This is a genomic window from Pseudomonas sp. SJZ103 (assembly GCF_007828335.1).
Classification (GTDB): Bacteria; Pseudomonadota; Gammaproteobacteria; order Pseudomonadales; family Pseudomonadaceae; genus Aquipseudomonas.
In genome coordinates, this window is sequence record NZ_VIUN01000014.1 from 57,672 (window position 1) to 115,342 (window position 57,671).

Below are 57,671 nucleotides of genomic sequence, written 5' to 3' on the forward strand. Positions count from 1 at the left end.
CGCCGGCGCCGAGGTTGAAGCTGACCTGATGCAGGGTGGGCATGCGCCGTCCGGGCGGGCCAGCGCTGACCTGTTCGAAGCTGACCTGGCCTTTGGGTGCGGGCAATTTCATCTGCTCCACTTCCGGCGGGAACTCACGCAGCAATTCGTCCAGCCGCTGATAGGCCAGCTTGGCCGAACTCCATTGCTTCCAGACCGCAATCAACTGGTCGATGGGGCTGAGTACGCGGCCCATAAGGATCGAGCCGGCGATCATCATCCCCGCCGTCATATCGCCCTTGATCACCAGCAGTGCGCCCAGGCCCAGCACCAGGGATTGCAGGCACAGCCGCAAGGACTTGCTCAGAGAGGTGATCACCGAGCCGGTATCACTGGCTTTGTTCTGCAAACCCAGGAACTGCAAATGCACGGCGAACCAGCGTTTGCGCAACGCGCCAAGCATGCCCATGGCTTGAATGGTTTCGGCGTTGTGCAAATGGCTGGTGGCCAGTTGCGTCGACTGTTGGGAGAAACCACTGGCATCGCCCAATGGCTGCTTCGTCAGGTATTCGTTGAGGCACGCAAGGCCGATCAACAGCAGCGCGCCGGCGGTGGCCAACACCCCGAGCCAGACGTTGAAGAGGAAAATCACAAAAAGATAGATCGGAAACCACGGTGCATCGAAGAAGGCGAACAGCGCCGGCCCGGTGATGAATTGGCGGATATGGGTCAAGTCCCCCAGGGATTGCCCGGCATGCCCCTGGCCGCGTTGCAGGTTGCGTTCGAAAGCGGCCTTGTACACGCGCAAGTTGAAACGCCGCTCCAACTGGCTGCCGATGCGGATCACGATAAAACTGCGGATGACCTCGAGCAGGCCAATAAAGGCAAAGAAGCCGACGACCATCAGCGTCAACATCACCAGGGTGGTTTCATTCTGGGAGGACAGCACACGGTCGTACACTTGCAGCATGTAAATCGACGGCACCAGCATCAACAGGTTGATCAATGCCGTGAAACAGCCAATGCTGATCAAGATGCTCTTGTATTCACCCAGCGCCTTGAATAAGGGCGCAACCGCATGGGGCTTGGCCATATGTTCTGATCTTCCTTGAACCAAATTACGCGCATAAGTTGCCCACCCTCTCTTATAGAGGCCGTCAACTAATAAAATCGAGTTATAGACTTATAACAATAACTAAGGCACTCGTTTTAACTCCACCAAGGTGCCGGACTTTGTCCATGCCTGGTACTCACCTTCTTTCTGACGATTCAAATGGGTGATCCCGCTGCCTTCGGCATTGAATAGCCAGATACCGTCCGGGGTCGGCGACCACGTCAGGGGCTTGTCCCCCAGCCATTGCGCCACACAGGCCACATCGCCGCTCAGGGCATTGGCCTGCTCGAGCAGGTCCAGTGCACACACCTGGTCCTGCTGGTGCAACTGCCAATGCCCGGCCAGTTGGGCGCTGGAGGGTAAAACAAGACTGCTCGCCATTGCGTGGGCTCCTGCCGACACGAACATCACCTGCAACACGCAGGCGATCACATTGTAAAAACGCTGCATCTGTACGCTCCATCCTGGAGGCGCGGCGCTTGAGCGCCGCGCCGGTGCATCATGCCACGATGTCGCTGGCCGCCGCCTGGCCTACGGTGGTGACGAGGAAATCCGCCACGCCGTGCCCGGAGAAGTCGACGGCCAGGGTGCCCAGGTTGGTGCCTGCGGCGTAGCTCAACACCGCATCGCCGGCATGCCCGGTGAAGGCATTGACGAAGGTCAGGCCGGCCCCTTTGGTGATGCCGCTGAGGTCGATCTTGTCGGAGCCCGAGGTGAAGTCAAAGATCTTGTCCGCCGCCCCTGGCTTGGAGTCGGAACTGGCACCGAACACAAATGTGTCGTTGCCCGCGCCGCCCCACAATTGGTCCGCACCGCCGCCACCGTAGATGAGGTCGTTGCCGGCCCCGCCCTTGATTACGTTGGCCGCGTTGTTGCCGATGATCAGGTCGTTGCCCGCACCGCCGAAGGCGTTCTCGACGGTCACGCCCTTGGCGATGGAGACGTTGCCCACCAGGCCGCCAACGTCGGAAAACGAGGCCTCATTGAGGTTGATCTTCTGGTTCTGGGTGAAGCCGGAGAAGTCCAGGGTGTCATTGCCGCCACCGTCCCAGACCGAGAACACCAGCTTGTCGGCGTTGGAAGTGGCGCTGAGGAAATCGCGCCCGGTGTTGGAGTTGAACCCGTAGGTGGTATCGCCGGCACGGGTGTTGTAGTTGGCACCGTAGAGCTTCTGGATCGCGGCGATGTCGTCGATCAGCGGGCCGGAGGCGTAGGCTTCGACCCCGCCTTTACTGAAGTTCTGGTGGGTGTTGCTCTCGCTCCAGTAACTCATGAGGCTGTAGCCGCGCGTGTCCTGTCCATAGGTCGCGTCGTTGTAGGTTGGGGCGCCTTCGCCGGCGTTGTAGTCGCCAGGGTGAGCCAGGCCCAGGGTGTGGCCGATTTCGTGGGTCAGGGTCTGCCGGCCGTAGTTGTTCAGGTCCGGGGTCTTGTTCGGCGTGTAGCTGTTGTTGGTCAGGTACCACGAAGTGCCGTCGTAGCCTGCACCGGTGCCGGGCAGGTAGGCGAAGGCAGCCGCGCCGTCTTGGCCGCTGCTGTAGTTGCCGAATGTCATGTGGCCGTCACCGCCGGTGGCCTTCTCGGTGAAGGTGACGTTGGCCACGTCCGACCAGGATTGCATGGCCAGTGCGGCCTGTGCTTTCTGCTGGGCGTTGAACTGGCTGAACCCCGAGATGCCATGTTTGTTCATGGTGCTCGACGACGCCGAGGTCAGGAAGGTGTAGGTCAGGTCGATCTTGCCGTTGCCGTCAAAGTCCCGGTATGCGGCGCCGTCACGCAGCAACTGGGTGGCCGCCTGGTCAACGGTGTAGGAGGGTTTGCCATTGATCGTGAGATTGCCGCCACGGTCATACAGATGGCTGAAGCTATCGATTTGCGAGTAAGCGGTACTGGCTTGTGCCGCCGACACGATAGCCTTGTCTTTTACTTTTGACATAAACGTACTTCCTTGTTTGCAAGTGCATCAGTCTTGGGTCGATAGGAATCCCGTGGGCGAGATCGTCCTATCACTCGCCTCTTTTGAAGGCGTCATGAAACTGACACAACTTGAAATCTTTCGTCTACATCTTTTCCAGCATGAGCACTGACCCATAAACAGGGCTAACAAGTTTGGCTCCGTATCTATTGGGCAGCGTTGCCTTTGTCCGACAAAAGACATCGGGCACTTATTTAAATATTAAATAGCGTTAAAGCCGCTCAAGTTGAACGGCACGCTTGATAATTGGATCCATTTTATTGTCACGGTGTCATTGGCAACATTAAACAGCCACTATTTATATTAATATATCGGCGCAGTCCCCCTATTACCGGGCCACACGCCAGCCAGTGTTGTGCAGTGCCTGTAACAACGTTTCGCCTTGCAAGCCCGGCACCTGAATGCCGTCGTCGGTCACCATGTCTTCGCCAGCCAGGATCGCGTTGATGATCGCTTCCTCCACCGCCTCCGCCGCCGCACTGAACAGCGGCGAAATATGATCGTTATTCACCATCTGCAAAGTGCTGCTCAACGGCAGGCCCTTGCGCGCGTAGTCCGCTGGCGGCAGATCCTGGTTGCCGGTGGCGAAGGCCAGGAACAGGTCGCCGCTGGAGTCCTCGGTGCCACCCCCGGTGCGCGCGATGCCAATAGACGCGCGCTGTGCCAGGCGCTGGCATTGGTGCGGCAGCAGGGGCGCATCCGTGGCGATGATCACCACGATCGAGCCCATGCCCGGCGTGCCTCGTTCGGCGAAGGGTGACGGGATGTTCATCAAGCGGCGGCCTACCGGATAACCGTCGACCCGCAGTTCCTGGCGCTTGCCATGGTTGGCCTGCACCAGCACGCCGACGGTCCAGCCGCCCTGCTCTGCCGGCAAGCGCCGCGAAGCGCTGCCGATACCGCCCTTGAATTCATGGCAGATCATCCCCGTCCCACCGCCCACGGCGCCTTCTTGCACGGGGCCGCGTTCGGCGCTGTCCAGCGCTTGGCGCACATGCTCGGGCTTGACGTGCTGTCCCCAGATATCGTTGAGCAGACCGTCGTAGGTTTCCATCACCACCGGCATGCACCAGTACACCGCCGGGTCCGGCAGGCGCTCGCGCTCCAGGGCAATCAAGGTGTCGCGCACGATGCCAATGCTGTGGGTGTTGGTGATGGCCAGCGGCGTGGTCAACAGGCCCGCCTCGCTGATCCATTCCAGGCCGGTGGCGTCACCATTGCCATTAAGCACGTGATACCCGGCAAAGCACGGCTGCAACCGCGCTTCCCCGGCGCGGGGCTGGACCACGCTGACACCGGTACGCACCTGTTTGCCGTCGACACGGGTCTTGAGCGTACTGTGACCGACCCGAACCCCGGTAACGTCGGTGATGGCATTCAACTCACCGGGTGTGCCCAGCCCCAACGTGATGCCCAATTGACGTGCACGCATAACCACTCCTTACAATTTCTGAAAGGCCGGACTCGACCGGCCGCTGATGCAATACAGAATCACCGACAGGGCCAGCAAGCCGATGATGATCATGATGTCGCGTACTGACGCCGCGTAGATCAAGGTCACCAGCAAGTAACCCGCGCCCAGTGCAGCCAGCAACGCCGGCAACGGCCACAGCGGCATGCGATAGGGATGCTCGCGGTCGCGCAGCAGCACGCGGCTCATCAACGCGCTCAACGCCACCACCAGGTAAACCAATATGATCAGCAATACGCTGAACGAAGTGAGGTCAGCCAGGTTGGAGCTGAAGCTCAGCAACGCCGACGGGATCGCCAGGAACAGCGTGGCCAGCCAGGGCGAATCCCAGCGCGGATGAATGCGGGTGAACAGCTTGTTGATGGTAGGCGTCCACAATGCATCGCGCCCGCTGCTGAACACCACGCGGCCGATCTGGATAACGATGGCGACGATGGCATTGAACACCGACAGGAAGATGCCCGCACTGACCAGGCGCGACAGGGTTTCATTGCCATGACTGGTGAGCAGGTAGCCGATGGGGTCCGGGCTGCTGATCATCGCACTCAGCGAGGGCGCGCCGATCAACAGCGCCGTGATCGGCACCAGCTCGATCACCACCACCAGTCCCAGGGACCACAGCACCGCCTTGTGCACGCCCTTGCCCCCGCATTTCATGTCTTCGGCCAGCAACACAGCGGGGCCGTAACCGTTGTAGGAAAACAGGCCAATGCCCACCGCGCTAATCACCAGGGCCCAAGGCGCCAGGTGCAATACACCGTTTTCGACGATCTGGGGTTGAAACAGCACGCTGGCGGGCTGCACCGGGTTACCGAAGCCGATGCACACGATCACCAGCAACGCCGCGACTTCCAGCAGCAGGCAGGTCCCGGTGATCCACGCGTTGAGCTTGATATTGAGGATGCCCAGGGCGTAGCTGCACACCACGATCACCAGGGCCACGGTTTGCGCGTCGAATGTGGTACCCAGAGCATTGTTGAGATAGGTTGCGGCACCAGTGGCCAATACCGGAGGAATAAACAACAGCATCACCAGCACGGTCAGGAACGTCGCGTAGCCGGCCATGCCACCGAACACGCGCTTGGCATACACATACTCGCCACCGGCGCTGTTATGGGCGCGGCCCAGTTCGGCGTAGCAAAACGCGAACATCAGCGCCAGCAGCCCTGCCATCACGAACGCCAGGAACACGCCGCTGCCAGCCTGCTGGATGGCAAAAGGCGCGATCACGAAGACGGAACTGGCGGGGGTCACTGCTGAAACGGTAATGGCCACCACATCGAAGACGCTCAGGGTGGGTTTCAGCACGCCATCGGGCGCAGCGGAAGTGCTCATATCGTTATCCTCTGTCGTTGTTCTTGGTGTGAGGCAGAAACGAAAGGTCTGAAAGTGGCGGGATATGTTTCCCGCTGGATGCTGCCGACGATAACGGTTGGGCTAGTGCCAGCCAATTCCCCTATTGGCGTACTCCCCTTGACGGCACCCGGCAAAAGCCGAACCCTTGGGGTGATCTTTTGTTGGCGGGAGCCTGCTACATGAGCCTGTTTCGTGAAGTCGGCATGCACGCTGGCCTGGGCCGCACCGTTGCGCACATCGGCACCGAGCGTTTCTGGAAACAGCTGGTGCTGTTGTTGCGCCAATGCGTGCCCTTCGATAACGCGCTGGCGATCTTCTACCCCGTGGAAGGCCCGCCCCAGGCCCTGGAAGAATACGACGCCCAGCCGAGCAGCAAGCCGGCGTCGATGCTGGTGTACCTCAATGGCCTGTATTTGCTCGATCCGTTCTTCCAGGCCTGTCGCGAGGGTTATGCCAGCGGTGTGTATCGCCTTGAGGAAGTGGCGCCGGACCATTTTCGCCAGAGCGAATATTTCCTCAGTTACTTTCACGACAATGTGCTGGAAGACGAGGTGCAGTTGATCCTGCAATTGCCGGGCGCGGGGACGCTGTCGCTGTCACTGGGCATGCAGCGGCGATTCAGCGTTGAGGAAACCGGGCTGATGACCACCCTGTCGGCCTGGGTGCTGCCCTTGATGCAGCAGCACTGGCAACAAAGCACCCGGCGCGAGCCAGCCATGGACAGCCAGATCAGGGATGCGCTGAGCCAATTCGGCTGCGGTGTGCTTTCGGACCGCGAACTGGAAATCGCCCGCCTGGTGCTGCGCGGGTTCTCCTCCAAGGCCATGGCCGAACGCCTGCATATCTCGCCGGACACGGTGAAGGTGCACCGCCGGCATCTGTACGCGAAGCTGGACATCTCGTCACAGCCGGAACTGTTTTCGTTGTTTATCCAGTCGTTGGGGCATGACCTGGAAACCCCGTGAAACCAAGGTTGTACTCAAACCAAATGTGGGAGGTCCCACAACCTCTTCGACGTAGCGCTGTCGCGCAGCAAATTGGGACCTCTGTGGCGAGCGGGCTTGTCCCGCGTTGGGGTGCGAAGCGCCCCTGATGAAGACGAATGCGGTGTATCAGGCACTCCTTTGCGTCTGGTTTTGGGGCCGCTGCGCAGCCCGACGCGGGACAAGCCCGCTCACCACAAGAATACGGACGCCTGAAATTGTTTATGCAAGACTCAGATTTCAGAGTGAAACTTTAACCCTTTAAAATCAGTAAGTTATTTTAATTTTAAAAAATGGGGGGCTTGCCATCCCCCCCACATCAGACTTCTTCAACGGCCCATACGAATGGTGTTCCACACCCGCGTGCGAATCCGGTCGATGTTCAGCGGCATCGCCTCCAGCGCGAATAACTTGCCCATCATTTCGTCGCTGGGGTAGATCTTGGTGTCGGCCTTGATCTCAGGGTCTACCAGGCTATCCGCTGCACTGTTGCCGTTGGCGTAGTGCACGGAGTTGGTGATGTCCGCCATCACCTGCGGCTCCAGCAGGTAGTTCATGAACGCGTAGCCGGCCTTTTCATCGGGGGCATCGGCGGGCATGGCCACCATGTCGAACCAGATTGCGGCGCCTTCCTTGGGGATCTGATAGCCGATCTTCACGCCATTCTTGGCTTCCTTGGCGCGGCTTTCGGCTTGCAGTACGTCGCCGGAGAAGCCGACCGCCACACAGATGTCGCCATTGGCCAGGTCGCCGGTGTATTTCGAGGAGTGGAAGTACGCTACATACGGCCGCACTTTCATCAGCAGTGCCTCGGCTTTTTTGTAGTCCTCGGGTTTTTTACTGTGGGGTGGCAGCCCCAGGTAGTTAAGGGCGATAGGCAGCAATTCCGGGCCGTTGTCGAGGATCGCCACCCCGCACTTACTGAGCTTTTCCATGTACTCGGGCTTGAAGATCAGGTCCCAGGAATCCACCGGTGCGTTATCACCCAGTACCGCCTTGACCTTGTCGATGTTGTAGCCGATGCCGGTACTGCCCCACAAGTACGGGAAACCATGGGCATTACCCGGGTCGTTGTTTTCCAGGGCCTTGAGCAGCACGGGGTTGAGGTTTTTCCAGTTGGGCAACTGGCGCTTGTCGAGTTTCTTCAAGGCGCCGCCCTGGATCTGCCGCGCCATGAAGTGGTTGGACGGAAACACCACGTCGTAGCCGGAGTTACCCGTCATCAGCTTGCCGTCGAGGGTTTCGTTGCTGTCATACACGTCGTAGCTGAAACCGATGCCGGTTTGTTTCTGGAAATTCTTCGTGGTGTCCGGCGCAATGTAGCTGGACCAGTTGTAGATCTTCACCGTTTCGGCGGCGTGGCTGATAGAGGCCACCAACATCACGGGCAACAGGGCAATGGCTTTCATGGTTCGATTTCCTGGCGATTTTAGGGCTGTTTTTATGGCAGGCGATCAAGGATCAAAGCGTTACAAAATCAGTACGTAGGTCTTGCGCACGGTTGCCTGGATGTCCCAGATGCCGGTGCTGTTGGCCGGCAACATCAGTGCGTCGCCGGCTTGTATGTGAACGATTTCGCCGTTGTCAGGGGTGAACGTGCAGCGGCCCTGGATAAAGTGGCAAAACTCCTGGGCTTTGATCTGCCGCCGCCAGCGACCTGGGGTGCAGGCCCAGATACCGGTTTCGACGCCGTCGCTGCGTTCAACGCTCAAGGTTGAGGCCACCGCGATCGGCTCGCCCAGGGGCACGGCCACCGGCGATGAGTCCGGCAGGTGGGCATTCAGCGTGTCTTTGAATTGAGTGATGCTCATGGGGTTTTCCCGTGTAAGTGAAACGACTTAGTGCATGAAACCTTCCATGAACCCGGCTATGCCGATCGCGAGCTTGCGGCGCCAAGGGGCGGTGTTGGGGTTGGCGAGCACCTGGTCTTCATGGACGAAACTGCGAATGATCGCGTTGTAGCCAAGCCAGCGGCACGGCTCCGGCTCCCAGGCCTTGAGCGCGTCCAATCCGCGCTCGCGGAGCACCCAGGGTTGGTGGATAAGCGGCGTGTCGCGACCGAGGATCAGGTCGGCCAAGGTGCGGCCGCCCAGGTTAGTGGCGCCGACGCCCTCCCCGCCGTAGCCACCGGCCAGGGCGATGCCGGTCCTGTGATCGCAGAGCATGTGCGGCCGGAAACGGCGCGACATACCGAGGTTGCCGCCCCAGGAATGGGTAATCCGCACCTTTTTCAGCTGTGGGAAGAGTTCGCCGAACAGGTAGCGACGTAGTGCCACTTCGCTGTCAGTCAAATCGAAGTTGTGGCGCAATTTACCGGCGAACTGGTAACCGCCTCGGGCGCCGAACACCAGGCGGTTATCCGCCGAGCGTTGGCCATAGGTGACCTGGCGGCTGCTTTCGCCAAAGGCCTGGCCGTGGCTCAGGCCGATTTCATCCCAGGTACTGGCGGGCAGTGGTTCGGTGGCAACGATCAGGCTTTGCACCGGCAACTGGTATCGGCCCAAGGGCGGCAAGGTATTCGCGTAACCCTCGACAGCCGGCACCACCCAGGCAGCGCGCACACTGGCTTTGGCGGTGCGTACAGTGCCGGACTGCCAATGAGTGACCGGACTGCTTTCATAAATGGTCACGTCCATGTTCTCCACCACCCGCGCAAGGCCGCGCACCAGCTTGGCCGGGTTGATTGTGGCGACATGGGGGGCATGGATACCGCCATAGGGCTTGGCGATGCGGATCTGTCCAGCCAACTGTTGCGGGCTCAGCCAGCGGTAATCGGCTTCGGTCAGGCCTTGGGCGTAGAGCGTGTCCAGGTAAGCGCGCAGGCTGCCTTCCTGCTCGGGGTAGCGCGCGGCGCAGTACAGCGCGCCGCCCTTGCGGTAGTCGCAGTCGATGCCTTCACGGGCCAGAACCTGGGCCACTTCGTCGGGAATGCCATGCAGCAGGTCGAAGGAGGCGCGGCGCTGTTCAAGCGCAAGGCCGGCCAACAAGCGGTCTTCGCCCAGCAGATTGCCCATCAACCAGCCGCCGTTGCGGCCCGATGCACCGAAGCCAGCGGTTTGCGCCTCGATAATCGCAATCTTCAGCTCAGGCGCCTGGCGTTTCAGGTAGTAGGCGGTCCACAGTCCGGTGTAGCCGGCACCGATAATGGCCACGTCGACGTCCAGATCATGTTCGAGGGACGGCCGCGCCATCAGCGGGTCGTCCAACTGGTCCATCCATAAACTGATGTTGCGCCATGCCGGCATGCCAAGCTCCCCTACCACATTTCGATAGGGTTGATCCTAGAGCCCGGGGTTATTCGCTGTCTTGCGCGCGTGCACGCAGGGAAATGTGTTTGACGTAGGCCTTGGGTGACTGGCCGGTGTGCTGGCGAAAGGCGCTGTAGAACGCCGACAACGAATTGAAACCGGCGGCGAAGGCCAGGTCGTCGACCTTGATCGGTAGTTGCGCTTTATCCAGTGCGGCCAGCAGATGCTGGAGCCGCGCCTGGTTTACGTAGCGGTAGAAACTTTGCCCCAAGACCTGGTTGAGCAGGTAGGAAATCTGATTGCGGCTGTAGCCACACTCCTTGGCGACGCGCTGCAGGTCCAGCTCGGGATCCAGATAAGGCTGCCTGCGCTCGAAGTACTGCTGCAAGTCATTGGCCATATGCCCCAATTGCTGAGGCGACAGGCCCAGGCGGCTGACGCTGGGACGCGGGGTCTGGGAGGGCTGTTCATGCACCAATGACGCGTACTCATTGACGCGCCAGATCAACCCATCGCGGACGGTGATGGCTTCGCTGGTACGGAATGACACTAGCCCCTGACCGCCGCGCAAGGTGATGCGGTACTGGATGAACGCAGTGTCGCCATCGGCGCGGATGCGGTCGGTATGTTCAATGGCCTCGTCAGCTTCGCGGGGCATGCTGGCTTGCAGGTACTCGCGCAGTTCGGCGTAACCGATCACACGGTTCTGGAAAAAATCGTGGTACTGGATGTCCGGGTGGTAGTAGGACATCACGCCCTCAAGGTCGCGATGACGCCAGCACAGGTGGTGGCGCAGCACCAGATCACGCGTGGCGTGGGTGTAATGGCAATCATCGTCTGGCGCGATGTCGGGCATGGAAGGCTCTGAGACGGGTAAACCTCGGAGATTGCCGAATTTTGCCCGCGCCGACAATGGCCAATTGGAACTTCTTACTAGTGGCGTTTTGCCCGTCCCTAAGCAGGAGCTGACCCACGTCAAGTGAATGGCTGACAACCGCCGAACGGGGCAGAAAAAGTCACCTTGTACTTGCGAACGAATGCTATTTTTAACTCCTCCGACGCCACGACCAGTGACGGTCCTGGCCCCCTGCCGCGAGCTAAAGGAAGCGCTCAATGAACAAGGTGGGCAACATGAATAAAGTGACGTTCCCGAACGCCTGCCAGCTGATGCGCTGGCATTTTCATCCGATGGGCTTCGAGGGCAGCATGGATGCGCCCGGCAGTATGGTCGCCCGCCTGTTCGACCGGGCCAGCGGCGAGACGCTGATTGCCATCGCCGGCATCCCCTGCGCCACCGTGATGAATGCTGCCGATGTGGAGCGAATTATCGAGGCGGTGGAGGATGAGTTGGAGTCGTTTGTGCCGCCGTTGTCGCTGAGGGCCTGACTCCGGCCCCGCCAACAGGAAAGAAGGTCAACTGTGGGAGGGGGCTTGCTCCCGATAGCGCTGGTTCAGTCACTGTAGGTGGTGACTGACACCCTGCTATCGGGAGCAAGCCCCCTCCCACATTGGAATCGCATTTGTCCCCCTACTAATGGCGCTGATCGTCGAAAAACGCTTTCTTGCCGTCAACCCGCTCCGAGGCCTTGGGCACATTCACCGCCTGGCCTTCGGGTTTTTCCACATACCAGTAGCAATGGCTCACGGCCCGGGTAATCCCGACGTAGGCCAGACGCAGCACTTCGTCCTTTTGCGCGGTGTCATAAGGTTCGCTGTCCCCGTCCTTGCCCAGGCCCGCCATGCGGTAGACCTGGTTCTTGTAAGGCGAACTGGTCACATGCTGGCAATCACCGAGCAGGAACACCGCATCCGCCTGCAGGCCCTTGGCGCTGTGGTACGTCAGCTGCTTCAACCTGCGCGCGGCTGCCGGCAAGCTAGAATCAACATTAACAATTGACTGAATATGCTCTTGAATCAGTAGCTTATCGCTACTTTTTCGATACAGCATTAATACCGAATCGCCCTTTTGATAGTGTTCCAGCAGTTGCCGCCCCAATGCCGCATCGTCCCGCTCCAGTACGGTGACCGGTACCAACGCTTTTGGCGTGCCACTGGCCTTGGCCTTTTTACCCGGGATGGCCGGTGCGGCGCGCACGATATGTTCCGCAGCGTCGATGATGTGCTGATGGCTGCGGTAGTTCTCGCTGAGCATGACGCGGGTAGTGCTCGGCGATGGGAATTCCTGGTTGAATTCCATGAAGTACTTGGGCGAACTGCCGCGCCAGCCGTAGATCGACTGCCAGTCATCGCCCACGCACAGCAAGGACGAACGTTGCGCACCACGGCCCACATGCATCGCCGGGCCACGGCTGCGGATTTCCCGCAGGCTGGCGCGTATCCACGAGACGATCTGGGGCGATACGTCCTGGAATTCGTCGATCATTAAGTGCGACATCGGCCGCAGCAGCTGATCGCTGAGGAGCTTGAGGTTTTCCGGGGTGTTTTCGCCGAACAGCGAAAACATGCGGTTATAGGTCATGATCGGCGGCGATTGGTCGAGCAGGTGGTCTTCCAGGGCCTTCCAGAAAATGCTCAGGGCTTCAAAGAAGAACCGGTCCGGGTCGTCCTTGGCGAAGCTCATCTGGCCGACAGCGGTCGGCACGTCCAGGCCGAGGTTCTCGATAAAGCCGGCTGCCATCACGAAACTGTCCAACAGCGGCGCCGAAGCCAGCTCGCCCTTGACCTTGTAATCAAAGCCGGGACCTGCGCTGGCATCTCCTGCGAGGCTGCTTAAAAGCCGCTTTGACGAATCATAGCTATCCAGCCATATCAAAGGCTTACGACAGAAAGCTTGAAACAAGGTGCGCTTTACCGCCCACTCTGCGCGTACCGACAGCTTCGAATTCGGCCGGCTGATCTGGGGGTTTTCCCTGGCGTCAAAGCCCAGCACTACCCACGCATCCAGCTCCGGGATATAGCCGTGGCAGTGAAACTGCGCGCCATTGATTTCGAAGCGCTGGCGACTGGGCTCAATCCCCTTGATTGGCCAGGCGCCGGCACGAAACCACAGGTCTTCGATCACATCGCAGAGTTCTTCGTCGCGCTTGGCGGCCAGCTCGGTCACCGCTACGCGCTTCTGTACATCCGGATGATCACGCTCCAGTTCGCGCAGCTGCAGGCCGTGGCGTGCCAACGGTGCAATCAGTTCACGAAAGCGCGGGTTCTGGCTATGCAATCGGTGATAACAGGCATTCATCTGCTGGCGCTGGGCGTCGCTGATGCGCAGGTCGAACGGGTTGCTGTCAGCGTCTTCGAAACCGGCGCTGAGGTTTTCAAAAGCCTGCAGGCGTTCAAAACCCGGCAGGCTGCGGACCATCGGCAGGATGCGCGAATGAAAAGTGCGCACCACCGCCTGGGCTTCTTTCATGCCAAGGGGTTGGCCCCACAGGCTGAGAATTTCCATGAGCTTGTTGATGAAGTCTTTGCGCGACTCGCGGGTGAAGGTCACCACGGTCATCGAGCTCAATTCGAAGCCCAGGTAATGGGTGAGCAGCAAAATACGCAGCACCAGCGAGGTGGATTTACCCGCGCCGGCACCGGCGATCACCGAGGTTGACGGCGTGTCGCTGAAGATCATCTTCCATTGCGCCGCGCTCGGCTGGGCATGGGCCGGTAACAAACGAGCCACATCAGCCTTGATGCGTTTCTTCACGTCGGCGGTCAAGGGCAGATGCCAATCGTCGAACAGGCTGTCATCGACGCCGGGCGCGCGGTGCTCATCGGGACGGAAGTCGCGGATCAACAGGACTTGTCGACCTTCCTCGATGCCATCGGCCTTGCCCTCGCGATAGCCATACTCCACGCCGGCCTCGTGACCACTGCGAAAACCATCGGCCTGCCCGTGCAACCAGGAAAACCGATGCTGTGCGCGCAAACGCGTCAGGCCATGGCCAAACAGGCGTGCGGCAAGGCGTTTGAGCAGCGGCATTTCCGCCAATGGGCGCAGTTCGGGGGGCAGATCAGGCTTGTGTTGCGGCACGCGGACTCCTGCGATGAGCTGGGGTTTGACAAGTGCGCCATGGTCGCCGGAATCGGCGCTCAGTTCCAGCCAATTGCTTTACGGTCATGCAGTTAGGCGATGAAGTGAAAGTCAAAGCGCCAGCAATCAATCTAATCCACCGATAGGAATCAGGCATTTTTTACGCTTTTTATCGATGATGAGCTCACGGATCATAGCGCCATCAACAGGAGACGATCATGCTTGAACTTCGACCTTTCAACGCCCTGGGCGGCGCCCACCACGGCTGGCTTGACGCCCATCACCACTTTTCATTTGCTGAATACCACGACCCCAAGCGCATGCATTGGGGCAACCTGCGGGTCTGGAACGACGACATCATTGCCCCCGGCACCGGCTTCCCGCAGCACGCCCATCGCGACATGGAGATCATTACCTACGTGCGTGAAGGCGCCATCAGCCACGCCGACAACCTGGGCAACAAGGGCCGCACCGAGGCCGGTGATGTGCAGGTGATGAGCGCAGGCACGGGGATCGCTCACAGCGAGTACAACCTGGAAGCCACGCCGACCAAGATCTTCCAGATCTGGATCATCCCGAACGAGGCCGGCCTGCCACCCTCCTGGGGCGCCAAGCCGTTTCCGAAAGGTGATCGCGAGGGGTTTGTGACCCTGGCCAGTGGCAAGGCCGGTGACAGCGAGAGCCTGCGCATCCGCGCGGATGCCCGCCTGGTAGCGGCGAACCTGAAAGCCGGGGAAAGCGCGGAATACCGCTTGGACAGCGGGCGTCGGGCTTACCTGGTGCCGGCGACGGGGGTGATTGAAGTCAATGGCGTGCGTGCGCAAGCTCGAGACGGGGTGGCGATTGAGGATGAGCAGGTGTTGCGGGTGACGGCGGTTGAAGACAGCGAGATCGTGTTGGTCGACCTCGCCTGATCCAGCCTTTGGCCCAATAAAATGTGGGAGGGGGCAAGCCCCCTCCCACATTGAGGTTGCGGTGTTACTGGGAGATAGCGCCGTCTACCAGCACCTGCGCCTCTTCCACCAGCTGCTTGAGGTGGTCCTCGCCAATGAAGCTCTCGGCGTAGATCTTGTAGATGTCCTCGGTGCCCGACGGCCGCGCGGCGAACCAGCCGTTTTCGGTCATCACTTTCAACCCGCCGATCGCCTGGTTATTACCCGGCGCATGGCTGAGGATCTGCTGGATGCTTTCGCCGGCCAGTTGCGTGGAGGTCACCTGCTCTGGCGACAGCTTGCCCAACAGCGCTTTCTGCGCCGGGGTAGCCTTGGCGTCGACACGAATGGCGAACGGCTCGCCCAAGGCATCGGTGAGGCCACGGTAGATCTGGCTCGGGTCCTGGCCTTTGCGCGAGGTCATTTCCGCCGCCAGCAATGCCGGGATCAGGCCGTCCTTGTCGGTGCTCCACACCGTGCCGTCCTTACGCAGGAACGAGGCACCCGCGCTTTCTTCCCCGCCAAAGCCCAATGAGCCGTCGAACAGGCCATCGGCGAACCACTTGAACCCCACCGGCACCTCGTACAGGCGACGGCCAATCCGTGCGGCCACGCGATCGATCAGGCCGCTGCTGACCACGGTCTTGCCCACGGCCGCATCGGCGCGCCAGTCAGGACGGTTCTGAAACAGATAGTCGATGGACACCGCCAAGTAGTTATTCGGCGCGAGCAGGCCGCCGGACGGAGTGACGATGCCATGACGGTCGTGATCCGGGTCGCAGGCGAACGCTACGTCGAAGCGCTCCTTGAGACCGATCAGGCCCTGCATGGCGTAGCTGGAGGACGGGTCCATGCGGATCTGGCCGTCCCAGTCGACGCTCATGAAGCGGAACGTGGCATCGACTTCGGTGTTCACCACCTCCAGGTTCAGGCGGTAGTGTTCGGCAATCGCCGACCAGTAGCGCACCCCTGCTCCGCCCAGCGGGTCCACGCCCAGGCGCAGGTCGGCGCTGCGGATGGCGTCCATGTCGATCACGTTGATCAGGTCGGCCACGTAGCTGTTGAGGTAGTCATGGCGATGGGTGGTGTCGGCCTTGAGCGCCTGTGCATGGGTGATGCGCTTGACCCCGGCCAGTTTATTGGCCAGCAACTCGTTGGCCTTGGCTTCGATCCACTTGGTGACGTGGGTATCGGCCGGGCCACCGTTGGGCGGGTTGTACTTGTAGCCACCACTTTGCGGCGGGTTGTGGGATGGCGTGATAACGATGCCGTCGGCCAGGCCGCTGGTACGGCCACGGTTGTAGCAGATGATGGCGTGGGAAATTGCCGGGGTTGGTGTGTATTCATCGCCTTCGGCCAGCATCACATGCACACCATTAGCGGCCAGCACTTCCAGAGCGCTGGCACCGGCCGGGGTCGACAGCGCATGGGTATCCAGGCCAACGAACAGCGGGCCATTGATGCCTTGGGCTTCGCGATACAGGCAGATGGCCTGGCTGATGGCAAGCACATGCCATTCGTTGAAGCTCAGTTCGAACGAACTGCCACGGTGCCCGGAGGTACCAAAGGCTACGCGCTGGGTGGAGATCGCTGCATCAGGCTGGCCGGTGTAATAGGCCGTGACCAGTCGCGGGATATCCACCAGCAACTGGGCCGGCGCCGGTTTGCCCGCAAAAGGACTGATTGTCATGCATAAACCTCGGATAGAAGGATTCGGAAAAATGGCAGTTTACTGAGAGTTGGACTACTGCGCGACGGTATCGATCCTACATCGTTAAGAGAAACTTCAACCAGTCTGTGCCTGGCGCAATGCGTCGCTCAATGCTTCCAGGGCAATATCCAGATTGGGTTGCCCGTGAAAGGTGTGACTCACGCGCAGGTTCTGTTGATGCAACCCACTAACACTGAACAGTTCACCGGGGGCGATCACCACCTGCCGTGCCAGCAGGCGCTGAAATGCCTGGCGCATGTCCACCGCACGGGTGGAGGCCAGCCAGAACGCGGCACCGGCGGCCGGCATCCGATAAGTCACCTGGTCGCCCAAATACTGCTCCAGGCGCTGGCTCATGTGCCCCGCCTGCTCGCTCAAGCGTTGGCGCAGTGTGCGCAGGTGCTGGTCAATCCGCCTGCTTTGGTACAAACGGGCAATCGCGCGCTGACGGATCGACGATAAACGGAATGAGCGCAGCAGGAACTGGCGCTGCAACTCATTGCTCATGCGTCGGCACAGTACGTAGCCGTAGGGAGCTTCCGCGCCGAGCACTTTCTCGAACGAAGAAAACACGATCAGCCGCTCAGGGTTCACCAGTTCGCGCAATGCCGTGTGGGGGGCTTCGAAACCCAGCTCACCAAAGGTGTCGTTTTCTAGCAACCAGCAACCGGACTGACCCAGCAGGTGTGCCACGTCGAGACGCTCGTCGATCGACATGGCCACCCCGCTGGGCAGGCTGACGGAAGACGAGAGCAACACCAGATGCACCGGCTCATCGCGCAACAGCGTCCCCAGCGCGGTTCTATCCAGGCGGCCCTCCGGCGTCCAGGGCAACTCGATGATGCGCACCCCGGCGTCCTGCAACAGGCGCAGGATCAGCCAGTCGCAGGGCGATTCGACAATCACGGTGGTACCCCGCAGGCCCAGTACTTCGATCAGGATATCCAGCACGCCGCGCAGGTCGGCACCGATATACACATCGTCGGCATGCCAGCAGCGTGTGGGCGACGAGGTATAGCGCGCGGCCAGCGCCGCGCGTAACTCCCACACACCACAAGGCTGGGACCAGGGTTGCAAATGCGACGGGTACTGGCGCACCAGTTCCCGCTCCAGCCGCAGCAGTGTTTCATCCAGGGCCCCCAGCAATGCCGGATCGTCGCCACTGAGTACCACCATGCCGGGGCGCCGTGCCGCTGCGTAGAGGCGGTCAAGCAGATCCCCGCCGGCCCACGCCAGCGGGTTTGCCGACATCGGCCAGGCGTAATAGCCGGATTTGGCCACCGAGTAGACTCTGCCCTCCTTCTCCAGCAGCGCATAGGCGTACTGGATCGTCGAAATCGACACGTTCAGGCGCCCGGCCAACTGCCGTAACGACGGCAGTTTTACCCGAGTGTCAGTACTGACCTCGTTGATCAGACTGATCATGTAGCGATAGACCGCCTGATACGCGAAATCCGCCTGACGCTCGTCGCGCAGCGTCATTGCCCGAACAATGGCACGGCCTGCGCGGCGCGACGCATGCCGTTCTCACTGGCCAGCGGCCGTTTGCGGTACAGGTGCTGCAACAAGGGCATCGGTAAACCGCTGGTGTCCGTTACCCACTGCTGCAGCATTTCGGCGGAACCGTTGCCTTGGAGGACTTTGTGCAACTCAGGCAACGCCACCAGCATGCCCGGATGACATTGGCGCAAATAACCTTCCAATCGCTCTCCGTGATGAAGAAACGGTGAAAACAGCAGGCAGGTCAGTTGGGTCTCATCCAAACCGAAGAACTCCTGGGCGTAGGCACTCCATAACATGCGCCCTTCGCGGGTCCCGGCCTGAATGAGCAAATCGTCGGGCATGCGCAGACGGCGCATGTACGCGGCGGCCTGCTGAACAAAACCTTCGACGCCTTCTTCATAATCCAGCTCACGCAGGCATTCGGCCTGTAACCCACGCAGATGAGCCATCAGCAACGGATTGGAATAGGTCGGATGGCTGAAGTGAAAGCCCAGTGGATCGGGAACGTAAGCCATGAACTCGGTCAGCAGAGTGGTTGACGCGATGTCGACATCGTCCAGCAGGTCGGCGATGCCGATGTAAGCCAAGTGACGATGCCCCACCGTACTGGGATTATCACTGGCCGTGTAATGCTCACCGAACACATCACGGTAATAACCGGTGCTCCACTCGTCCATGCGCGCGAACAACGCGTTGAGCGATAGTGGATGGCCCTTGGTAACGCGGATGCCTGCGCCCTGGGCGGTTTTCTTGAGCCAGGCAAGAAACTGACTTTGCTTACGCGGCGAGTCACCACTGACCAGCGCGTGGACGCCGCCATTGCAAGTGGTGACACGCTGGTAAAAATCGCCGACGGCCAGGTAAGTGTCGTTGCACAGTGTGGCGCGGCAGTCTCCGGCGCTCACATGGCCCACCATCAACATATTGCGCTGGCTGATCTGTCGCCCGATCGCTGAGGCCGGGCGCTGGTGATTGAAGGGTTGTACTTCCTGATTTTCCACCATCAACAACTCGACGCGCGGATCATCGTGGAGAAACAGCCGGCCGTAGCCGCGATTCAGGGTATCGAGCTGCCCCTCAGTCATGCCCGCGTGCCGTAACGTCGCGACCCTCAGTTGAAAGGTGCGTGGCGCGCGACCGGCAATGGTCAGTTGGGCAGCTCGGAGCAGCGCCAGGGTATAGCTGCTGACTTCACCGCCACCGTGAGCCACCAGTACCTTGAAATCCCCTACCTGCTCCATCCCGCCTGCCGCGACAATGATTCGCTGGACCAGTAACTGGAGAGCGGTTCGTCCCGCGCGAGTGAAGTGCCCGATCAGACGTTGCAGAACTTGCTGGTAAATATGATTCATAGCCTGTTCGTGAATAGTGCTCATAGTTCTACTACCTGAGTTGAAATATCAGTTTCAAGCAACTGCTGACAGTGTTTGCTTGGCCTATTTTGCGTGTAGGAAAATCGCGCCCCGTATTGTGCGTCGATGTTCAGACACTAGCACCGCGCAACAAAACGACATGAATTGCCGGTGAGCATTTCTCACCCGCACAAGCGCACAATCCAATGAAAATAATGGAAAAATCCTTTTAAAAAGCTAGCCTTAGGACTCTTCCGACAAGCTCCTACGCTTTTTTAACCAGCCTTTTAAAGAAGTGTCCGACAATAGGCTCAAACAACTTTTCCATTTGCATGGTCGGTACGCTTTATGAAAGTACCTGTCTTGCTGAGCACACATGCGTGCCGCGTCGATAGTTCGGATAACTATCTGCAGTCGAGTCACAGATTCAATCATTGCTCAATCCTTGAGATGAAAGTGAAGGCGCAATTATCAGTGCTGGAATAATGATTAATAGATACAGAAGCGGGCCGAAAACCAGTTCAGATGAGCAACCGATGTCGCGTAAAAGGCGCACATGCAACGACGCCGCGCTGGAATTCAGGGCGGCGTCAGGGAGAAAGGGCCGGATTTGTGGGCTAAAGCGCCAGGTCGGCAGCTTCTGGAGCGGGCGGGTTAAGCCCTGTCAAATGGCGCATTTGCCCCATTCACTCAGGCGTCGGAGCACTCATTTACGAATATTCCTACAGCTCAAACAGCCGCAACCTGCAAAGCAACCCGCTCGCGGCACGGGCATTCGTCCATATAACGGTGGGCTTCGACAAACTGATTGAACGGAAACACCGTGGTTTTAAGGGGAACGAGCACACGATCGGCGGTCAGTTGGTTGATGTCACGCAACGCGCGCTGCAACGCTACCTGATCCTGGATGATGCCCAGCTCCGGTTTGCCGGTGAAGTTGCCGATACAGTGCACGAAGAACTGAATGTTCTTCTGGAACGCCGCGCACGCCGGGAACGGTGTCTGGTTACCGCCCTGCAAGCCATACAGCACCAGGCTGCCACGGGGCGCCAGCACATCACCGAGCAACGACATCTGCGGGCCACCCAAGCCATCGAACACCACATCGACGCCGCGGTTCTCGGTGAACTTGTTGATTTGCATCAGCAGGTCCTGTTCCTCGGTGACGATGACTTTTTCTGCGCCAAGAGAGAGCAGGTACTCGTGCTCTGCGCTGTCCTTGGTGGCAGCAATCACCCGCACGCCCAGGGCCTTGCCCAGTTGCACAAACGAAGGGCCGGCGCAGTGGCTGGCGTCGGTCACCAGGGCAAACTGCCCGGGTTTGACCCGTGCCAGGTCCACATACGCAAAGTAGGCAATCAGCAGCGGCGTGTAGTGCACGCTGGCTTCGATGGGGCTCAAGACGTCCGGATAGCGGGTCAGGGCCGAACGGGGCAGGACGATCTGTTCGCCATACACCGGGTAATCATTAGGGCTCTCGGCCGGAAAACTGGCCACTTTATCGCCCACTGCCAAGTCATCAACGCCGTCACCCAAGGCTACGACCACCCCGGCCATCTCATGACCAAGGCCGGATGGAAGACGTGCGTGGGAAGACGCCAGGTTCTGGCGCCACAAAATGTCATACCAGCTGATGCCAATCGCCTCGACACGCACCTGCACTTCGCCCGGTGCGGGCTGCGCGGCTACATGCTCTTCGCACTTGAGCACCTCGGCCGGACCAAACTTGTGAAAACGGATCGTGCGGGACATCGCAAACCTCGTCAAAGTAACCTCTATTGCCATGAACTCTATCTGGGCTTTCCGGCTAAGACCACCGGTCGCCGTTAATAGTCGACATGTCTGTCATTGATTCCGCATCTGAGGAATAGACCTCAAGTATGGTAGGAAAACTCAATTAGCCGGTGCAGAGTACCAGCCTTTCCCCGTAAGATTCATACCGGTCACGCGTCTGAATGGACCCTCAGGGCTCTTGTATGACCGTTCTCGTCAAGTAAAGCTGACTCTTCCAGGATACAAGATGAACCGTAACGACCTGCGTCGTGTCGACCTTAACCTCTTGATCGTATTCGAAACCTTGATGCATGAGCGCAGTGTGACCCGTGCCGCCGAGAAATTGTTCCTTGGCCAGCCAGCCATCAGCGCCGCGTTGTCGCGCCTGCGTGGGCTGTTCGATGACCCGCTGTTCGTGCGCACCGGCCGCAGCATGGAGCCCTCGGCCCGCGCCGTGGAAATCTTCGCCCTGCTCTCCCCGGCCCTGGACTCGATTTCCACCGCCGTCAGCCGCGCCGCCGAGTTCGACCCGGCCACCAGCACCGCGGTGTTCCGCATCGGCCTGTCCGACGACGTCGAATTCGCCCTGCTGCCCCAACTGCTCAAACGTCTGCGCGCCGAAGCGCCCGGCATCGTACTGGTGGTGCGCCGCGTCAATTACATCCTGATGCCCGGCCTGCTCGCCTCCGGCGAAATCTCCATCGGCGTCAGCTACACCGCCGACCTGCCGGCCAACGCCAAGCGCAAAGTACTGCGCCGCAGCCTGCCGAAACTGCTGCGCGCCGACAGCGTGCCGGGCTCCCTGAGCCTGGACGACTTCTGCGCCCGTCCCCATGCCCTGGTGTCGTTCGCCGGCGACTTGAGCGGGTTCATTGATGAAGAGTTGGAGAAACTCGACCGCAAGCGCCATGTGGTGCTGGCGGTGCCACAGTTCAACGGGCTGGGCACCCTGCTCTCGGGCACCGACATTGTCGCCATCGTGCCGGACTACGCGGCCGAGGCACTGACCGCTGCGGGTGGTTTGCGCGCGGAAGAACCGCCGTTGCCGGTGCGCTCGTTCGAGCTGCATATGGCTTGGCGAGGGTCGCAGGACAATGATCCGGGAGAGCGGTGGTTGCGGTCGCGGATTCAGATGTTTTTTGGCGACCCTGAGAGTCTTTAGGTGTCGTTGGGCAGGCTGTTTAGCTGATCATTTCTGGCTTTTCATAGGCCATGGAGATCCATTCACTTCCAGTGGATTGCTCCATTGGGGGCACATCTGAGGGCATGCGTTGGATGGTTTGAAAAGGATGCCCCCAACCTAAGGTCCGGCAGCCCCTTCTCGGAAAAGTCATACGCTACTGCCCGCAACTACCATCGCACGAACTGTTTTGATCAGTAGCAATAGAGTGCAGGCTCTACTCTACTAGTCTCGATGTCTGTTCTAAACCGATTATCGTAACCAGTGATGGCAGCTTTGGGTCGACATGAGTCAGTCGCCTTAGGTGGCAGTCTACCGATGCCGTTCAGTCGGCACAGGCAATGAACGCGGAAACAATCCAGAGCTAAGTTAGAGCGGCTTCCAAAGCATACTCATCCACGATGTCGCCAGACTCGAAGATTCCGGTCTCGGCGATTTTTTCTCGAGCATTTTCGATGTCCTGCACGAACATGACGACAGCGAGATCCCTAGTCGCTCGGGAACAACACACGTAGAAAAGCCTTCTGGTGCGATCCATCACGCTGTCCTTGCCCTGCGCAAAGTTTTCCACATCAGTATCTGAGGGCTCCACAATGCCAAAGTACTTTTCGTAGGAGAACTGCCTTTGCCCCCTGTGTTCCCACAAGAACAGATCATGCTCTGCACAGGAGACAAGAATCTTGCCCTGTTCTGGGCGGGGATTCGCGCTTCCGGCTTCATGCGGGGCGCCAACGGGTCCGTCACCTATACACTATCGCCCGTCGAAGCGCTGTTGCCGAACGTCACATCTGATCTCTGGGAAGCATGCATGTCGGAGTAAATGCATGGGGGCCCGGCTTTGGTGGAGTGCTCCTTCAGAGCCCCAAAGGAACCTGCAATGGAAAACCATAAACAGTGGCGACTTTTCAACATTGACTGATCCAGAAGATTAAGGGCGAAGCTCCCGACGGCCCTACCATAGATTTATACGTCGCGTCGTTGGCGTTCAAGAGACTCCGCACCGGACCACCCGGACTTGCCGTTTTTTCCAGACCACCAGCATTTCAGCCTTAAAAGAAGAGTGATTCGACAGCGCCCAGTTTCTTGTACGGTGCAGCCTTGGCGACTTGGGTGACGAGAGGACGCTAGCGCCCTCCCCTCGACCGCCCCTTGCTCAGGCAGGTTGCACCGCTTGAGCCTTGCTCGCGTTGCCAGGGCGGATTTTGAACCAGATGGCGTACATCGCCGGCAGGAACACCAACGTCATGATGGTGCCGACCAAAGTACCGCCGATCAGTGTGTAGGCCAGCGTGCCCCAAAAAACAGAATGGGTCAGCGGGATGAATGCCAGGATGGCCGCCATCGCCGTCAGCAGTACCGGGCGGGCCCTCTGTACCGTGGCTTCGATGACGGCGTGAAAGGGATCCAGGCCTTCCTGGGCGTTGTGATGGATCTGCCCGATCAGAATCAGCGTGTTGCGCATCAGGATGCCCGACAGCGCGATCAGCCCAACCAGGGCGTTGATACCAAACGGTTGATGAAACATCAGCAGCGTCGGCACCACGCCAATAAGTCCCAGCGGTGCGGTGAAAAACACCATGATCATTGCCGAGATCGAACGCACCTGGACGATGATGATCAGCAACGTCAGCGCAATCATGATCGGAACCAGCGGCACTATCGCCTGGCCCGCCTTGCCCGATTCCTCGATTGCACCCGCTTGCTCGATCCGATAGCCGGCGGGGAGCGTGTCGATAATCGGCTGCAGTTGCTTGACGATCACACCCGATACATCCGGTGGTTGAAGGCCTTCGTCAATATCGCCACGCACGGTGATCGTCGGTGTACGGTCACGGCGCCTGAGGATCGGATCCTCCATACGCACATCCACCTCTCCGACCTGGGACAGAGGGATCCGCTGACCCGCCGCGCCCACCAATGTAAACCCTTCAATCCGCGCAGGGTCCAGACGTATATCGCCTGCAGCGCGCCCAACCACCTGCACTGAACGAATGTCTTCACGAACCGACGTGATCGGCACGCCCGTCAGCAGGAATTGCAACTGCTGGGCGACGGCGCTGGAGGTCAGTCCAACCGCCTGCAAGCGATCCTGATCCAGGCTGAAATGCAGGGTCGGCGCCAGAGGGCCCCAGTCGCTGTTGACCGTCCTCATCAACGGACTCGCTTGCATGACCGCTTGTACACGGCCCGCAATCTCGCGCAGCTTCGTCGGGTCAGGCCCCATTACCCTGTAGGCGACGGGATAGGGTGAATACGGACCAAACACAATTTGAGTCGCCCTGACACGGGCCTCTGGGGCGAGCCCGGCAGCGACCGCCTCGCGAAAACGCAGCTTGAGGGTTTCACGTGCCTCCTGGCTGGACGTGAGCACCACGATCTTGGCGAACGATGGATCCGGCAGTTCTGGCGCCATCGCCAGGAAGAAACGCGGCGCGCCCTGCCCGATATAGGCCGTGACGATTTTTGCCTCTTCCTGCTTTTGCAGCCAGGCCTCGACCTTTTTTGCAGTGGCACTGGTCTGCTCGATGGAGGTTCCGTAGGGCATCTGCACCTCGACCATCACCTCGGGACGATCTGACGTCGGGAAGAACTGCTTCTTCACCAGGCCCATGCCCAGGACGGCCACGACAAACAGCGTGATAACCGTACCAGCCACCAGCCACTTGAGTTCGATGACCCGGGTCAGGACCCGACGGAAGCGGTTGTAGCGCGGGGTATCGTAGATAGCCGCATGCCCACCCTCTACCTGCTTGATGTCTGGCAGCAACTTCACGCCCAGGTAAGGGGTGAAAGCCACTGCGACAACCCAGGAAGCGATCAGAGCAATGCCCACGATCCAGAACATGTTGCTGGTGTACTCGCCGGCAGTGGACTGGGCGAAACCGTTGGGCATGAAGCCAACCGCCGTTACCAGTGTGCCCGAGAGCATCGGCGCGGCCGTATGACTCCAGGCATACGCGGAGGCTTTGATGCGGTCGTAGCCCTCCTCCATTTTCACGACCATCATTTCGATCGCGATGATGGCGTCATCTACCAGCAACCCGAGCGCCAGGATCAATGAACCGAGGGTAATACGGTCAAAGTTCTTTCCGGTGGCCGCCATCACCACAAACACGATCGCCAGTGTCAATGGCACGGCAGCTGCGACCACGACGCCTACACGCCAGCCCATGCTGAGGAAGCAAACAAGCATCACCACGAGCAGCGCGACAAAAAACTTGACCATGAACTCACCAACGGCCGAGTCGATGTTGACGGCTTGATCGGTCACCTTGGTCAGCGTCATGCCAAGAGGCATGCCTTCATTGATCTTGGTCGTCTCGGCGTCCAGCGCCTTGCCCAGATCCAGGCCGTTCCAGCCTTCGCGCATGATGACCCCCAGCAGCAGGGCCTCTTCTCCGTTACTGCGCACCAGAAAGGTTGCAGGGTCTTCATAGCCACGTTCGACAGTGGCCACGTCGGAGAGCTTGAGCGTGCGCCCCTGAACCACAATCGGCGTGTCACGAATCTTCTCCAGTTTGTCCAAGGCGCCGTCCAGGCGGAGGAAGACTTGCGGCCCATTTGTTTCGATCGAACCGGCGGGCGTGAGCACGTTCTGATTATTCAGCGCGGCAAAGATGTTCTGAGGCGCAATGCCCAGGGTGGCCAACCGATCATGGGAGAACGAAACAAATATCCGCTCGGCTTGCTCACCGATGATGTTGACCTTCTTCACGCCCGGCACATGCAACAGTTGCTGGCGCAACGACTCAGCATCACGCACCAGCAGCCGCTGCGGCTCGCCTTTGGCTTTGAGGGCGAACAGCGCAAACGTCACGTCCGAATACTCGTCGTTGACCAAGGGCCCGATTACCCCCGCCGGTAGCTTGGTGGCCTCGTCGTCGAGCTTTTTGCGTGCCTGATAAAACTCTTCCTGCACCTGTGAGGGTGGCGTGCGGTCCAACAACGACACCATGGTGAAAGCAAGACCAGGCCGCGTATAGGTTTCCGAGCGGTCGTACCATTTCAATTCCTGCAGGCGTTTTTCAAGTGGCTCTGCGACCTGGTCCTGCATTTCCTGCGCAGTAGCCCCCGGCCAGGCAGTAATGACCGTCAACTGCTTGACCGTAAACGGTGGATCCTCCGCACGCCCCAGTTGGAAGAACGCCAGGGTGCCCGCAACCGCGATCAGAAAGATCAGGAATACCGTAATGGATCGCTCACGAACGGCGATCGCAGAAATATTAAAGCGGCCTTCGCTCATGGATGACTCCCGGCAAAATGGGCGTCATCCTGCTGGGGCACTCTCACGTCCTCTCCATCGCGCAGCAGATGGGCGCCTAACGCGACGATCTGCTCACCGACCTTGAGATCGCCTGCCACGCGCGCGGCATCGTCGCTCAATCCCAGCACCTGAACAGGACGCCAGGTCACCTTTGCCGGCGAGCCTGCGATCACCCACACACCGGTGCCATCGCCTGGGTCATAAAGGGCCGCGATGGGGACTTGCAGCGCCTGCCCGTGCGCGGCGCCTTCTGCGATCCGCAACGTGACCGTCGAACCTATCGGGGCATTGGCCAGCGCGCCCTCAAGCACATACCGCGCCTCAAACGTGCGCGTCACTGGGTCGGCAGAGTCAGAAAGCAGTCTGAGCTTCGCTGTTACAGCCCCTGCGGTACTGCCGTAAAGCGTCGCTTGCGCGCTGGACCCGGCTGCAGGACGCAACGTCTCGGGCAGATGCACGATGGCTTCGCGCTGGCCTGCGCGCGCCAGTCGAACCACGGGCTGCCCCGGGCTGACGACTTGCCCGGGCTCTGCGAGTGTTTCCACCACGACACCGTCGGAATCCGCAAATAACACCGCGTAACCGGAAGCATTGCGGGCGACATCTGCCTGGGCTTCTGCGGCGCTAAGCTGCGCCTTTGCGGTATCCGCTGCGGCTTTGATCTGGTCGTAGGCCGATGCAGAAACAGCCCCTGCGGCGACGAGGTCGCGATATCGCGCCTCGTCATCGGCTGTCTGCTTGGCTCGGGCCCTGGCGGCTGTGACCGACTCTTGCTGTGCTCGCGCCTGCAACCCCAGGTCGATGGGGTCAAGGCGCATAAGCGGCTGACCGCGTTTAACGCTCTGGCCGGTATCGACCAACCGCTCAAGGATCTTGCCGGAGACCCGAAAACCGAGATCGCCCTGCACACGGGCCGCCACTACGCCCGTGAATGAACGTGACGTCTCTGAGGAACCATCAACCGTTCCGGGCCTTACCAGAGGAGCCTGCGTGCGCGGATCGTCAATGTTGGATGAGTCACCACACGCCGTCAGGATGAGAGGCAACAAGCAGGCGGCAATGGGGATGGGTCGGAGCCGGAGCATAGGTTCCCTTATTGAATAGAAAGAACAGGGATCATATATTCAGACTGGTGACCATTATTGTCAACAGTCACATTCGAGATTTCAAACGCCGCAGAAGGATGCACTACCCAACTACGCGACCGCTCATGCCCCCCTTGCAACAAGACTGGGTTGATGCAGGTCTGCATATTCCAAAGGAGCACATGACGGGGATGAGCGATATTTTCCAGTCATATCTGAATTTAGCCCAGAGGCCTCAATTGACAGAGAGTGACCATAAAGTAATATAGTCACCAACAATATTCGATTCAAGGAATCTCAATGCTCTCCCTCCGCCCCGCTGCTTTTTTGATAAGCGCCAGCTTGATGACAGGCTGTGCGGTCGGCCCGGACTATCGCCGCCCGGACGCCCCGCTCCCGGACCGTTACCTGGGCCAGTCTTCTGTCGAGCAGAGACCAGGGGCGACGCCTGCCAGCCTCGTCATCTGGTGGGAGGGCTTCGGTGATCCACTGCTCGCCGACTTCGTCGCCAAGGCGCTTGAACAGAACCTCGATCTGGCGCAGGCCCAGGCACGAGTCGCGCAGGCGCGGGCAGGACTAGGCGCCGCCAATGCCGCTTTATTGCCCTCGGGAAACATCAGCGGCCAGGCCGCCCGCGCCTACCAATCAGTCGAGACGCCACTCGGTCAGGTGCTGAACTCAACCCCTGGCTATGATCGCTATGGCAGTTCCTACGAGGCCGACCTCAATGCCAGCTGGGAAGTGGATGTCTTTGGCGGCCTGCGACGCGGACGCGAGGCGGCACTGGCCGAGTACCAAGCTTCCGAGGCAGGCGTTGCAGCCACACGATTGGCGATCGCCGCACAGACTGCGGATATCTACATCACTGTCCGCGGACTGCAGGCTCGACTGGATATCGCGAATCGACAAGTCAAAACCCAGCAGGGGCTGCTGGAGAAAGTCCAATTGCTCTACAACAAGGGGCTTGCCGCCAGCTATGAGGTTCGTCAGACCGAGGGGGCTTTAGCACAGGTCCAAGCCACAGTACCGGTCCTGCAGACCGGTCTGGATGCGGCCATGAATTCACTCGACGTAATGCTCGGCACGCCACCCGGTACTCATCGCACGCAACTTGCCATGGTCACAAGCATTCCGGCAGCGCCGCAGTTAAAGGCTATGGGAACGCCAGCCGACTTACTGCGCCGCAGGCCTGATCTCATTGTGGCCGAGCGCCGCCTTGCCGCCTCAAACGCACGCATCGGGGAGGCGATTGCCGAGTACTACCCGACGTTCTCTCTGAGTGCATTATTGGGGAGCGCGACGGCTGTATCGGCAGGCAATCTTTTTACCGGCGGCGCCAGTCAATCGTCGGGCGTACTGGGACTGCGTTGGAGACTCTTCGACTTCGGTCGCATCAACGCCCAAATCGACCAAGCCAAGGGACAGGAAGCCGAATCCCTGGCCGCTTACCGTCAGTCTGTGCTGCGCGCCACCGAGGATGTCGAGAACGCGCTCTCCTCACTGGTGAATCGGGACGCCCAAGCAACCACCCTCATTGGAGGCGAGACGTCTCTGACGCAAGCGCGCCAATCGTCGTTCACTGCTTATGAGAAAGGCACGGCCAGCTTGATTGACGTCCTGCACGCTGACGAGACCCTGCTTCAGGCTTCCGACGCTCGGGCGCAGGCACAAACCGAGTCGGCACGCGCGGCAGTCGCCGCGTTCAAGGCGCTGGGCGGCGGCTGGCAGCCCTCGGATAGCCGACTGACGAGCCGATGACACGGGTGGTTTTCGAGATTCAAACAAGGGGTATGCAAGATGACAGTGAGAGAAAATTCATGGGTGCTCATTACTGGAGCGTCCAGCGGATTCGGCAAGGAATTTGCCCGACAGTACGCCGCAAAAGGGAAATCGCTGATTCTGGTGGCCCGCAGGCTGAACGAGCTTGAAGCACTCGCGGACGAATTGCGTAGTCGTTTCGACGTCGACGTGATGGTGCAGCAAGCAGATCTTTCATCAATAAATGTGATTATCGATCTGCATCGGCGCCTGCATGACAGCAATACGGTGGTCGATGTCCTGATCAACAATGCGGGTTACGGCTTGCAGGGAGCATTCCTGGATGAGCCCCTCGAAAGCTCCCTGGCGATGATCGACCTGGACGTCGCCAGCCTGACCGCCATCACTCGTCTGTTTGCAGAGGACATGCGGGCCAGGCGCAAGGGGCATATTTTGATGACGGCCAGCCTGCTGTCCTACCAAGGCGTGAAGAATTTCGCGGTTTACTCTGCCGCCAAGGCTTACGTACTCAGATTCTCCGACGCACTGCATCGTGAACTCAAACAAGACGGTGTGGTGGTCACAGCGCTTTGTCCAGGGATGTCGGATACCGGGTTTGCAGCAAGTGCCAAACAAAAGATAACACCGGTCTTGAAGAGGGTCATGATGCAACCTGAGCCTGTCGTTCGAGCAGGGATACAAGCGTTGCACGCGGGCCGTATGAGCGTCGTGCCGGGCTTTGGCAACAAGGCTATTGCGGTCTTGACCTGGGCCACCCCCCGTCGACTTCATCAGGGCCTGATGTCGCGCGTAATGGGTGTTTGAGCGGACCAGGCAATGCCCCCGACGACGGATACCTAATTCAATAGGTATCCGCTCTCAGGCCCCGCAGTGAGTCAGAATCGATAACTGACAGAAGTCCCCAAACCACTCGCGCTATTTTTATACTTCGAGCTGTAGGCGCCTCTTGAGGCGGATACGTCATTGACCTGTACGCTTTCCTCCCATAGGTAGGAATACGCCACATCGATCGTGACATTCTCTGCCGGCGTCCACCCTGCCCCGACACTGATGACTTTCCGGTCACCGGTAGGGATTCGCGGCCCACGGTTGACGTTGTTGGCGGGGGACTGGTCAACCGAGAAGCCGGCGCGAAGAACCCACTGATTGTTCAGCTTATACGCCGTGCCGATAGCGTGCGCCCACGTGTCGTGCCAATTCTGCTCCTCGGTAATGCGACTCAGTGTTCCGCTCAACGCCGCAGGCAAACCACTGTTTTCGAACACCAACTCTTTGAAGCGACTCCAGCGCGTCCACGTACTCCCCAGGTAGAGCGTCCAGTCACTGTTGAGTTGATGAGTCACGGAAAAATCGACTGATTCCGGGGTGTCCACATCCAAGGAAGCGTCATAGCTCGTACCGCTTACACCCAGCACACTGAAGATGCCGTCGGTGAGCTTGGTCTTGGCATCCAGCTGGTAGCTGACCTTGGAGTGATAGGTCAGACCCAACCGAGTTCGATCTGTCGCTTGCACTAGAATACCCGCGTTAAACCCAAGCGCCGTGTCGTCGCCGGTGCTTTTGAGTTTTCCGTCATTGCGGCCTGGGCTGAGTGGATTGAGCACCATCCCGGAAAGCTCACCACTGATACGGTTGATGGTCGGTCCGAAACCGATCGAGACCTTGTCGTTGAACGCATAGCTGATGGTGGGCTGAAACGTAAGGGTCGTGACCTCACTTTTGTTGGCGTAGTAGCGGCCGGCGAACCCACTGCCATAATCGGTCATTAGCCCAAACGGCACATAGAAACCCACACCGAACGCCCAATGCTCATCGATGGGTTTGACGTAGTACCCCATGGGCACTGTCGTGGTCGGCACCATGTCCCCGTCCTCCTGCCCCCCGAATGTGCTGCGCGTCTGGCTTATATTGGCCTTTGCGAAAAGCGTTGCCGCCCCGACGCTGGCCTGCTCTTTTTTCAAGCGAGACATACCGGCCGGATTACCAAAGACGGTACTCGCATCTTCTGCAGATGAAGAACGGCCGGCAAATCCGGAGCCCATCCCACTGATGCTTTGTTCATTGAGAGCGAAACCGCTCGCGAACAGTTGAGTCGACGAGAGGGCCACAGCAAGGCCAAGCGGGGTCCTGCGCAGTATTTTTTTCATTATTAGGACTCGATAGATCATCGGGATAAAGCGGTAGAGAGCGTCACGCTGAGCTCGGGCTACCGGGAGGGGCCGCTGCGCAGATGTACGAAGATCGTGCGCGCCATGGCGATCCCTCCAGGATAGGTAAAGCATATTTATTCATGTGACCATTAATGTCAACAGTCACAAATTCGGCAAATGAACATGCATGGCTACGCGGCAAATGCTGCGCGGACAATCCACTCAGTTACGTAGTGAGGTTTGATACATGGCTGTGAATGCGGGGATCAGGCCCCGGATTTGAGTTAATACCGCGCCCCGGAAAATGGTGTCCACCCGGATAGGTGTTCACCATCATCTAAGCGTTGATATCAGAGCAAAGTGATAGAGATGACTAGCGCAGGCTCACGGCATCAAGCTACGCAGAATGAGATTGGAGGTGAGGACCGGAGCCAGCTCGACGAAGTCAAGGTTGTATTGCAAAAGCAACGGATTGACGAAAGGGCGCAGCGCAAGGTGGATCGAATCGACTGTTTCGTCCAAGGGTGTTTTGCGTTCAAATTCGCCGATTTCTCGGCCTTCACGCACAATCTGCAACACGAAGTCCCTGACCAAGGCATCATATTGCTGAGCGCAGGGCCAGTTCTCAGACGCTGCAAATGCGGCGATGTCATAGAGTTTTCGATCACTGAAGAACAAATTCACCCCGGTAGCGATCAGCGTTTTCACCAGGCGTCGAAAACGTTCGGTCGGCGAGATGTCCTCTGCATTAATGGCCTGTTCTACGGCCGCGATGATTTCCGCCAGGCAATTGCCACAGATAGCCTCACCAATCGCCTGCTTGGAATCAAAAAACTTGTAGATGTACGCCTTGGAAAACCCGATCGCTTTCGCCAGGTCGGAAACCGTGGTTTTGCTATAGCCGTATTGACTGAAGTGCTGATTGGCCGCCACGACGATCTGATTCCGGATTTCATGATCGGCTGGGCCACGGATGCTGGGGGAAGCTATGGATGTCTTGTTCATACGAGCTAGCTTACGCATCCGAAAAGCGCTTGACAACGAGTGACCAAATTATACTTTTGTCACAACCTCGCGATGATCAGGGTTGGTTTTAGGTGAATTGTCTCTACGCGGAAGGCCAAACACCTCCCCCATCAATCCCTGTCAGCTTGCCGGATTGCGTGCCGTGACGATCCACGTCGCGCCGTCGATCATCACCGACCGCTCGCCGGGTAGGCCCGCGAAGGCGGCGCGAACCGCGGCCCAGGCGCGGGCTCGAATGGCGTCGGGCTGATCAGCGAGCACAAGCGCCAGCGGCCCCCCCTCGAATGCCATCTTCACCGCGTCGTCGATCGCCGTGTCCCGCGTCACGCCCTCGCCGAACGGGATGGAAGCATCGAAGGGCGTGCTGGTGATATCGGTGAAGCCGGCCGCTGTCAGGATGCGTGCCACGCGCTCCCGGTCGCCAAACGAGAATGGGCCGGGCGCTTCGGGACCGGGCGGCGCGGGTAGCGGGACGATGTCCTTGATCGCGCCCATCGGCAGGCGCAGCCAATCGTTCTCGGCCAGGCCGCGCCAGCAGACGAAAGCGACCCGCCCGCCCGGCCGCAGCGCACGCCGCATATGGGCAAACGCCCCAGTCGGATCGTCGAAGAACATCACCCCGAAACGCGAGAACAGGATGTCGAACGCGCCCTCGGGCAGCTCGGCGCTGCTGGCGTCGGCCACCCGGAACAGGGCCGGCGTATCCTTCGGCGCAAGCGCACGCGCTCGGCCGATCAACGGTTCGGATATGTCCACGCCTAGCACATGGCCGCCCGCGCCGACGCGAGCGGCCAGAGCCAGACTCGAGGCGCCCGCGCCGCAGCCGACGTCCAGAACGCGTTCGCCCGTCGCGGGCGCGGCGGCTTCTATCGCGGCCTGGCCGAACACCGCGAACATGGCGTCGAGCCGGGCCTGGTTGGCGGCCCAGTACTCTCCACTTTGGCCATTCCAGTCGGCTACCTGATAGGCATTTTGCTCTGTCATGACATCTCCTCGTTTTGATTCGCTCTTAACTAGGCCGTGCAAAAGCCGGGAACGGCGACCTTCTGGAACAGGTGCGGGCTGCCTACGACGGATGACGGATAGGCCGAAAGCTTCGCGACGAACTCGGGATGGGTGAGGCCGGCGCGGACCGTCTCGGTGGATTCCCACACCACATAGTTCAGGTAAGTCGGGCTATCGCCGATCGCTCGATGCAGTTGCATGGAAATGAAGCCCGGTTGCTTCGTTATGATCTCGGCAGCCGCCTTGAAAGCGTCCAGGAAGCCCGCTTCGTCGGCGTAATCGAGCGTGAAGAGGTTGATGAGCACGACTGGCGCGGCCGCGATGCCGAGTTGGCGCTCAAGCGGGAATTTATCGTCTAGCGGTTTGAATTTACGGTCTTGCGGCTTTTGGTCGGCCATGGTGGCGCTCCTGTCTATTGTGAAATTGAAACTGGCGTGATCGATGCTGCTTCGAAGCAACATTCAGAAACCAGCAACCACCGAAGAAGGGAACCTGTGCTCTCAAACCAACATCGACTGCTGGGCGGAGATACCCGCCGTCGCGCCTTGCCATGATGCCGTGGTGACCGAGGGCATGAGGGGATTGGCGAGGTCGCCGGCGGCGTAGACGCCGGGCATGCTGGTTTCGCGGCGCTCGTCGACCTTGAGGGCGATGCCCAGGGGTGTATCGACCGTGGCGAGGCCCAGCGATTCATGCAGGCTTGCGGACGGCTTGTTGCGCGGATGCGCGAACAGAATGTCGACCGCGACAGGGGGGCCGGCGTCGAGCCTGACGGTGGTGTTATGGCTCTCGTCATGGTCGATTTCGGTGATCCGGCCATCGACGACAGGGATGCCGCGGCGCGCCAGATCGGCCCGGATGTCGGGTGGAATGTCGTGACCATTGGCGAAGACCGTCAATGTGTCGGTCCAGTCGTGGTATAGCCTGACGTAGTTGTGCGACGGCGGGCCGGACCAGACGAGGCCCCAATGCCGGCCGGCAACTTCAAAGCCGTCGCAATAGGGGCAGGGCACGATGGAGGTGCCCCAGCCTTCGGCAAAGCCGGGAACTTCAGGCATCTGATCGGCGACGCCATAGCTCAGGATCAGGCGGCGCGCCTTGAGGCTTTCGCCATCGCCAGTGAGGACGGAGAAATCGTCGATGGCGCCGGAGATACTCTCGGCCCGGGCAGTGACCAGCCTGACCGTGGGATAGCGCGCCAGCTGCTGCCGCGCCTCGGCCAGGATCTCCAGCGGTGGCTTGTGGTCGTGGCCGAGCAGGCCATGCGAGTGGTCGGCGAAGCGATTGCGCGGCAGGCCGGTATCGAGAACGGTGACCTTTCGGCGGGCACGGCCAAGCTGCAGGGCGGCGGCAAGCCCGGCAAAGCTGCCGCCGATGATGATGACGTCATTCATGGTGATGGGCTCCGTGCTGTGGATGAAGGGAGATTGGCTTGCACTTTTAAGATACTTTGAAGTACCCTAATTCAAGAATTAGAATACTGTCAAGTACTGGAATTTTTTATGAGCGAAAACAGTCAGGGCCGGCGCGGCCGGCCCGCCAACGAGGCGCTTGGCCAAACGATAGCCGACGCCGCGTGCGAACTTTTTGTGGAATTGGGTTTTCAAGCGACGACAATGGACAAGGTCGCCCAGCGGGCGAAGATATCCAAGCTAAGCATCTATCGGCACTTCGAGAACAAGGAGGCGCTGTTCAGCGCAGCCATCGCGGCCCACTGCCAGCAGTTTGCACCACAAGCCCTTTTTGAAGGCGTCGGCGGTTCGGCCGAAGATCAGCTCATGGCGGTGGGATCAACCCTGCTTCGCACGCTGTTGAGCCCGGACGTGCGGAGTGTCGAAGCCATGATCATGGCCGACAAGACGAATCAAAAGTCGTTAAGCAAGCGCCAATACGAAGCCGGCCCCGCCTATGTCATCGCCCAAATCGAGGCCTTGTTGCGTCAGTTGCACGCGAAGGCGGTGCTGAACGTGCCCGATCCTCTTCAGTCCGCCCGCTTGTTTGCCGCGCTCTTCAAAGGATCCGATCTCCTGATTATCGCGCGCTTCGATGAGGCGAGAGCAGAGGACGACAACGAAATCGAATCCTATTGCCGGTCGGCCGTCGCCATGTTCATCACCGCGCACGGCGGCAACGACCACGCCGGCGGATAAGCATTTTATTGCTCCAGGCAGCTTGGGTTGCTGATCCAGTATATGGAGGCGCACTGAATACCAGTCACGGCCACCCCGGCCCGCTGCAGAAATCGCCATTCGAGATCGCTCGAACACCCGTGCAATTGGGGGCAAAACTGGGGGCATAATTCGAGTTTTTCACGCTATAACTACCGCGCTAGAGCTTAGTCAAAATGTTTTTTGGGGATCCTGAGAGTCTCTAGGTTTCGCCGGGCGAGCTGTTCATCTGATCATTTCTGCCTTTCCACAAACCATGGAGCTCCATTCACTTCCAGTGGATTGCTACATTGGGGGCACATCTGAGGGCATGCTTTGGATGGTTTGAAAAGGATGCCCCCAGCCCGACCCGCAAAAAGCCTCTCTCGAAATAACTCTCGCCCAAGCCAAAGAGTAGCGTCCATCCACGCCCCCGCCGTCACCAACTCTTCCAGGGTTTCCAACAGAATTTTTTTCCCAGCTCAAGGCCAGCCGACTGCTCCTGCGATCCTTGAGCGTGGTCAACGAGACCGTGGAGCGAATGCCCGGTCGTTCAATCGCGTGACCCACCAGGCCCCCCATGGCTACATCCTCCTGGACTGCGGCATGCGCCAGGATCGAGTAGCCCATGCCTTCGGCGACCATCCGTTTGGTCAGACTGACACTGTCCACGTCGAATATCACATTCAAATGAAATCCGCTCTGTGCCGCCACTTGTTCAATCAGCCGGCGGTTGCTGTGAGGCAGACCGGGAAGGATCAATGGAAAATCCGCCAGCCCCATGATGCGCACCGATTTCGGCGTCTCCCCAGGCGGTCCGACCAGCACCATGCGTTTACTGAAAATCGGCCGCACATCAAAGGCCTCAAGCAGTGGCTGGTTGTACACCACGGCGACCTGGATCCGACCGTCCAGTAACCACTCCTGCAGCGACGTGCTCAAGCCTTCCGATACATGCAATGAGGCCTTGGGCCAACGCTCGTGAAAACGCCGGATCAATTGCGGGGCTCTGCCACTACACGCGACCTAACATCGCCCTGAAGCTGAATGACATCAGTTTTGTCCACCGCTCAGGCGCGCTTCAAAACAACGGCGGCGCCTACTGCTGAAGAAACCTTCGGCCCCTTGGTGCCGCTGTTTCGTTTCTCCAGCGAAAATGAAGGCGCGCGCACTGGGTATCGCTGAGGCTCAGCAGGCCTTCGATGCCTCGCCCAAGCGGTGGTAAGCACGGTTGAAATACACTAGGCCTTCGTCCGCGCCGCTTTGGCGAATGGTCTGGACCTCACAGTAGAAAATACTGTGGGAGCCCACTTCATGGACCTGCACGATCCGGCAGTCGAAATTCACCAGCGCTTGCAGCATCACGGGCGCACCGCTTTCAAGCGTGGTCCAGCCTGTGACGGCAAAGCGCTCATCCATACTCAACGTGCGGTCGGCAAAGGCACCGGATAAATGCTGATGATCGCCGCACAGGGTGTTTACGCACACTGTGCCGTTACGCTTGAAATGCTCGTTGGAATGAGAGGAACGGTTCATGCATACCAACAGGGTCGGCGGTGAATCAGTCACGCTGCACACCGCCGAGGCGGTAAAGCCGAACCGGCCTGCCACGCCATCAGTGGTGATGACCGACACGGCACCGCCCAGCATGGCCATTGCATTGCGAAAGCTGCCTACGTCTACCATTGTCGTTCCCCTTAGATATCCAGCACGAGTTTTTTAGATTTGGCTCGTGAACAGCACACTAGAATTTGATCATTGCCGGCCTTCTCATCGTCCGTCAGGTACACATCACGATGATCCGGCTCGCCTTCGAGCACATCGCACAGGCAGGTACCGCACACACCCTGCTCGCAGGAAATCTCGATCTTGATCCCGACCTGCGCCAGTGCGGCGAGAATGCTCTGCCCTTCTGCCACCTGCACGGTCTTGCCGCTGCGGGCCGCTACCACTTCGAAGCTGCCCCCCGAGCTGTCCACTTCCACTTGGAAATATTCCTTGTGGATGTGCGCTTCGGTGTAGCCCTGGTCGCGGGCGCCCTGAATCACCCAATCCATGAAGCCGGCGGGACCGCAGGTGTACATGTGCACGCCGGTCTTGCCCTCGCCCAGCACCTTGGCCAGGTCGAGCTTCTGTTCGGCCCCTTCATCGTCGAAGTGGGTAAACACCTGCGCGGCAAACGGTGCGTCGGCCAGTTCCGCCAAGAACGCACTGCGTCCGCGCTCACGGCCGCAGTAATGCAGTTCGAAGGGCTGGCCGGCCGCGTGCAGCGCGTAGGCCATGGCGATCATCGGGGTCACGCCGATCCCGCCACCCAGCAGCACCGAACGCCGCGCCTGCGGTGCAAGCGCGAACAGATTGCGCGGTACGCTGATCTGCACCTCGCAGCCTTCGAGCAGGGTGTCATGCACCCCGACCGAACCGCCGCGCGATGCCGGATCCTTGAGCACACCCAGGCGGTACAGGCTCGGATCCGCAGGGTTGCCGCACAACGAGTACTGGCGCACCAGCCCCGGGGCAATATGGATATCCACATGCGCGCCGGCGTCGAACGCGGGCAACGGTGCGCCGTCGCGACGGGTCAGGTCCAGGACGACAACGCCGTCCCCTTGCAGCTCGCGCTTGCGCACGACTACGTCCAACAGTTCTTCAGTCATGGCCGTTATTCCATGGAGTTCGCAAAGGCCGCCGTGGCGGCCGCTATCAGTCAGCGCATGAACAAGCCGCCATTCACATCCCACGTCGCCCCGGTAGTGAAATAGGCGTCGGGCCGGGCCAACTGCACAATTAGGTCACCGAGAAAATCTGCATCTCCCAGGCGCTGCACCGGGATATTGGCGAGCAGTCCCGGCAGGCGTTCGACCGGTATGGCTGCGCGCACCGCCGCCGACTCGATAGGGCCAGGGGCAATGGCATTGACCGTCACCCCGCGGGCGGCAAACTCCTTGGCGAAGATCTTGGTCAGCGTCACGATGCCGCCCTTGCTCGCGGCATAGTGTGCGCCGGTCGCAGTACCGCCGTTCTGGCCGGCCAGGGACGCCATGTTGATGATCCGCCCATAGCCGGTTTCGGCCATGTACGCGCCCAGCACCTGGCAGCCGAGGAAGACGCTGCGCAGGTTCAGGCCCACCACGGCGTCGAATTCCTCGGGGCTGATCTGCATCAGCGGCGTGGTCTTGGTGACGGCAGCGTTATTGACCACCACGTGCAGCGCGCCGAAGCGCGCCAGCACCTCGTCCAGCCCCGCTTCGAAATCGGCTTTGCTCCCGGCGTCCAGTTGCAGCGCAAGCGTGCGCTCGCCGCCCGGGTCCAACTGGTGGGCGCACGCCTGTGCGGCTTCAAGGTTGAGGTCGGTGATCGCCACCGAGTACCCGGCCCGCAGGAGGCTGGCGCAGAAATGCTGCCCCAGCCCCTGCCCCGCACCCGTCACCAATGCAATATGGCTCATGTCGGCGCGCCTCAAAGGATGTAGCCGATACCGGCAAGGGCATCGTCACTGTTGATCAGGCTGACCACTTTGCGCTGGATCTTGAAACCACCCTCGCTGCGGATCAGTTGGTAGGTAAGGTCGGCGCTGTAGAACTTCAGGTTTTCCTTGCGGAACTCACGGATGTTCTGCGCGCAGCGCACAGTCACCTGCACGCCGTCATCGACCAACACCCGGAACCGCGACTGCATGCGCACCGTTCGCGGTTGCGGGCTGGTGGAGATCGATTCGCCGCCGGTCAGGCGCTGCACCCGCAGTTCACGCATATGATGGTCGTCGTAGGCGTAGTTGAGGGTGTTCTCGAAGTCGGTTTCCTTGGGGTCGATGGGAATGATGTAGGTGCCCTTCTCGGTCCACATCTTCAACCAGCCGTCGTATTCTCCGTGGTCGAGCATGTCGCCTTCCTGCCAGATGAAAGCGGTCACTTCTTGCAGTAATTGCAGGTTCATAAGGTTCTCCACGGATCAGGCCGACATCATCTTTTTCCACTGCTGATAGGCGGCGCGCATACCGGTTTCGGCACTCACGTCGGATACCAGCCCGTCTGCGCTGGCCTGCTCGCCGGGCAAGCCGCGGTTGAGCATGATCCATAGATCTTCACCAGCGTTGGCGCCCTTCTGTACCCGCTCCCAGGCCTCGGAATCGTCCGGAGTGCCGAAGCCCATCGGCCCCTGGAAGTGCTCATGCAGGCGCAGTCGATAGCGGTTGGCCACGGCCGGCCCGCCGTCCATGGTGATCACCGAGTGGTGGATTTCGGTCTCGGTCACCGAGATCGGCTGCAGCACCCGGAAAAACGCCATCGAGCATGCAACGTTGGGGAACAGGTTGAGGTTGAAGCCGGTGCCGCCGACCGCACGCACGATCCGGCGCACCTGCTGCTCCTCGATGCCCTCGTCACGCAGCTCGGCGGCCAGCTCTTCGAAGCGCTCGGGAATCGGCTTGTCCAGGTCGGCTTCGAGGTCGATCAAGTCGGGAATCATCACCATCACGCTGTGGCCGTTGCCCAGGTCCTCGACGTAGCCAGGTCCTTTGACGAAGTCGAACAGCGCCAGGGTCTGCTCATCCACCGACGACAGAAAACTCTTGTGCACCAACGGGAAGTGGTAGGCGTCGGTGGTGTTTTCCAGCTGGATCTTCCAGTTGCCGGGGAAGCGAAAACGGTGCTCGCCCGGCACCTTGATGCCATAACCGGCGCCCTGCTTCATGAACAGGTCCATCCATTTTTTCGCCGCACCGAGGTAGTCTTCCAGCGGCTCGATGTCGTCCTTGAAGGTGGCGAAGATCATGCCGGCGTAGCTTTCGGTACGCAGGCTGACCAGCGGCAGCTCGGCCTTGTCGATGCAGTCGCCGTAGCTTTCCGGGTGTGGGATGCCACGCAGTGAGCCGTCGAGCGCGTAGCCCCAGCCGTGGTAAGGGCAGACGAAGCTGTTGGTCTTGCCTTTTTTGTGTTCGCACACAGTGGCGCCACGGTGGCGACAACGGTTGAGCAGCACGTGCACGTCTTTCTTGCGGTCACGCACCACGATCACCGGCTGCTTGCCGATATAGGTGGTCTTGTAGCTGCCGTTGTCGGGGATCTCGCTTTCGTGGGCGACCCAGATCCAGGTGCTATAGAAAATCTTCTCCAGCTCGGCGTCGAACAGTTGCGCATCGGTATACATCGAGGTGTGGACGCGATCGGCCTGTACCCGTTCAGCGGGGTCGACGGCGAGGTTTACAGCGGGAATCAGCTTGCTCATGGAAGTATCCTCGTCGGCATCAAGTACGCTGAATGATCAGCTCGCGCCCAACCCGGGCTTCAACCTTGGTGTAGCGCCACAGCTTGTAAGGGCCATCGCCCACCGGGGTGCTACGAAACAGGTTGCACGCGGCATGCACGGTCTCGATATCCGGCACGTCGGCCAACAGGTAGGTGGTCCAGGGGAAGCCATCGGACGGCCCGACCATGCTCTGGTCGTCATCCATATTGCCCAGCACCTTGACCCCGGCCAGGTCGTGGATACCGTTCCACATTGCACTGAACGCTGCCCACACCTGCAATTGTTCATCGCGCGGGGCATCGAAAAAATTCTGGTTGATGCCCATGCAGAACAGCACGCGCAAGGTCTTTTTATCGCTCATTTCATTTCCTCGACGGTTAGAGGTAGCCAGGCAAAGGCTGTTTGCCGAAGAACATGGCTCCGGCATTTTGATAGGTGATGTCGCCCATGAAAGCGTGCTGGGTCACCACCTGGGCGTCGTTGACGCAGCGTGCCAGCGGGCTGTCGTTGTACACACCGCTCATGCCCGAGAGCATCTGCGCGGTGCGCGCCACATCGGCAGCGACGCGGGTGGCATGGGTCGACGACAGGCGCAGTAGGTTGGTTGCGGCCACCGGCACCGCATCGCCGGCCAGTACGTAGTTCCAGGCGCGGTCGATGGACTCGTAGAAAAACGCCCGCGCGGCTCGCAGCTCGGCTTCTGCCCGGGCAATATCGACCTGGGCCAGGGGCCGGTCGGCAATCGCCGGGGCGCCGGTGACCGAGACGCGCCCGCTGGCCATGTCCGAAAGGGCATCCAGTGCCGCGCGGGCGACGCCAAGGCCGACGACCGACAGCACTTGGGTGGCGAACGACAGCGACGGGTAACGAAAGAACGGCTCGTCCAGGTTCGGCAGGCCGCCGCGCACGAAGGTCCACTCCTCGCAGACCCGCACGTTTTCCACCACCAAGTCATGGCTGCCGGTGCCGAGCAGGCCGACGGTGTCCCAGGTTTCGTCGATGCGGATCTCACTGCGCGGCATCACTGCAATGCGTGGCAGGCCGAAGGTGTCGCCGTTCTTCGGGGCGATACCGACGCCGACAATGTCGGCGCCCAGGGAGCCGCTGGAGTATTTCCAACGACCATTGACCACAAAGCCGCCTTCGACCACTTCCGCCGGTTGCGGCGGAAAGATGCCACCGGCGAATACCCGGTCAGGACCATCGGCATACACCTTGGCGATGCTGTCCAGCGGCAGTGCGGCAAGGTAAACCGGGCTCATGCCGAAGCTGGCAACCCAGCCGGCAGAACCATCGGCCTGGGCAATACGCTCGATCAACTGGCAGAACTCGGCCGGCGAACACTCCAGGCCACCGAAGCGCTTGGGCACCAGCGCCCGATAAACGCCGTGCTGTTTGAAGGACTCGATCACATCCCGCGAGATGTGGCGCTGGCGGTCGAATTCACCGGCCCTGGCACGCTCACGCACATCGACAAGCAAGGCGTCGAAGGTCGGGCCACTGGCAAGCGAGCTCACGGTATCGACCGCTGGTTTTTTTAGCGAATGCATACATTTACTCCGTTGTCAGGAACGGTATTGGGCTGAGCAGGAAGGCAGTGTCGAGCTGGGACGGGAGACGGAACGGGGGCGATGGATCGGCATAGTGGTTACCTTTGTTTTTGTGGGTGCCGTTGGGGTGAATCTGAGCTCGATTACGTGAATTGTCAATTGATTTATCGCGATTAAAAACAACACTAATCACGTAATAATTCAGTGACAAATCCAGAATAAAAATATTTAAGTAGCTGTTTTAATTGGTTTAAATGCGTTTAGATATGTCTTTATGCTTTGAGGATAATTCAAAAAATTATTGTGCGATTATCGGAAAACATGCTGTTTTTTCGTAACGCTTTCAGCGCAATGGTGAGAACGGCGCCGGCAGGTAAACCGTGGAATGCATCTGCTTGAGCTGCGGCGCCGAATCTTCAGGTGGCCAGGCGCCGTCGACCACGGCGCGAGTACGTACTTCAAGGCGCTGCTCCAGCGAGCTGTAGGGCCAGATATGCAGATAACGCGGAATCTGCCCGCTGGTGGCATAGAACGCGGCGTATACCCGGGAATAATCCGTCCTGGTGCGACGCTCTATGGACTTGCACCAACCGCGCAACGTCGGTGCCAGCCCGCTGGGTACCAGGTTGTATTCGCGCAATTCGTAGAACGGGCCGTGAGCCCCGGGAGGCAGCGGCTCTACGAAGGCGAAGGCGCTGTAATCGTCCACCTGCTGGTCAAGCAGAAATTCGCCAATCGCAAACCCATCGGCCGCCAGTAGATACCGTTCGCGCTCGCGTTCGCGAGCGCCGCCATCGTCGAACCCGCGCAGGACCGCGATGCGATTCTGCTGGCCGATTTCCGACACCCAGCAGCCCATCAAATGCACGCCCTCGCCCGCTTCGCGCAAGCTCCGCTCCAGACGCGGCAAGGCTTGAGGCACGGTGCGAACACGCAGGGTAAAGGTCAACAATTCGAACAGTTTCAAGGCAATCTCCAGGGACTACGCGCACGGCGCGACCGCCCTTGTCGGGCAGTCGCGGGAGCGTGCAAAACGAGGGGGGGGGGGAAGTGAGCGCTATTGGCGAGGCACCGGTAACTCGGCGTCGCTGTTCCATGCCTCAACCGGGCGGCTGAACAGGTTTTCGGTCTGGAAGTGCGCCATGCGCCACTGCCCGTCTTCCTCGGCAAAGCGCACGTTCAGGCGCGCGGCGTTAAGGTGGGAGGCGCCGCTGGCGAAGGTGGACGTCTGCAACATTACCCAACTGCCGAGCACGGTATCGTCCTGCACCTCGATCAGCTCGCTGGTGAGGAAGTGCACGTTGAGGGCAAAGTGCGCCGGGGTTTTCATGTAACCAGCGAACATCGCGGTAATCGCTTCGCGTCCACGATAGCCACCGAAGCTGTGGGCGTACTTCGCGCCTTTGCCCTCCCACACGGCATCAAGGGTGAACAGACCGGCCAGTTCGAGGAGTGGCGTGCGTGCATCGAGCGCATCACACAGCACCATGTAGCGGTTCATGCAGGCACGGGCGCTGGCTTCGATTTCAAAACGGCGCAGGCGTCGCTCCAGGTCCGCTCGCGGGATGGTTGCGTTCATTTCAGACCTCTCCCCCGGCATGCAGACGCTCGAGCAGGCGGCCGGCAATGGCCAGCAGTTGCTCATCGGCACCCTTGGCCCCCACCAGTTGCAGGCCCACCGGAAGTCCTTCGGCGCTGGCCAGCGGAATGCTCAGCGCCGGGTGTCCCGACAGATTGAACGGGCGCACGAAGGCGGTCATTCCGAGCACTGCCTGGGTGTCAGTGGCCTCGGCCAGGGTCAAGGGGAAGTCAGGCATGGTCGGCAGTACCAGCACATCGACATGCTGCAAGGCGGCGTCGACTTCGGCCGTGAACTGCCTGCGCACCCGCTCGGCTTCGGCCAACGCGGCCGCCGTGGTATTGCCGGCGGCGGCCAGGCGCGCGGCAATGTCGGCGCCCACCTTGCCGGTTTCCAGCAAGTGACCGCAGGCATCGAACGTTTCGCGGTTGATTACCACCATGCCAGCGTCATAGGCCGCCTTGAGGCTGGGCAGTGTGAGACGTTCACCGGGTAGACGGATCACCGCGATGGCGGCATCGATCACTCGCTGTACGGCGGCGCCAGCCTGCACCGTCACGACACCCAGGCGCGGCGAGTCCGGCGCCGACACCGGCTTGAAGCTGGCGTCGATCACCTGCATGGCCGTGACCAGCATCGGCAGGCTCGCGGCAAACGGACCGACGCAGTCGAGGCTGCTGTGCGCCGGCATTACGCCACGGCGGCTGACCCGCCCGAACGTCGGCTTGAAGCCGAACACCCCACAGCAACACGCCGGTATGCGCACAGAGCCGCCGGTGTCGGTTCCCAGGGAAAAATCTGCCAGCCCGGCCGCCACGGCAGCTGCCGAGCCACTGGAGGAACCGCCCGGAATACGCCCGGGGAAACGCGGATTGGGCGCAGTGCCGGTCCAGTGATTGATGCCCGTGGTGCCAAACGCCAGTTCATGCAGGCTGGTCTTCCCCACCAGGCGACAGCCCTTCTCCAGCAGCGCCTGCACCACATCGGCGTGGACCGTGGCAGGTGCGGCATCCTCAAGGGCCTGGCTCGATGCACGGGTAGGCAGGCCAGCCAGATCAATTGTGTCCTTGACCATCACGGTCGGCCCATCGCCGCCAAGGAAAAGCTGTTCAATCACCAGGGTCATGTCGGGTTACCTTCACTGTGAAATGCGGAATGGGGGCGCCCGATGCGCCCTTTCCTTTTTTTCACACTCACCGAATATTACGTGAATTGTCAACTAAATTCCCCAGCACAAACAGGCTGATGCCCGGGCAAAAGCCGTGCCGAATTCACGAGAAAAGTCTATGATTGGCCGCCGCCCCCGACATGAGCAGACCATGAGCGCACCCAAAAAACACGCAGGCCGCTACGACCCCGGCAGTGAAGACTTTCACAAAGAGGATTTCCCGTTCTACTGGCTGGCCATGGTGCATGGTCGCTACAGCCAGTACATGGAAAAGGCACTGAAGAAAATCGGTCTGGATATCCCGCGCTGGCGGGTGTTGTTCATTCTCAAGGAGAACGGCCAATCGAGCATTTCCGAAATTTCCACCCACGCCATCGCCAAGCTCTCGACCATCACCAAGACGGTGTATCGCATGAAGGAAGACGGCCTGGTGGACACCGCGCCCTGCGAGGACGACGGCCGCGTGACGCAGGTGCGCATCACCGAACAAGGGCGCGAGGCGATTGAACGTATCCAGGTCGCCACGGGTGACCTGTTCAAGCGCAGTTTCACCGGTATGACCGAAGCGCAGATCCAGCGCCTGAACCGCATGCTCGAAATGGTGTTCGACAACCTCGGCGAACCCTAGGTCAGCGGCGGCCCAACCTGTCAGGCATAACCAATTTCCTGGCAGGCTCGAACAAGCAGCCACGCGTGCATCGGTTTTTAATGCAAGGGTCTTTCGAGCGCCCCCGGGCGCGACGAATCCTTCATTGGAGCGCCACCATGCACATTGCCCTGCTGCCCTCAGTCGTTGCCTTCCTGGGTCGCGACCATTCCAACTTCATCGATGGCGTCGCGCACACCAGCGCCTCCACCCAGCGCATCGGCGTGGTCGATCCCGGAACCGGCGAGACCGTCGCGCAGCTGCGTGACGCCCAGGCCGAGGATGTGAACCTGGCCGTCGACAGCGCCACCGCTGCCTTCAAGGGCGCCTGGGCGCAAGTCACCCCCTACCAGCGCGGCGTGCTGCTCAACCGTCTGGCAGATCTGATAGAAGCCAACGGCGAAGAACTGGCGCAATTGGAAACCCTGAGTTCCGGCAAATCGATCAACCTGTCGCGGCATATCGAAGTGGGCCAGAGCGCGGTGTTCCTGCGCTACTTCGCCGGCTGGGCGACCAAGATCGGCGGCCAGACAATGACCCCGTCGTTCCCTTCCATGGCGGGTGAGCAGTACAGCGCCTACACCCTGCGCGAGCCCGTGGGCGTGGTAGCGGCCATCGTGCCGTGGAACTTCTCGCTGATGATAGGCGTGTGGAAACTGGGCGCCGCGCTGACCACCGGCTGCACGGTGGTGCTCAAACCCAGCGAATACACACCGCTGTCCCTGTTGCGCCTGGCGGAACTGGCGATCGAGGCGGGAATTGCGCCGGGCGTGATCAACGTGGTCAACGGGCGCGGCCAGGTGGGCCAGCAGTTGATCGAACACCAGGCCGTGCGCAAGGTGTCGTTCACCGGTTCGGTGCCCACCGGCATCGCGGTGGGCAAGGCCGCCATGGCCGCCGACCTGACCCGCGTCACCCTGGAGCTGGGCGGCAAGAATGCCGCCGCGCTGCTGGCCGATGCCAATGTCGATGACGCCGTAGCGCGCTTCGTGCAATCGGCCTATGTGCACCAGGGCCAGGTGTGCGCGGCCCCCGAGCGTTTGTTCGTGCACCGTTCCATCGTCGAGCAGGTGACGCAGAAGATGGCGGCGATGTTGTCGCAGATGGTCATAGGCTCGCCTATGGATGAACATGCTCAGTTCGGCCCGCTGTCGAACAAGCCGCACTTCGACAAGATCCTCGGCTTTTTCGACCGTGCCCTGCAGAGCAACCAGGTGGTATGCGGTGCGCGTGCCGTGGACCGTGCCGGTTACTACGTGGAACCGACGCTGATCATCGCCAACGGCAAGGATGATCCGCTGCTGCATGAGGAAACCTTCGGCCCAGTGGTATGCGTGCTGGCGTTCGACGATGAAGAAGAACTGGTCACCTTGATGAACGACAGCCCGTTCGGCCTCACAGCCAGTATCTGGACCAACGACTTGTCCAGGGCCTTGCGCCTGATCCCGCGAATCGAGGCGGGTACGGTGTGGGTCAACATGCACACATTTGTCGACCCGAGCGTGCCGTTTGGCGGGATGAAGGCGTCTGGCATGGGGCGTGAATTCGGCAGTGCGTTTATCGACGACTACACCGAGCTGAAATCCGTGATCATCCGCTATTGACCACATCGGATCTGTGGCGAGGGAGCCTGCTCCCACGCCGCAACCAGGCTCAGTGCCCGCGGCGCCGATAGCTACTGGGTGTCAGCCCCGTCTGCTTCTTGAACGTCTTGGAAAAATGCGCCGAATCAGCAAAGCCCCAATAGCTGCCGATATCGGTGATCGAGCGCTGTGCGCAAACGGGATCGCGAAGGTCCTGCGCGGCCTTCAACAGCCGCTCACGCAGAATATAGCGGCAGACGCTGTCGCCACTCGCCTCAAACAACCTGTAGAGCTGGCGGCTGGAGATGCCCAGCTCTTCGGCCAGCGACGCCGGCGACAGCCGGGGTGAGTCAAGCCGCTGCTGGATGACGGATTGCACTTCATGCAGCTGCCACCCAGGCGAATGGTCGCTCGCACGGTACTCCAACACCGAGGCCAGCAAGGCAACCAGCGCCCTTGGCAGACCATCACCATCCTGCGGGCAAGACCATTGGGCCAGCTCACCCGCAGCGACCTGTCGTACCAGCGTGCCAAGCAGTTGGCCACACACCCCCGTGGTCGACAGCTTGCCGAAGCGGCTACGGTCCAGCCCCTTGAGCAACTCACACGGCAACGGGATCGACACATGGGCGAACAACCCCTTGGGGGTCATTTTCACCGCACCGGAAAAGTCCAGCAAAGCCAGGTCACCTGCGTGCAGTTCAAGCACCTTGTCGCCCAGCTCAATGACCATCGAGCCCTGCTGTTGCAACACAAGAAAACACCGGGCCGATGAGCTGCGCCCGCTTGAGCGAGCGGCCTTGGCAATCACACTGGCATTGCTGCGAATGTGGGCGACCGCCGTGGTGCCCACCAGCGTCTGTTGCATTTCCCCGATGAAAAGGCTCTGGCAATGGTCATAGCGCGTGTCGAAACGACCGCAGGTCGCGCGCACACATTCGTTCCAGGTCGACAACGCTTGACCACGCATGGGTGTTCCCCCTCTTCACTCGCTCACAACCCGGACATCACGGCGGTACCCGAAGCCCGCATGCGTTGGAACGCCCACTGGGCTCTCAACACCGCCGCGCCATAGATGACCAGCACCGCCACCGAACAGGCGCCCGAGAACACCAACACCGCCGAGTAGCCGAATGCCTCGATCAGAAACCCACCGATGGCTGGCCCGAACGCCGCCCCCAGGGACAGGCACAGCGCGCCCAGCGCGACAAGCTTGCCCGACAGGTCGAACTCAGCCATGACGCCGAAGGTATAAGCCAGCACGAAGCCGATCGAAAAGAGAAAGCAAATAACGCCTACGACGTAGGTCGTCAGGGAAGAAAACTGCGCCAGTGCCACCAGACCCAGTAACTCGGCGAGGATAATCACGGCCACCGGCATGAAGCGTCCCACCCTCAAGCCGATCGCCGAGGCGATGAAGCCGCCGCCGGCATTGATCAGAAAACCCAGCGCCAGCACCATGCCGATGGTGTCGGAGGCCAAGCCGGTCTTTTTGCCCATAAGCTCCAGGAACGCCCACACCGACATGATGCCGGTCAGGAAAACCAGGCTGGCCACCAGGCTCAACCATACGATGGTGCGACTCTCGGCGCTGGCAATCCGCACGGCGGTACCGGACGCTTCCAGGTGTCGCTCGCTACGGCGCGGCACCCAAGGCAGCGGCAGGATACCCATCACCACCATGGCAATGGCGATGGTGATCAGCATGCCTTCAAAGCCCCACACCGGCGCCACCGCCACGGGTAGCACGATGAGCAGGAAGGCGCCCGGCACGGTCTCGATACCTAGCTTGAAACCAAACGCTCGTTCAGGCTGCGAACTGTCACCGAAGATCGTCATCGCCAGGGCGTACAAGGCCCCGGTACCGGCGCCCGCCAGAGCCATGATCGCCAGCAGCGCTTCATAGGAAGGATCGCGCAGCACAAACACGAGCGCGCCCACCACCAGCGCCGACGACAGTGCCGATATGACTCGCCAACTGAGCCGGTGAATCCACAGCAGGGACGCCAGCCCGAATGCGCCAAACCCCAGGTTCATGGCCATGGCCAGGTTGCCCAGTTGGTGCTCGCCGAGCCCGAAACGCTCGGCAAACGCGCCAAACAGCACAGGTAGCACGTTCAATAACAAGGCACCTGCACCCGAAACCAAGCCTGCACACACATAGACGGAGGTTGTATCGATCGGATTTATTTTTGTAGTTTTCATTTGAATATCCTGGCTTTTTTAACTGCGGCTCACGTTTGCTTAACGACGGCCGTCACGGCAACCGCCCGGGCAGGCGTGCGAAGGGTCACGCAATAAGCGACCAACGAGCCCATCCCGCAACACCCCACCACCCAACACATCGGCCAGGCGCTGCCATCAGCCAAATGGCTGACCCACAGGCTGGCCAACGCCCCTGTGGCGAATTGCACCGAAACCCCCAGCGCCACGCTCGCACCGGCCTGGCGCGGAAACAGCATCATCAGGCTGGCCATGCAATTGGCGCCGATCAAACCGGTCACGCCCATGTACAGCACCATGCAACACACGATGCTCGTCAGCCCGCCCCATTCGGTATACCCGACCAGCATCAGCGCCAACCCTGCCCCGCTCACCAGCACCGCCCCCACGCCGAGCATGCGTTGCGGCCCAAAACGGCCCACCCAACGCGCGTTGATAAAGGTCACCAGGATGATGCCGAGGATGTTCAGGGCGAACAACGCGCTGAACACCCGTGGCGAGACACCGAAATACACGACGTACACAAAAGGCGAAGCAGTGATGAAGGCGAACATGCCGCCAAACCCCAGGGACATGCACAGGATCAGCGCCATCGCCCTGGGTTGCCGGGCGATGGTCAGGTAGGCCGCGAAGGCCGCCCCAACGGACGCCCCGCGATCCTGCGCCGGCAGACTTTCCTTCAGGGTCAGGGCCACCAGCAGCAGGCACAGGCTGGACAGGATGAACAAGGTGGCAAAGATCGTGCGCCAACCCTGGATCAACACCAGCCAAGTGCCGATCATCGGCGCGACCAGTGTCGCCATCATCGTCAGAACGTGCATCCACGACAGCACTTTGGCTGCCTCCGCCAGGCCTACCCTGTCCCGGGCGACGGCGCGCGCCAGCACCAGCGCACCCGCGCCGCCGAGCGCCTGGAAAAAGCGCCAGGCAATCAGTTGCTCGACGCTACCGGCAAACAGGCAACCCAGGGTCGCAGCCGCGTACAGCACCAGGCTGCCGAGCAGCAACGGGCGACGGCCGTAGCGGTCGGACAACGGACCGTAGCACAACATGCCCAGGCACAGCCCGGCGAGAAACGCGCTGATGGTGTGTTGCACCTGCGCGGTGCTGGTCGACAGGTCCTCGGCGATTTGCGGGAAGCTGGGCAGGTAAGTATCAATCGAAAATGGCCCGAAGGCCGTCAGGGATGAGAGCAGCACAATCAAGCGAGCCCGCGGTTTCATCGGCCGGGGATCGCGAGGCTGTCAAGAAATGCGGTGACCAGCCGGTTGAACGTCCCACCCTGGTCGTCATGCACATAGTGGCTGGCGTCCGCGACTTCGGCCGTGCGCACGTGCGCATTGCTGTCGCGCATGGCTTGCAGCGTCGCCGCCGGCAGAAAGTCCGAGCGCATACCGCGAATGAACAACGTCGGACAATCCAGGGCGCGTACCGCCGGCCACAGATCGGTAGGCTCAATGCTCAGGCGTGCCTCGGCGATGCCTTGTTGATCGTGGCGCCAGGTGATCGCACCCGCGCTGTCCTTCATCGAGTGCGCCAGCCGCGACGCCAGGCCCTGCGCCGACAAGCCAGGACGCGACGCCTGCCAGAACGCACGGGCGGCGTCCCAGTTGTCGAAACGCAACGGGGTCTGGTTCATCTCGCGGCGAATGCGCGCCGCACCGTCGCCCTGGCTGGAGGAACCTGGCCCGATGTCTTCGATGATCAGGCCAATCAAGCGCCCCGGGTGCTGCCGTGCGTATTCCAATGCGTTGGCGCCCCCCAGCGAGTGACCCAGCAACACGAACCGCTGCAAGCCGACATAGGCGACAAAGTCCTGCAAGTCTTCCACATAGGACTGCGTGTGATAACTGGCGGCCGGTGCCCAGTCACTCAGCCCGCGTCCGCGCTGGTCCAGGGCATAGATGCAATAGCCATCGCCCAGCGCTTCTACCAGCGACTCCCAGGTCTGGGCATAAGCACGCAAACCATGCAGCAGTACCAAGGGCACGCCGCCCGGCTTGCCCCAGCGTAGAAAATGCAGACGCAAGCCTGCGCGATTGGTGAAAAAAATGCTGTCTGGGGACATTGCCTGGCTCCGCCGCTCAGTAAAGGAGAAACACCGTTTTTCTGGGACTGTCGCGGTGCATGCGACCTAGAAACGATCAAACCGATAAGGGCTCGGGTCGATGATCGGGGTATGCCCACTGACCATATCGGCGGCCAAGTGGCCGGCCGCCGGCGAGGTACCGAAGCCATGCCCGGAGAAACCGGTGGCCACGGTCAGGCCCGGGATTTGCGCGACCGGCCCGATCACCGGGTTCGAATCCGGCGTCACATCGATCGTGCCCGCCCAGGCCTGAGCAATCCTGGCTTGTTCGAACACCGGCCAGGCCGCCTTGAGGTTGTTCATCGCGTCGTTATTGAGCCGCGGGTTGGCCGCCGGGTCCTGTACGCGCACGCGTTCGAAGGGGCTGACACTGTCGGCCGACCAACGTCGCGAAAGCGCCAGGTCATTGAAGAAATACTTGCCCAGTGACACGTTCAATACGCTGCGCTGCGCGCGAAATTGCGGCATATATTGCTTGGCCAGCAACAGGTGATCGAGGGTCAGGAAAGCATCCAGTTTGCCGCGCTGGGTAATGATGAAACCGCCGTCCTTGTGCTTGCGAAACGAAAAGTCCGGCGCGCCCACGGCAATCTCGGTGGGGCCCAGCATCGGATGGGTGCGCAACACTGAACAGGTCAAGGCCAGGGTCGGCAACGACACCCCGAGGTTGCCCAGGAATCGCCGCGACCACATGCCGCCAGCCAGTAACACCTGGTCGCAGCGGATCTCGCCTTTTTCAGTGACCACCCCGCTGACCTTGCCGGCGGACATCTGCAGCGTGCGCACCGCACACTGCTCGATGATCACCACGCCGAGGGCCATGGCGGCCTTGGCGATCGCGCTGCTGGCCAGGGTCGGTTCGGCGCGCGCGTCGGATGGTGTGTAGATGCCGCCGGCCCACTCACCCGCGCCGCCCGGCACTTTCTGTGCGATTTCGCGGTTGCTCAGCAACCGCGAATCCAGTGACAGGTGCTCGACCGATTTGAGCCAACTGTCATGCATCGCCATTTGCGCCTCGTTGCGGGCGACGAACATGATGCCTTCCTGGCGATAACCCACATCCGCACCGATGCGCTCGGGCATTTGCGCCCATAAGCGGTCAGCGGCCAGGGCCAGCGGAATATCGTGAGCGTGGCGACTGGTCTTGCGTACCCAGCCCAGGTTGCGTGAAGACTGCTCGCCGGCGATACGGCCTTTTTCCAGGACCACCACCGGGATATTGCGTTCGGCCAGTGTCAGTGCGGCAGTCAAGCCGATGATGCCGCCGCCGATGATGACGACGGCGGTCGTGGAGGGAAATTCGGTGGACGTATTCACGGGCGCAATAGTCGGGGCCATGATCAAGACTCGCAAAACTATAGAGGTCGACCGCGCGAGGGCGCGGCCGCAGGACGGGTTATTGCGACAGGCGAATCACTTCGACCTGGGCCTTGGAGGCGTTGCGATACGCCGTCACTTCCAGCTCCACCTTGTAAACCGTCGAACCCAACGGCGGGCAGGTGACGGTACTGGCCGGGTCGACACCACGGAATTTTTCGCCGATCAGGCCCATCACCGCCGGCACGTCCTTGGGGTCCTGGATAAATACCCGCGAGCACACCACATCGGCCAGGCTTGCATCGACGGCGGCCAGCGCGGTTTCAATGTTGGCGAACACCTGGTGCGTCTGCTCGAGGATGTCCTCCGGGATCAGTTTGGTCTGCGGGTTGCGCCCGGCGGTATTGGACACATAGATCCAGTTGTCCACCACTACCAGGCGCGAATAGCTGGCCTGGTCTTCAAAGGGTGAGCCGGTCTTGAGCTTGATGATTTTGGTCATGTCGTAAGTCTCGTCAGTGGGTTAAAGGATGGCTTAGCGCAGGACGGGGGTTTCCCACAGGTTGAGCTTCACGCCGATGCCTTTTTCCACGGCATTGCGATACACCACGGTGCCCCAGGCCACGTCTTCCACAGGCATGCCGCCCACCGACATGATGATGATCTCTTCATCGTTGCGACGGCCCTGGGCATCACCGGCGACGATCTTGCCGATGTCTTCGAGTTCTTCGGGCTGCATCGTGCCTTCGGCGATCATGTCCATGAACCGCACGCCGATCACCGGCACGCAGTGGTGCGCAGGCTTGGGCAATTCTTCGAACCAGGCTTCGTAGAGGCCGGTGTTGTCCAGCACCTTGCGCACGTCGGCGCGTTCCATCCCCTCGTCCAACGAGCAGGATGCCGGCATGGCCATGAAGCAACCCGGCTTGACCCACTCGCGCTTCACAATTGGGTAGTTTGAGGGGTCGCCTGTCTCACCGGAGCTACAATAAGTAACAAGGTCGGAACCACGGACCACTTCTTCGAGGCTGTCGACCACGGTGATCGTGGTCACCTGTGGGTAGGTGTCCTTCACCCAGCCAATAAAATCATTCAGGCTTTTCTCGCCACGGCCCTTGATCTTCAAGGTATCGATCTGCGGGCAAACGGCGATGAATGCGGCGAGCGTGGTCTTGCCCATCACGCCGGGGCCGAGCAGGCCGACCACCTTCGAGTCCTTGCGTGCCAAGTGGCGCGCGCCCACGCCGGGAATCGCGCCGGTGCGGTAGGCCGACAGCAGGTTGGCAGACATATGCGCCAACGGTGCGCCGGTGTCGGGATCGTTGAGGGTGAACATCAGGATCGAACGTGGCAGGCCTTTTTCGCGGTTGGCAATATTGGAGCCATACCATTTGACGCCTGCGGTGCAGAAGCTGCCGCCCAGGTAGGCCGGCATCGCCATCATGCGGCGGTCAGCGGTGGGCTTGGGCATGTTCGGGAAAGGCGAATCCTTCGGAAACACCACCATCGCGCCGTGAGAATCGTTGTTTGGCCCGGCCATGCGGTAGTCGCCGCTATAGAGCAGGCCGAACATCTCTTCCATGGTATTCACACAGGCAAGCATGTCGGTTACGCCCGCGCGAATCATGTCCTGCTCGGACAGATAGATGAAGTCAATTTTTGTGGTAGTGGACATTATTATTCTCGACTGAAGATGAAGTCGCTGCGGTAGGCGCTGCTCCCACGCTATCGAGGTCGAGTATCAGTGAGTGTTTCATGGCGGTATTGTAAATTTCGGACATCAAGGTTCGTCCCCGTCCGCAGAGTTGGCGCGATAAATGCGTGAATATTCCCGCATATACCACGCCAAGGTCCGGCCATGCCCAACCTGTGTTCACCATCGCTGCGGCAAACCGCTTACGAACAACCCTGGTTCGTACTCAACTCTTCACGGTATTCGGTAATGCCTTCCGAGCACCCGGCGATTTCGCATTTCTACGCCTTCGATGTCGCTCACTCAGCTGATCTGCTGGCGGTGCCGGACGGCTGCGTGGATATCGTTTTCGACTGTGACGCCACGCGCCCAAGTGTGAGGATTTGTGGTACCCCGCTGGAGGCTCAGCAGGTCGAACTGCTGCAGGGTCACCATTACTTCGGCGTGCGCTTTGCGCCGGGGGTTATCCCAGGTTTCATCAACGTCGTGGCCGAGGACCTGACCGAACAGGAATGGGATCTGCTGGAAGTATCGACGTTTGCCCAGCGCATTTTCGAAAGCATCGTCCAGGCCCCACAGCTGCAGGAGCAGATAAAGCTGTTCAGCGATTACCTGGCCCCGCGCCTAATCGGCCGAAGCTCGAAACTCACGACCATGGTCATCCAACAGGCGCTTGCACATCGCGGTGACCTGCGTATCCAGCAACTGGAAGAACTCAGCGGGTACACTAGCCGCACGATTCATCGCCAGTTCAGCCAGGACACCGGCCTGTCGCCCAAGACGTTCTGCCGGATCATTCGCTGCCAGGCGGCGCTGGAAACCCTGAACACCCGGCACGATGTGTCGTTTTCAGACCTGGCCCTGGACCTGGGCTTTTCCGATCAGTCGCATTTCCTGCGCGACTTCAAGAAGCTGGTCAGTACGACGCCCTGCGATTACCAGCGCCGAATGCTGCAGAGCGCCTACGCCGAGCGCATCCGCTTCGCCTGAGTGCCCTCCCGCCGTTCCCGCGAAAAATTAATTCCCCTCTCCATCATTTCTCCATAAAACCTTCGCCGAACGTGCATGCTTGCGGTGCATTATTCAATCCGTTGCTGAAAAACCGTGCACCCACCGAGCAGACCATGACTGAACCACTCCTTGCATCGCTCCCTAACCAGGCGCTGGTGCTGATCGCCGAAGACGAGCCGGAAATCGCCGACATCCTCACGGCCTACCTCAAGCGTGGGGGTTTTCGTACCGCCCATGCGCAGGATGGGCGTCGTGCGCTCGAACTGCATCAACTGCTCAAGCCGGACCTGGTGCTGCTCGATGTGATGATGCCCAAGCTGGATGGCTGGATGGTGCTGGCGGAGTTGCGTCATCGCGGTATCACCCCGGTGATCATGCTGACTGCACACGACCAGGACATGGACAAACTCATGGGCCTGCGCATTGGTGCGGACGACTACATCGTCAAACCCTTCAACCCGGCAGAAGTCATCGCCAGGATCCAGGCCGTGCTGCGCCGCTGCAGCGATCAAGGCCATGGCGCCGACCACCGCGTACTGCGCGTCGACGCCTTTGAAATCGACATCGACAGCCATGAGGTGAACGTACACATCGGCACGCAAAAACAACCATTGCACCTGACGGTGACCGAATTCAAGTTGCTCGCACAGTTGGCCAAGGCGCCGCGCCGCGTGTTCAGCCGTGCCGAACTGCTGGTGCTCTGCTCGCCGGAGAGCGACAGCCTGGAGCGGACCGTCGACAGCCATATCAGCAAGTTGCGTCGCAAGATCGAAGACCTTGGCCTGCACGGCGTACCGGCCAGCATCCGTGGCGTGGGCTACCGGTTCGGGAGCCAGGCATGAAAGTGGCCAACAGTTTGAGCCGGCAGATTATCGTGTCGATGTCGGCCGTGGTGATGTGTGTGATCGCCCTCGCGCTGGTCGGGTCCTACATCTTCTATGCATTGCTCTGGACCTTTTCGCCGCCGACGGAGTTGGAGATGCAGTCGGATGAGTGGCTGCCCAGCGGCGTGGAATGGGTGTGGATGGGCTTGATCACCTGCGTCAGCCTGGGCGTCGGCGTGGCGGTGGCCGTCAAGTTGTCCAAGCGTATTCTGATGCCGCTTAACTCGGTAGCCGTGAGCCTGCGCAGGCTGGCCGACGGTGACCTGGATGCCCGCGCCGTGGCGCCTGATCTTTCCCTGGGCGAAGCTGCCCTGCTGGTGGATGACTTCAATAGCATGGCGAACCGATTGAAACGCATGGCCGAGGAGCAAGCCTTCTGGAACGCCGCGATTGCCCATGAACTACGTACCCCGCTGACCATCCTGCGCGGTCGCTTGCAGGGACTGGCCGAGGGTGTATTCGAGCCGGATACCGCGCAGTTCTACAGCCTCTTGGGCCAGGTCGAAGGCTTGACCCGCCTGGTCGAAGACCTTCGCGTGGTGGGCATGGGCGACAACGGTCACCTGGAATTGGCGCTCAAGGAGGTGGAGCTGGCCGATGCATTGGAGGCTGAAGCGCGCTTGTTCGAGCCCAGCCTGAACAGCGCCGGTTTTGCCCTGCAATTAAACCTGC

At 60.3% G+C, this 57,671-nt stretch carries 52 protein-coding genes (2 of these 52 cut by a window edge); 12 read left to right on the forward strand and 40 right to left on the reverse strand.

Annotated elements, in window-relative coordinates:
- The 5 genes from FBY10_RS24805 to FBY10_RS24825 form a co-directional block, all read right to left on the reverse strand.
- Positions 1-1,072: the 5' portion of a type I secretion system permease/ATPase gene (locus FBY10_RS24805; RefSeq protein ID WP_145338121.1), read on the reverse strand. The gene continues 680 nt to the left of window position 1, outside the view; 1,072 of the gene's 1,752 nt are visible here — the first part of the coding sequence; it begins with the start codon at positions 1,070-1,072; its stop codon lies beyond the left edge, outside the window.
- A 102-nt stretch (positions 1,073-1,174) separates the two neighbouring features.
- Positions 1,175-1,543 (reverse strand): AprI/Inh family metalloprotease inhibitor, encoded by a 369-nt coding sequence (locus tag FBY10_RS24810; protein WP_145338122.1) that lies wholly within the window; start codon positions 1,541-1,543, stop codon positions 1,175-1,177.
- A 49-nt stretch (positions 1,544-1,592) separates the two neighbouring features.
- The gene (locus FBY10_RS24815) at positions 1,593-3,026 is read right to left on the reverse strand and encodes a serralysin family metalloprotease (protein ID WP_145338123.1); all 1,434 of its coding nucleotides are present in this window, start codon (positions 3,024-3,026) and stop codon (positions 1,593-1,595) included.
- 367 nt (positions 3,027-3,393) lie between these two features.
- Positions 3,394-4,497: a P1 family peptidase gene (locus FBY10_RS24820; RefSeq protein WP_145338124.1), complete on the reverse strand. Its 1,104-nt coding sequence runs from the start codon at positions 4,495-4,497 to the stop codon at positions 3,394-3,396.
- Between the two features lie 9 nt (positions 4,498-4,506).
- Positions 4,507-5,871 (reverse strand): APC family permease, encoded by a 1,365-nt coding sequence (locus FBY10_RS24825; protein WP_145338125.1) that lies wholly within the window; start codon positions 5,869-5,871, stop codon positions 4,507-4,509.
- Between the two features lie 200 nt (positions 5,872-6,071).
- Between FBY10_RS24825 and FBY10_RS24830 the strand changes: the two genes are divergently transcribed.
- Complete coding sequence (locus tag FBY10_RS24830) at positions 6,072-6,857, forward strand: helix-turn-helix transcriptional regulator (protein WP_145338126.1); 786 nt, start codon at positions 6,072-6,074, stop codon at positions 6,855-6,857.
- Between the two features lie 347 nt (positions 6,858-7,204).
- Here FBY10_RS24830 and FBY10_RS24835 read toward each other — a convergent pair whose 3' ends face one another.
- Genes FBY10_RS24835 through FBY10_RS24850 form a run of 4 tightly spaced genes read right to left on the reverse strand, consistent with a single transcriptional unit; the run spans position 7,205 to position 10,979 of the window.
- Positions 7,205-8,284, reverse strand: coding sequence for a polyamine ABC transporter substrate-binding protein (locus FBY10_RS24835; protein WP_131696384.1), 1,080 nt, complete (start codon positions 8,282-8,284; stop codon positions 7,205-7,207).
- A gap of 60 nt (positions 8,285-8,344) precedes the next feature.
- Positions 8,345-8,686 carry a cupin domain-containing protein gene (locus tag FBY10_RS24840; protein ID WP_145338127.1) on the reverse strand — a complete coding sequence of 114 codons (342 nt, stop codon included), beginning with the start codon at positions 8,684-8,686 and terminating at the stop codon, positions 8,345-8,347.
- A gap of 27 nt (positions 8,687-8,713) precedes the next feature.
- Positions 8,714-10,120: an FAD-binding oxidoreductase gene (locus FBY10_RS24845; RefSeq protein ID WP_145338128.1), complete on the reverse strand. Its 1,407-nt coding sequence runs from the start codon at positions 10,118-10,120 to the stop codon at positions 8,714-8,716.
- 49 nt (positions 10,121-10,169) lie between these two features.
- Entirely contained in the window at positions 10,170-10,979 is an 810-nt protein-coding gene (locus FBY10_RS24850) for an AraC family transcriptional regulator (RefSeq protein WP_145338129.1), read from the reverse strand.
- A 257-nt stretch (positions 10,980-11,236) separates the two neighbouring features.
- Between FBY10_RS24850 and FBY10_RS24855 the strand changes: the two genes are divergently transcribed.
- Positions 11,237-11,509 (forward strand): DUF1652 domain-containing protein, encoded by a 273-nt coding sequence (locus FBY10_RS24855; protein WP_027605770.1) that lies wholly within the window; start codon positions 11,237-11,239, stop codon positions 11,507-11,509.
- Between the two features lie 145 nt (positions 11,510-11,654).
- On the opposite strand, the gene FBY10_RS24860 is transcribed toward FBY10_RS24855, so the two are convergent.
- On the reverse strand, positions 11,655-14,102 hold the full coding sequence (locus tag FBY10_RS24860; protein ID WP_145338130.1) for a UvrD-helicase domain-containing protein: 2,448 nt from the start codon (positions 14,100-14,102) through the stop codon (positions 11,655-11,657).
- 218 nt (positions 14,103-14,320) lie between these two features.
- Here FBY10_RS24860 and FBY10_RS24865 point away from each other — a divergent pair, with 218 nt between their 5' ends.
- Positions 14,321-15,016 (forward strand): pirin family protein, encoded by a 696-nt coding sequence (locus FBY10_RS24865; RefSeq protein WP_131696389.1) that lies wholly within the window; start codon positions 14,321-14,323, stop codon positions 15,014-15,016.
- Positions 15,017-15,080: 64 nt separating this feature from the next.
- Here FBY10_RS24865 and pgm read toward each other — a convergent pair whose 3' ends face one another.
- The 4 genes from pgm to FBY10_RS24885 all read right to left on the reverse strand — a co-directional run bounded on the left by pgm (position 15,081) and on the right by FBY10_RS24885 (position 21,352).
- A complete protein-coding gene (pgm, locus tag FBY10_RS24870; RefSeq protein ID WP_145338131.1) occupies positions 15,081-16,724 on the reverse strand; it encodes a phosphoglucomutase (alpha-D-glucose-1,6-bisphosphate-dependent) in 1,644 nt (547 codons plus the stop codon).
- Positions 16,725-16,820: 96 nt separating this feature from the next.
- A complete protein-coding gene (locus FBY10_RS24875; protein WP_145338132.1) occupies positions 16,821-18,227 on the reverse strand; it encodes a PLP-dependent aminotransferase family protein in 1,407 nt (468 codons plus the stop codon).
- Entirely contained in the window at positions 18,224-19,624 is a 1,401-nt protein-coding gene (locus FBY10_RS24880; RefSeq protein WP_145338133.1) for a hypothetical protein, read from the reverse strand. The genes FBY10_RS24875 and FBY10_RS24880 overlap by 4 nt, the downstream gene beginning before the upstream one ends.
- 705 nt (positions 19,625-20,329) lie before the next feature.
- Positions 20,330-21,352, reverse strand: coding sequence for a zinc-dependent alcohol dehydrogenase family protein (locus FBY10_RS24885; RefSeq protein ID WP_145338134.1), 1,023 nt, complete (start codon positions 21,350-21,352; stop codon positions 20,330-20,332).
- Between the two features lie 268 nt (positions 21,353-21,620).
- Here FBY10_RS24885 and FBY10_RS24890 point away from each other — a divergent pair, with 268 nt between their 5' ends.
- The gene (locus FBY10_RS24890; RefSeq protein WP_120448544.1) at positions 21,621-22,535 is read left to right on the forward strand and encodes a LysR substrate-binding domain-containing protein; all 915 of its coding nucleotides are present in this window, start codon (positions 21,621-21,623) and stop codon (positions 22,533-22,535) included.
- Between the two features lie 382 nt (positions 22,536-22,917).
- Here FBY10_RS24890 and FBY10_RS24895 read toward each other — a convergent pair whose 3' ends face one another.
- From FBY10_RS24895 to FBY10_RS24905, 3 genes are all read right to left on the reverse strand, one after another.
- The gene (locus FBY10_RS24895; RefSeq protein ID WP_256663581.1) at positions 22,918-23,199 is read right to left on the reverse strand and encodes a hypothetical protein; all 282 of its coding nucleotides are present in this window, start codon (positions 23,197-23,199) and stop codon (positions 22,918-22,920) included.
- Positions 23,200-23,706: 507 nt separating this feature from the next.
- Positions 23,707-26,796 carry an efflux RND transporter permease subunit gene (locus FBY10_RS24900; RefSeq protein ID WP_145338135.1) on the reverse strand — a complete coding sequence of 1,030 codons (3,090 nt, stop codon included), beginning with the start codon at positions 26,794-26,796 and terminating at the stop codon, positions 23,707-23,709.
- Positions 26,793-27,902, reverse strand: a complete 1,110-nt coding sequence (locus tag FBY10_RS24905; RefSeq protein WP_145338136.1) for an efflux RND transporter periplasmic adaptor subunit — start codon at positions 27,900-27,902, stop codon at positions 26,793-26,795. Before FBY10_RS24905 ends, FBY10_RS24900 begins: the two co-directional genes overlap by 4 nt.
- Positions 27,903-28,202: 300 nt before the next feature.
- Between FBY10_RS24905 and FBY10_RS24910 the strand changes: the two genes are divergently transcribed.
- Complete coding sequence (locus FBY10_RS24910) at positions 28,203-29,660, forward strand: efflux transporter outer membrane subunit (protein ID WP_145338137.1); 1,458 nt, start codon at positions 28,203-28,205, stop codon at positions 29,658-29,660.
- Positions 29,661-29,699: 39 nt separating this feature from the next.
- On the forward strand, positions 29,700-30,485 hold the full coding sequence (locus FBY10_RS24915; protein WP_092484067.1) for an SDR family oxidoreductase: 786 nt from the start codon (positions 29,700-29,702) through the stop codon (positions 30,483-30,485).
- Between the two features lie 71 nt (positions 30,486-30,556).
- Here FBY10_RS24915 and FBY10_RS24920 read toward each other — a convergent pair whose 3' ends face one another.
- From FBY10_RS24920 to FBY10_RS24940, 5 genes are all read right to left on the reverse strand, one after another.
- Positions 30,557-31,828 (reverse strand): OmpP1/FadL family transporter, encoded by a 1,272-nt coding sequence (locus FBY10_RS24920; protein ID WP_137211798.1) that lies wholly within the window; start codon positions 31,826-31,828, stop codon positions 30,557-30,559.
- Positions 31,829-32,215: 387 nt separating this feature from the next.
- Positions 32,216-32,836 carry a TetR/AcrR family transcriptional regulator gene (locus tag FBY10_RS24925; RefSeq protein WP_145338138.1) on the reverse strand — a complete coding sequence of 207 codons (621 nt, stop codon included), beginning with the start codon at positions 32,834-32,836 and terminating at the stop codon, positions 32,216-32,218.
- A gap of 141 nt (positions 32,837-32,977) precedes the next feature.
- Positions 32,978-33,841, reverse strand: a complete 864-nt coding sequence (locus FBY10_RS24930) for a class I SAM-dependent methyltransferase (RefSeq protein ID WP_145338139.1) — start codon at positions 33,839-33,841, stop codon at positions 32,978-32,980.
- Positions 33,842-33,870: 29 nt separating this feature from the next.
- On the reverse strand, positions 33,871-34,260 hold the full coding sequence (locus tag FBY10_RS24935; RefSeq protein ID WP_054984084.1) for an antibiotic biosynthesis monooxygenase: 390 nt from the start codon (positions 34,258-34,260) through the stop codon (positions 33,871-33,873).
- A 102-nt stretch (positions 34,261-34,362) separates the two neighbouring features.
- Positions 34,363-35,256 (reverse strand): NAD(P)/FAD-dependent oxidoreductase, encoded by an 894-nt coding sequence (locus tag FBY10_RS24940; protein WP_055005290.1) that lies wholly within the window; start codon positions 35,254-35,256, stop codon positions 34,363-34,365.
- Between the two features lie 108 nt (positions 35,257-35,364).
- Here FBY10_RS24940 and FBY10_RS24945 point away from each other — a divergent pair, with 108 nt between their 5' ends.
- On the forward strand, positions 35,365-36,012 hold the full coding sequence (locus FBY10_RS24945) for a TetR/AcrR family transcriptional regulator (RefSeq protein WP_145338140.1): 648 nt from the start codon (positions 35,365-35,367) through the stop codon (positions 36,010-36,012).
- Between the two features lie 303 nt (positions 36,013-36,315).
- On the opposite strand, the gene FBY10_RS24950 is transcribed toward FBY10_RS24945, so the two are convergent.
- The 11 genes from FBY10_RS24950 to FBY10_RS25000 form a co-directional block, all read right to left on the reverse strand.
- A complete protein-coding gene (locus tag FBY10_RS24950; RefSeq protein WP_306100829.1) occupies positions 36,316-37,008 on the reverse strand; it encodes a LysR substrate-binding domain-containing protein in 693 nt (230 codons plus the stop codon).
- Between the two features lie 189 nt (positions 37,009-37,197).
- The gene (locus tag FBY10_RS24955) at positions 37,198-37,695 is read right to left on the reverse strand and encodes a flavin reductase (RefSeq protein ID WP_065930110.1); all 498 of its coding nucleotides are present in this window, start codon (positions 37,693-37,695) and stop codon (positions 37,198-37,200) included.
- An 11-nt stretch (positions 37,696-37,706) separates the two neighbouring features.
- Positions 37,707-38,666: a PDR/VanB family oxidoreductase gene (locus FBY10_RS24960; protein ID WP_099491986.1), complete on the reverse strand. Its 960-nt coding sequence runs from the start codon at positions 38,664-38,666 to the stop codon at positions 37,707-37,709.
- Positions 38,667-38,716: 50 nt separating this feature from the next.
- A complete protein-coding gene (locus tag FBY10_RS24965) occupies positions 38,717-39,457 on the reverse strand; it encodes an SDR family NAD(P)-dependent oxidoreductase (RefSeq protein ID WP_145338141.1) in 741 nt (246 codons plus the stop codon).
- Between the two features lie 11 nt (positions 39,458-39,468).
- Positions 39,469-39,945: an aromatic-ring-hydroxylating dioxygenase subunit beta gene (locus tag FBY10_RS24970; protein WP_145338142.1), complete on the reverse strand. Its 477-nt coding sequence runs from the start codon at positions 39,943-39,945 to the stop codon at positions 39,469-39,471.
- A gap of 15 nt (positions 39,946-39,960) precedes the next feature.
- Positions 39,961-41,235 carry a Rieske 2Fe-2S domain-containing protein gene (locus FBY10_RS24975; RefSeq protein WP_099491983.1) on the reverse strand — a complete coding sequence of 425 codons (1,275 nt, stop codon included), beginning with the start codon at positions 41,233-41,235 and terminating at the stop codon, positions 39,961-39,963.
- Positions 41,236-41,254: 19 nt separating this feature from the next.
- Positions 41,255-41,617, reverse strand: coding sequence for a hypothetical protein (locus FBY10_RS24980; protein ID WP_017528258.1), 363 nt, complete (start codon positions 41,615-41,617; stop codon positions 41,255-41,257).
- A gap of 16 nt (positions 41,618-41,633) precedes the next feature.
- Positions 41,634-42,806, reverse strand: coding sequence for an indole-3-acetate monooxygenase (gene iacA / locus FBY10_RS24985; protein WP_145338143.1), 1,173 nt, complete (start codon positions 42,804-42,806; stop codon positions 41,634-41,636).
- Positions 42,807-43,149: 343 nt separating this feature from the next.
- Positions 43,150-43,773: an NIPSNAP family protein gene (locus tag FBY10_RS24990; RefSeq protein ID WP_099491981.1), complete on the reverse strand. Its 624-nt coding sequence runs from the start codon at positions 43,771-43,773 to the stop codon at positions 43,150-43,152.
- 90 nt (positions 43,774-43,863) lie between these two features.
- Complete coding sequence (locus tag FBY10_RS24995) at positions 43,864-44,385, reverse strand: nuclear transport factor 2 family protein (RefSeq protein ID WP_099491980.1); 522 nt, start codon at positions 44,383-44,385, stop codon at positions 43,864-43,866.
- A 1-nt stretch (position 44,386) separates the two neighbouring features.
- The gene (locus FBY10_RS25000) at positions 44,387-45,511 is read right to left on the reverse strand and encodes an amidase (protein ID WP_145338144.1); all 1,125 of its coding nucleotides are present in this window, start codon (positions 45,509-45,511) and stop codon (positions 44,387-44,389) included.
- A 193-nt stretch (positions 45,512-45,704) separates the two neighbouring features.
- Between FBY10_RS25000 and FBY10_RS25005 the strand changes: the two genes are divergently transcribed.
- Complete coding sequence (locus tag FBY10_RS25005) at positions 45,705-46,181, forward strand: MarR family winged helix-turn-helix transcriptional regulator (RefSeq protein ID WP_145338145.1); 477 nt, start codon at positions 45,705-45,707, stop codon at positions 46,179-46,181.
- Positions 46,182-46,318: 137 nt separating this feature from the next.
- Positions 46,319-47,803: an aldehyde dehydrogenase family protein gene (locus tag FBY10_RS25010; protein WP_099491978.1), complete on the forward strand. Its 1,485-nt coding sequence runs from the start codon at positions 46,319-46,321 to the stop codon at positions 47,801-47,803.
- A gap of 49 nt (positions 47,804-47,852) precedes the next feature.
- Here the strand turns inward: FBY10_RS25010 and feaR are convergent, their stop codons facing one another.
- The 7 genes from feaR to FBY10_RS25045 form a co-directional block, all read right to left on the reverse strand.
- The gene (feaR, locus tag FBY10_RS25015) at positions 47,853-48,752 is read right to left on the reverse strand and encodes a transcriptional regulator FeaR (RefSeq protein ID WP_145338146.1); all 900 of its coding nucleotides are present in this window, start codon (positions 48,750-48,752) and stop codon (positions 47,853-47,855) included.
- Between the two features lie 23 nt (positions 48,753-48,775).
- Positions 48,776-49,897, reverse strand: coding sequence for an MFS transporter (locus tag FBY10_RS25020; protein WP_256663586.1), 1,122 nt, complete (start codon positions 49,895-49,897; stop codon positions 48,776-48,778).
- A gap of 119 nt (positions 49,898-50,016) precedes the next feature.
- Positions 50,017-51,228 carry a Bcr/CflA family multidrug efflux MFS transporter gene (locus FBY10_RS25025; protein WP_145338148.1) on the reverse strand — a complete coding sequence of 404 codons (1,212 nt, stop codon included), beginning with the start codon at positions 51,226-51,228 and terminating at the stop codon, positions 50,017-50,019.
- Complete coding sequence (locus tag FBY10_RS25030) at positions 51,225-52,073, reverse strand: alpha/beta fold hydrolase (RefSeq protein ID WP_145338149.1); 849 nt, start codon at positions 52,071-52,073, stop codon at positions 51,225-51,227. Before FBY10_RS25030 ends, FBY10_RS25025 begins: the two co-directional genes overlap by 4 nt.
- Positions 52,074-52,139: 66 nt before the next feature.
- Positions 52,140-53,432 (reverse strand): FAD-binding oxidoreductase, encoded by a 1,293-nt coding sequence (locus tag FBY10_RS25035; protein ID WP_145338150.1) that lies wholly within the window; start codon positions 53,430-53,432, stop codon positions 52,140-52,142.
- 58 nt (positions 53,433-53,490) lie between these two features.
- A complete protein-coding gene (locus FBY10_RS25040; RefSeq protein WP_017846980.1) occupies positions 53,491-53,913 on the reverse strand; it encodes a RidA family protein in 423 nt (140 codons plus the stop codon).
- Positions 53,914-53,946: 33 nt separating this feature from the next.
- Positions 53,947-55,086, reverse strand: a complete 1,140-nt coding sequence (locus FBY10_RS25045; RefSeq protein WP_099491972.1) for a tyramine oxidase subunit B — start codon at positions 55,084-55,086, stop codon at positions 53,947-53,949.
- A 183-nt stretch (positions 55,087-55,269) separates the two neighbouring features.
- Here FBY10_RS25045 and FBY10_RS25050 point away from each other — a divergent pair, with 183 nt between their 5' ends.
- The 3 genes from FBY10_RS25050 to FBY10_RS25060 all read left to right on the forward strand — a co-directional run.
- A complete protein-coding gene (locus FBY10_RS25050) occupies positions 55,270-56,094 on the forward strand; it encodes a helix-turn-helix domain-containing protein (RefSeq protein ID WP_065930128.1) in 825 nt (274 codons plus the stop codon).
- A gap of 134 nt (positions 56,095-56,228) precedes the next feature.
- Positions 56,229-56,957, forward strand: coding sequence for a response regulator (locus tag FBY10_RS25055; RefSeq protein ID WP_145338151.1), 729 nt, complete (start codon positions 56,229-56,231; stop codon positions 56,955-56,957).
- On the forward strand, positions 56,954-57,671 hold the 5' portion of the coding sequence (locus FBY10_RS25060) for an ATP-binding protein (protein WP_145338152.1). It continues 374 nt past the right edge of the window; the window shows 718 of its 1,092 coding nt (coding positions 1-718); the start codon lies at positions 56,954-56,956; its stop codon lies beyond the right edge, outside the window. Before FBY10_RS25055 ends, FBY10_RS25060 begins: the two co-directional genes overlap by 4 nt.

Coding starts and splice junctions, on each gene's coding strand:
- FBY10_RS24865 (WP_131696389.1), top strand. CDS start 14,321: ATGCTTGAACTTCGACCTTTCAACGCCCTGGGCGGCGCCCACCACGGC.
- FBY10_RS25050 (WP_065930128.1), top strand. CDS start 55,270: ATGCCCAACCTGTGTTCACCATCGCTGCGGCAAACCGCTTACGAACAA.
- FBY10_RS24945 (WP_145338140.1), top strand. CDS start 35,365: ATGAGCGAAAACAGTCAGGGCCGGCGCGGCCGGCCCGCCAACGAGGCG.
- FBY10_RS24880 (WP_145338133.1), bottom strand. CDS start 19,624: ATGAGCACTATTCACGAACAGGCTATGAATCATATTTACCAGCAAGTT.
- FBY10_RS24900 (WP_145338135.1), bottom strand. CDS start 26,796: ATGAGCGAAGGCCGCTTTAATATTTCTGCGATCGCCGTTCGTGAGCGA.
- FBY10_RS24875 (WP_145338132.1), bottom strand. CDS start 18,227: ATGACGCTGCGCGACGAGCGTCAGGCGGATTTCGCGTATCAGGCGGTC.
- FBY10_RS24960 (WP_099491986.1), bottom strand. CDS start 38,666: ATGACTGAAGAACTGTTGGACGTAGTCGTGCGCAAGCGCGAGCTGCAA.
- FBY10_RS24890 (WP_120448544.1), top strand. CDS start 21,621: ATGAACCGTAACGACCTGCGTCGTGTCGACCTTAACCTCTTGATCGTA.
- iacA (WP_145338143.1), bottom strand. CDS start 42,806: ATGCATTCGCTAAAAAAACCAGCGGTCGATACCGTGAGCTCGCTTGCC.
- FBY10_RS24915 (WP_092484067.1), top strand. CDS start 29,700: ATGACAGTGAGAGAAAATTCATGGGTGCTCATTACTGGAGCGTCCAGC.
- FBY10_RS25035 (WP_145338150.1), bottom strand. CDS start 53,432: ATGGCCCCGACTATTGCGCCCGTGAATACGTCCACCGAATTTCCCTCC.
- FBY10_RS25010 (WP_099491978.1), top strand. CDS start 46,319: ATGCACATTGCCCTGCTGCCCTCAGTCGTTGCCTTCCTGGGTCGCGAC.
- FBY10_RS24935 (WP_054984084.1), bottom strand. CDS start 34,260: ATGGCCGACCAAAAGCCGCAAGACCGTAAATTCAAACCGCTAGACGAT.
- FBY10_RS24850 (WP_145338129.1), bottom strand. CDS start 10,979: ATGCCCGACATCGCGCCAGACGATGATTGCCATTACACCCACGCCACG.
- FBY10_RS24910 (WP_145338137.1), top strand. CDS start 28,203: ATGCTCTCCCTCCGCCCCGCTGCTTTTTTGATAAGCGCCAGCTTGATG.
- FBY10_RS24980 (WP_017528258.1), bottom strand. CDS start 41,617: ATGAGCGATAAAAAGACCTTGCGCGTGCTGTTCTGCATGGGCATCAAC.
- FBY10_RS24930 (WP_145338139.1), bottom strand. CDS start 33,841: ATGACAGAGCAAAATGCCTATCAGGTAGCCGACTGGAATGGCCAAAGT.
- FBY10_RS25045 (WP_099491972.1), bottom strand. CDS start 55,086: ATGTCCACTACCACAAAAATTGACTTCATCTATCTGTCCGAGCAGGAC.
- FBY10_RS24810 (WP_145338122.1), bottom strand. CDS start 1,543: ATGCAGCGTTTTTACAATGTGATCGCCTGCGTGTTGCAGGTGATGTTC.
- FBY10_RS24835 (WP_131696384.1), bottom strand. CDS start 8,284: ATGAAAGCCATTGCCCTGTTGCCCGTGATGTTGGTGGCCTCTATCAGC.
- FBY10_RS25005 (WP_145338145.1), top strand. CDS start 45,705: ATGAGCGCACCCAAAAAACACGCAGGCCGCTACGACCCCGGCAGTGAA.
- FBY10_RS24975 (WP_099491983.1), bottom strand. CDS start 41,235: ATGAGCAAGCTGATTCCCGCTGTAAACCTCGCCGTCGACCCCGCTGAA.
- FBY10_RS24845 (WP_145338128.1), bottom strand. CDS start 10,120: ATGCCGGCATGGCGCAACATCAGTTTATGGATGGACCAGTTGGACGAC.
- FBY10_RS24920 (WP_137211798.1), bottom strand. CDS start 31,828: ATGAAAAAAATACTGCGCAGGACCCCGCTTGGCCTTGCTGTGGCCCTC.
- FBY10_RS25055 (WP_145338151.1), top strand. CDS start 56,229: ATGACTGAACCACTCCTTGCATCGCTCCCTAACCAGGCGCTGGTGCTG.
- FBY10_RS24815 (WP_145338123.1), bottom strand. CDS start 3,026: ATGTCAAAAGTAAAAGACAAGGCTATCGTGTCGGCGGCACAAGCCAGT.
- FBY10_RS24940 (WP_055005290.1), bottom strand. CDS start 35,256: ATGAATGACGTCATCATCATCGGCGGCAGCTTTGCCGGGCTTGCCGCC.
- FBY10_RS25025 (WP_145338148.1), bottom strand. CDS start 51,228: ATGAAACCGCGGGCTCGCTTGATTGTGCTGCTCTCATCCCTGACGGCC.
- FBY10_RS25040 (WP_017846980.1), bottom strand. CDS start 53,913: ATGACCAAAATCATCAAGCTCAAGACCGGCTCACCCTTTGAAGACCAG.
- FBY10_RS24995 (WP_099491980.1), bottom strand. CDS start 44,385: ATGAACGCAACCATCCCGCGAGCGGACCTGGAGCGACGCCTGCGCCGT.
- FBY10_RS24955 (WP_065930110.1), bottom strand. CDS start 37,695: ATGGTAGACGTAGGCAGCTTTCGCAATGCAATGGCCATGCTGGGCGGT.
- FBY10_RS24925 (WP_145338138.1), bottom strand. CDS start 32,836: ATGAACAAGACATCCATAGCTTCCCCCAGCATCCGTGGCCCAGCCGAT.
- FBY10_RS24830 (WP_145338126.1), top strand. CDS start 6,072: ATGAGCCTGTTTCGTGAAGTCGGCATGCACGCTGGCCTGGGCCGCACC.
- pgm (WP_145338131.1), bottom strand. CDS start 16,724: ATGACAATCAGTCCTTTTGCGGGCAAACCGGCGCCGGCCCAGTTGCTG.
- FBY10_RS24905 (WP_145338136.1), bottom strand. CDS start 27,902: ATGCTCCGGCTCCGACCCATCCCCATTGCCGCCTGCTTGTTGCCTCTC.
- FBY10_RS24825 (WP_145338125.1), bottom strand. CDS start 5,871: ATGAGCACTTCCGCTGCGCCCGATGGCGTGCTGAAACCCACCCTGAGC.
- FBY10_RS25000 (WP_145338144.1), bottom strand. CDS start 45,511: ATGACCCTGGTGATTGAACAGCTTTTCCTTGGCGGCGATGGGCCGACC.
- FBY10_RS24840 (WP_145338127.1), bottom strand. CDS start 8,686: ATGAGCATCACTCAATTCAAAGACACGCTGAATGCCCACCTGCCGGAC.
- FBY10_RS24970 (WP_145338142.1), bottom strand. CDS start 39,945: ATGAACCTGCAATTACTGCAAGAAGTGACCGCTTTCATCTGGCAGGAA.
- feaR (WP_145338146.1), bottom strand. CDS start 48,752: ATGCGTGGTCAAGCGTTGTCGACCTGGAACGAATGTGTGCGCGCGACC.
- FBY10_RS24965 (WP_145338141.1), bottom strand. CDS start 39,457: ATGAGCCATATTGCATTGGTGACGGGTGCGGGGCAGGGGCTGGGGCAG.
- FBY10_RS24885 (WP_145338134.1), bottom strand. CDS start 21,352: ATGTCCCGCACGATCCGTTTTCACAAGTTTGGTCCGGCCGAGGTGCTC.
- FBY10_RS24820 (WP_145338124.1), bottom strand. CDS start 4,497: ATGCGTGCACGTCAATTGGGCATCACGTTGGGGCTGGGCACACCCGGT.
- FBY10_RS25030 (WP_145338149.1), bottom strand. CDS start 52,073: ATGTCCCCAGACAGCATTTTTTTCACCAATCGCGCAGGCTTGCGTCTG.
- FBY10_RS24855 (WP_027605770.1), top strand. CDS start 11,237: ATGAACAAGGTGGGCAACATGAATAAAGTGACGTTCCCGAACGCCTGC.